Source organism: Rhizobium sp. L9 (assembly GCF_002531885.1).
Lineage (GTDB): Bacteria > Pseudomonadota > Alphaproteobacteria > Rhizobiales > Rhizobiaceae > Rhizobium.
Map to the genome: position 1 here is coordinate 57188 of NZ_NWSZ01000001.1, position 52079 is coordinate 109266.

Consider the following 52079-nt stretch of genomic DNA (forward strand, 5'->3'; position numbering starts at 1 on the left):
GGCAGCACTGGCTGAAAACCCATGCGTGAGGGGCGCCTCGAAAATGGCCGGAACGATCGAGACGGCGAAGCCGATGCCGGTCATCAGCGTCGACTGGGCAAGCGGCGGAATGTCGACGGTGAGCCGCTTGTTCAAGAGAATGAACAAGCCCTCGCAGATAACCGCGAGGAAAATCAATGCATTGCCGGCAAGCGAACCGCCAGTCGCCTCCGGCGTGAAGGCGATCGAAAACACGCCGGCGCTCGCCAGCGCCACGGCCAGAAGCAAGGCGCGCCCCGGCCGTTCGCGCAGCAGCAGGATCGAAACCGCCGCCGAGACCACCGGCAGCGTGCCGACGATGACGCCCGCATCGGCGGCCGAGGTCAGCCTGAGACCTGATATCAGCAGAGTCGTATATCCGACACTGCCGGCGCCGGCCTGAATGACGAGGATGAGACGGTCATGGCTGGAGAGCTTCGGCAACCCCGTTCCGCTTGCCCGCATCAGCAGGAAGAAGACGGGAAGAGCGAGGGCGAAGCGCAAGGCGGTGGCGGTGAAGGGCGGCAGTCCCGAAGCAATGATCTTGCTCGCGATGACAGTGCTGCCGACCGTCAGCATGGCCAGCGCCAGATAGAAATAGCCTTGAACCTGTCTCGACATTCCGCGCCTCCGATTGGATACGCCGAAGAAACAGCAGCGAGCGGTTCGGGTCTTGAACGAAATTGCAGTTGTATGAACCAAAGCAAGGTGGCCAGCCTCGTCCTTCGAGGCCCCCGCGGGGCGCCTCAGGGTGAGGCTGGAGAGAGGTCGCAGGGCGCGGCACTCACGAACAGCCATCGCCCAATGCGGCCCTTGCGAGGCACGGGATGAGGCTGGAGAGAGGTGGCAGCGCGCGGCACCAGGAATCAGCCTTCCATCGCTCAGAGAAAAGCGCCGGCGTAAAGCCGCGGCGACAGGCCGTATTTGCGCACGAAGACGCGCGTCATGTGGCTCTGGTCGGCAAAGCCGCTGGCAAAGGCCGCTTCCGCAAGCGGCGTGCCCTCAGCGATCAGCCGCCGGGCGAGATGGATGCGAGCCTGGACAAGATAGGCATGCGGCGTCAATCCGGTCGCCCTGGCGAAGCCGCGCAGCAGCTGGAAGCGGCTGAGGCCGCTTTCCCTGGAAAGATCGGCAAGCGAGACGGCGGCCAGAGGATCGTCGTCGATCAGATCCCGCGCCGCGCGGATGGATGACGGCACCAGCGGCCTCTCCTCGCTGCCGCCGCCTTCCCGCATGACATCGGCGACGAGTTGCAGAAGCAGTTCCTCGCAGAGCAGCCCGTCGGCAGCACTCGCGGTCACCGCGCAAAACAGCGTTCCGAAGCGGGCGGCGATCGCTGCATCGCGAATGACGGGATGGGGAATTTCCGAACGCCCTGCGCCGATCTCTTGCGAGAGGCCGGTGACGATCTCGGGATCGAAATAGAGGATGCGCCACGACCGGCGCTCGCCGATCGGCGCGCCGTCATGCACTTCGTTCGGATTGACGGTAATGATATCACCTGCCTCCGCCTCCACCATGCCGCGGCCGCTGAGCGATTTCTGCGCCCCCGACGACACGAGGCCGATGCCGAACTGCTCATGCGTGTGCCTGGCGAAACTGTGAGGCGTTTCGGCTTCCACCGCTTCGACGCCTGGAAGCGCCGAGCGCAGCATCCTGAACTGGTTTTTCGGCATTTGACATCCGCAGGTCCGATGCCGGCAACTCTGCCAGCCGCGCCTTGATGACGCAACCGTCTAAAAGAACTCGTCGAGCAGTTGATAGTAACTGAGCCTTGCCGGATCGGGCGCCGGCAGGCCGTAATGATAGAGAAATGGCTGCACCAGCGCCTCGCCGAAATTATCGGCGATGCTGCGGCAGGCGAGCGCAATATCCTGATAGCGGTCGGCGACGCCGAGGCGGCTGCAATCGATATAGCCTGAGAATTGGCCGTGTAGAGCGACGAAGTTCGGCAGGCAGGCATCCCCATGGGTGACGACGAGATCCTCGCTGCCCGGCCTCATGCTCTCGAGCTCAGCAAAAAGCTCGGCGGCGCTCTTTCCCAGCCGGGCCGGATCGAAATTCTCCTCATCGACGATTCCAGTTTCCATACGCGCCCTGGCTACCGGCAGGCGCTTTTCCAGGCGGTGATCGAACGGACAGAAAGTGATCGGCAGACGATGAAGATCGAGCAGTGCCTCCGCCAGCAATTCGATGCGCGCCAGGGGCGCCAGCGCCGAAGCACTGGCGAGATCGGTTCCCGGCAGCGCGCTGAGCAGCAGCCAGTTACGTTCGCCGTCGCTTTCACAGGCGATCACCTCCGGGCAAGGCAGGCCGGAGTCCTTGAGCCAGGCGAGCCGGGCCGCCTCATCGGCAAGCTCGCCGAACGGCCCTACCGCCTCGACCTTCAGATAGAGCGCCGGCAGGCCCTCGCCTTCCAGGCGAAAGACGCTCGCGGCCGAACGGCCGAGCGCATCCCGCTCCATCCGGTAGCCAGACAGACGGGCAGCAGGCGGGCCAGGCAATCTCTCGAAAGATGTCAATGCAGCGTTTCGGCGGGCGCAGCTTCGACCAGGATCTCAAGAGCCTCTTCGAGGGCCGCAACCAGAATATCGGTCAGCTCGTCGCCTTTGTTTTCCAGGAACAGCGCGCTAACGGCTTCATCCTGGCGCTCAAGAAAACGCTCGATCTCGTTCGACATATCATTGTCCCTTCTTCACCGGAAACATCACGGCCAATGAGGAAAGGTTAGGTAGAGTTCCTTGCGCGTGGCTGGCTGCGAGACGACGAAGATCGCGGCGCGCTTTAGTCATCGATATCATATTTCGAATACTCGTTGCGGGGGATTCGTCCGCCGACCTGGTGAGCAAAGGACACCACTTTGGTAGCTCCCTCGTCCACCTCGCAACGGAAACGAACCTGGAACCAGCCCTTGGCTGTGCCAAAGGCTGCATCCTTCACGTCCAGAATCGTACCAGCCCGCAGGCCGAAACTCGGCAATGCGGAAGGGAAATAGGGCGGCGAGCCGTGAACAAGTTGACCCTGCAGCTCCGTGGTGCAAAGCGTCGCCACTCGCTGTTTTCGTGAAAGGCCATCCATCGCCGTTTGCGCAAATAGACTGCCATCGGCCGCCCGAGAAAATAGCGTTTTCGCCTCGGGCAGATCCTTGGTTTCAGAAACGGTTTTCGGCTTATCGGAGATGTTCTGCTCAGGCGGTTTGGCCGGCTCAATCGTCGTATTGGCTTCGCCGGAGGCTTCCGTCGGCGGCCCTTTGCTTTCCGGAGAAACGTCCATCGCAGCCACCTCCGGCAGCTTCACATCATCTGGCACGGGTTTTGATGGAGGCTCCTCAGCTTTGGGTTTTGCGTCAACAGTTCTTGTTGGCTCCTGCGTCGAGGCATCGTCGTGCTGGGGTGGAGTTGTTGCGGCTTTCTTTTCACCTTGAGAAGCATTTCCCGCCAGGGCCTTGTCAGGACCGCTAGTCCTATCTCCAAATTCAGTAACGGGTTTGAGGGTCTGCATGGGCTTCGGCTTGGCTTGCTCGACAGCTTTTCTTGCCGGTGGAGGCGGCGGTGGTGGTGGCGGAGGTTCCTTCTTAGCCTCTTGCGGCGGCTTCGGCTCCGGCGGCTTTTCCTCGGCCTTTTTCTCCTCCGGCTTCTTCTCCTCCGGCAGCGGGACGAGCTCGACCTTCACGCTCTCGTCTTCCGGAGGCTTCAGCTCCATCTTCGGCAAGCCGAAAATCAGAAGCGCAACGATCGGCACATGCAGAAGCACCGACGCGGCAACGCCCCAGCGGATTTCGGGCCGCCGTTTTGCCGTTTCGTGATTCGTCTCCGCCAAGTCCACTTCGTCTGTCACAGCAGCGATGTGGCCTTTAAAGCCGGCAGCATCAAGCCGCAAAAGCAAAAAACCTCGTGATCGCGCCGAAGCCATCCGCTGGCCAGTGCGCCATCCGTTCTCTTCTCGGACTTGGACAATGGGCCACCCACGAGCGGGGCCGAGGCCGCGCCCTTGATGGGGAGAGGCGCTGAAATTCTGCATGCGTTAGCTGAGCGAGCCGATGATCTCTCGATAGGCAGCCTCCGGGAATGCCTTCAGTGTCTGGGTGCGGACATTGCCGGCCATCGCCAGCGAAAGGCCAAATCGCGCCATGACGGCATCGTCAGGCGCTTCGCAGACAGCCACCATGTCGTGGCCGCCCATCGTCAGAAAGAACTGGTTGAAGGAGCCGCCCATGTCGCCAAGCAGTTTCTTCGCCGCATCCAGCCGTTTTGACGAGTCGCGAACAGTGCGCACGCCTTGGTCCGTCCAGTTGATCAACACAATGTAAGTGGTCATCTTGCACCTCCGAACGGAGGATTCGCCCGACACGGGCATGCGTCGGTCCTCGCTCGCGCACCGCGACCGATTTCTTCCCCCGTCGCCGGACTATAATCTTGTCACCACTGAGCGACAAGAAAGCCGCCGGGATCATTGGTATTAATCACAAAAGCAAAAGCCGGGCACGACGCCCGGCTTTCCAATCATCACGGCAATTGTCGAAACCTCAGCTGTCGAGGATCGAGCGCAGCTTGAAGTTTCTTAGCTGTCCAGAAAGCTTCTCAGCTTTCTCGAGCGGCTCGGATGCTTTAGCTTGCGCAACGCCTTCGCTTCGATCTGGCGGATACGTTCGCGGGTGACCGAGAACTGCTGGCCGACTTCTTCGAGCGTGTGGTCGGTGTTCATGCCGATGCCGAAGCGCATGCGCAGGACGCGCTCTTCGCGCGGCGTCAGCGAAGCGAGAACGCGGGTCGTCGTCTCGCGCAGGTTCGCCTGGATGGCGGCATCGATCGGCAGCAGCGCGTTCTTGTCCTCGATGAAGTCGCCGAGATGCGAATCCTCTTCGTCGCCCACCGGGGTTTCAAGCGAGATCGGCTCCTTGGCGATCTTCAGGACCTTGCGGACCTTTTCGAGCGGCATGGCGAGCTTTTCGGCCAGTTCTTCCGGCGTCGGCTCGCGGCCGATCTCGTGGAGCATCTGGCGCGAGGTCCGGACGATCTTGTTGATCGTCTCGATCATATGCACCGGAATGCGGATCGTGCGGGCCTGGTCGGCGATCGAGCGGGTGATCGCTTGACGGATCCACCATGTTGCATAGGTCGAGAACTTGTAACCGCGGCGGTATTCGAACTTGTCGACCGCCTTCATCAGGCCGATATTGCCTTCCTGAATGAGGTCGAGGAACTGCAGGCCGCGGTTCGTGTACTTCTTGGCGATTGAAATGACGAGGCGAAGATTCGCTTCGACCATTTCCTTCTTGGCGATTCGGGCTTCGCGCTCGCCCTTCTGCACCATGTGCACGATGCGGCGGAATTCCGAGATCGAGATGCCGGTTTCCGTCGCGAGATTCTGGATCTCCTGGCGGATGTCGCGGATCGTCGTATTCTCGGCCTTGGCGAATTCCTTCCAGCCGCGAGCGGCCAGATTGCCGATCGACTTCATCCAATTCGGATCGAGCTCGGCGCCCTGATACTGCTCCAGGAAGGAGTCGCGCTTGACGCCGTAGGATTCGGCCAGACGCAGCAGGCGCCCTTCGTTCTGCACGAGGCGCTTGTTGATGTCGTAGAGCTGCTCGACCAGTGCATCGATGCGGTTCTGGTTGAGCGACAGCGACTTGACCGCCTTGATGAGCTCGTCCTTGAGCTCCTTGTAGCGGCGCTCTTGGGCGGAAGACAGCGTGCCGGTAGCGGCCAACCGCTGCTCGACCTGCTGGTCCTGCAGCTTGCGCAGCTTCTTGTAGGTCTCGGCGATGATGTCGAGCGTTTCCATGACCTGCGGGCGCAGCTCGGCTTCCATCGCCGCCAGCGACAGGTTGGATTCGTCCTCGTCCTCTTCCTCCTCTTCGGGAGGCAGGCCTTCGCCGCCGACATCGGTGATATCGTCGTCGCCGGAGCGGGCGCGCCGGGTCTTTTCCTTCTCTTCTGCCGCCTTGCGGTCGGCCTCGATCTTCTCGGGGCTCTGGAACTGCGGCGCGGCCTTGGCTTCCGGACCGGAATATGTCGTCTCGAGATCGATGATCTCGCGCAGCAGCGTCGTGCCTTCGTTGAGTTCGTCGCGCCAGATGATCAGGGCCTGGAAGGTCAGCGGGCTCTCACAGAGGCCCGCGATCATCGTCTCGCGGCCGGCTTCGATCCGCTTGGCGATGGCGATTTCGCCTTCGCGCGACAGAAGCTCCACCGAGCCCATCTCGCGCAGATACATGCGCACCGGATCGTCGGTACGGTCGGTCGGCTCTTTCTTCTTGGCGGTCGCAAGCGCGGTGCCGGCCGAAGGCGCGAGTTCGCCGCCTTCGCTGTCCTCATCGCCGCCGGCGTCGTCGTCATCGCCACCGCCGGAAGCACCGGCCTCTTCGGCTTCCTCGTCCTCGATGACGTTGATGCCCATGTCCGACAGCATCGACATCGTGTCTTCGATCTGCTCGGAGGTCACTTCCTCGGACGGCAGGACGGCGTTCAGCTCGTCCATCGTCACGTAGCCGCGCTTCTTGGCGGCCTTGATCATCTTCTTGACCGCGTCGTCGGAAAGATCGAGAAGAGGGCCGTCGCTTGCGCCGTCGCGTTCGACTTCCGCGTCTTCGTTCTCTTTGACCTTGGTTGCCATTTATATCGTCGCCTTCCTGACGCTATCCAATCTCGCTACGGTGAATGGGCCGTCTCAGGGCCTGACGCGCCGCTCGCGTCGCCCTTGAATCACCTGAGCCCACCTAACGGGATGACATTTAAAGTCTGATTAACCACGATCGCCGGTACCGGACAGCAAAGCTTTCTTGCCTCTGGATTTCCGGCCATGGTTGCGCGATCCGCCTTGACCCTGTTCACCGTTTCAACAAGTCGAACGGTGATTCCCACATTTTTTGTTCTCGTCAAGCTTTTCCAGCAAAAAAGCCCGCGAAAACTCGGAAAAAGCCTTATCCACAGGCTTTGAACCGCGGCTGCGATTGCGAACCTTATTTAAGAAGCAGCAAACAAAAGACAAGGGCGGCCTGAATTTTGCCCGCCGCCCCAGTTGTTCCGGCCATTTCCTGTAATTGTGCCGACGGTATATTCGCCCGATCCGGGCAAATATTGGCTAACGAGCCTGGCCGTCGTAAGGCGTCACCTTCAGCGCGCCGAGATCGATCGCGGGAATGCAGCGCAGATTGATCGAAGCCATCGCGGCACCGTTCGGCGCCACGCCCTCGCCGAAGGGGGCGATGCCGCAATTGGCGCAGAAATGATGCTTGATGACGTGCCGGTTGAAAGTATAGGTCGAAAGATCGTCTTCCGGTGTCCTCAGCACCAGTTTCTCGCGCGGCACGAAAGCGAGAAGTCCTCCCCGCCTGCGACAGAGCGAACAGTTGCAGTCGAGCGCCTCGGTGAATTCGCCTTCGACCTCGAAAGCAACGTTGCCGCAATGGCAGCTTCCCTCGTAGAGCATGTCGTCTTCCCTCACATCCAGTCCATCACGACCTTGCCGGAATTGCCCGACCGCATCGCCTCGAAACCATCGCGGAAATCGTCGATCTTGATGCGATGCGTGATGATGGGCGAAAGATCGAGGCCACCCTGTACGAAGGCGATCATCTTGTACCAGGTCTCGAACATCTCGCGGCCATAGATGCCCTTGAGATTGAGCATCTTGAAGATCACCTTGTTCCAGTCGATCTCGAAACCAGCCGGCGCGATGCCGAGAATGGCGATCTTGCCGCCATTGTTCATCTTGTCGATCATGTCGCGGAAGGCGGGTGCTGCGCCCGACATTTCGAGCCCGACGTCAAACCCTTCCGTCATGCCGATCTCCTTCATGACGTCGGCGAGGTTTTCCGTCGATGCATCGACGACATGGTCGATGCCGAGCTTGCGCGCCAGATCCAGGCGGTGCGGATTGATGTCGGTGATAACAACCTTGCGGGCGCCGGAACGCTTGGCGACCAGTGCTCCCATGATGCCGATCGGCCCGGCGCCGGTGACGAGCACGTCCTCGCCGACAAGATCGAAGGAAAGTGCGGTATGCACGGCATTGCCAAAGGGATCGAAGATCGCGGCGATCTCGTCTGAAATATCGTCCGGGATCGGCACGACATTGCTTTCGGGAATGCAGACGAACTCTCCGAACGAGCCCGGCCGGTTGACGCCGACGCCGAGCGTGTTGCGGCAGAGATGCCCCCTGCCCGCCCGGCAGTTGCGGCACTTGCCGCAGACGATATGCCCCTCGCCGGAAACGCGCTCGCCGACATGATAGCGGGTGACCGCCGAACCGATCTCGGCGATCTCGCCGGAAAATTCATGGCCAACCACCATCGGCACCGGAATGGTCTTCTGCGCCCACTGGTCCCAGTTCCAGATATGCACGTCGGTGCCGCAGATCGCCGATTTCTTCACCCGGATGAGCACATCGTTCGGCCCGACTTCCGGCACCGGCACATTCTCCATCCAGAGCCCGACTTCCGGCTTCGACTTCACCAGCGCCTTCATCATGTTCGACATATCTGTATTCCTTGGCTCCGTATCTGTCGCAGCCCCTCATCCGCCTGCCGGCACCTTCTCCCCACGCGCGTGGCGAAGGAGGTATGCCGCACCGGCTTCCTTACCCTCGACGCTGCGTTAGGCAGGTCCCCTCTCCCCGCCAGCGGGGAGAGGGTTAGGGTGAGGGGCAACAACGATCATTCTCAAATCACACCCAATTCCCGCCCGGCCTCGGCAAAAGCCGCAATCGCCCGCTCCACATCCGCCTTCGAATGCGCCGCCGACATCTGTGTGCGGATGCGGGCCTGGCCCTTCGGTACGACAGGGAAGGAAAAACCGATCACATAGATCCCCTTCTTCAGCATCAGGCTTGCCATGTCCTGCGCGAGCTTGGCATCGCCCAGCATGACGGGAATGATCGGATGGCCTTCGCCGGCGAGCTTGAAGCCGAGCCTAGTCATCTCGCTGCGGAAGAGATCGGCATTGTAGGAAAGGCGCTGGCGCAGGGCATCGCCGTTTTCGATGAGGTCGAACACCTTGAGCGAGGCGGCGGCGATCACCGGCGCCAGCGTATTCGAAAACAGATAGGGCCGCGAGCGCTGCCGCAGCCATTCGACGATCTCGGCCTTTGCCGAGGTATAACCGCCGGAAGCACCACCGAGCGCCTTGCCGAGCGTGCCGGTGATGATGTCGATCCGGCCCTCGACGCCGCAATATTCCGGCGAGCCGCGGCCATTCTTGCCGACGAAGCCGACGGCATGGCTGTCGTCGACCATGACCATCGCGCCATATTTCTCGGCGAGATCGCACACCCCCTGCAGATTGGCGATGATGCCGTCCATGGAGAAGACGCCGTCGGTCGCAATCATCTTGAAGCGGCTGCCTTCGGCTTTTTTCAGCTCTTCTTCCAGCGCTGCCATGTCGTTGTTGGCGTAGCGGAAGCGGCTGGCCTTGGAGAGACGCACGCCATCGATGATCGAGGCATGGTTCAGCGCGTCGGAGATGATCGCATCCTCTTCGCCAAGCAGCGTTTCGAACAGGCCGCCATTGGCGTCGAAGCAGGAGGAATAGAGGATCGTGTCTTCCATGCCGAGGAAGGAGGAAATGCGGGCTTCAAGTTGCTTGTGCTCCTCCTGCGTGCCGCAGATAAAGCGCACCGAGGCCATGCCGTAGCCATAGCGGTCGAGCGCCTTCTTGCCGGCCTCGGCCAGCTCTTCGTTGTCAGCAAGGCCGAGATAGTTGTTGGCGCAGAAATTCAGCACCCGCTCGCCGGTGGAAATCGCAATCTCGCCCGCCTGCTTGGAACGGATGACCCTCTCTGACTTGTAGAGGCCGGCATCTCTGAGCGCCGAAATCTCGGCCCGGAGATGAGAAAGAAATGGCGAGATCATAGGCGGCCCTTCCTGACGTTTTTTATAGCAATCGGGTTAGCATATCGCTGCCTGCTTGTCTTCTCGCTGCGCCAAATCAGCGAGCCCGTTCAATCCTTGTCGTGCGAGAGAATGATCTCCAGGAAAGCGTCGCCATAACGCTCGAGCTTCGATTGCCCGACGCCTGATACGCCGAGCAATTCCTTGCGGCTGCGCGGCCGTTCCGTCGCAAATGCGATCAGCGTCGTATCGGGGAAGACGACGTAAGGCGGCACGCCGAGCGATTTGGCGATCGCCATGCGCTCGGCTCTCAACGCCTCGAAAAGCGTGCCGTCGGCGCCCGACAGGCCCGACTTGCGCTCGCTGCGCTCGGCCTTCTTCGTACGCCGTTCCGATGCCGGCCGGTCCTTGCGGAAGAAGACCTGCCGTTCATGCTTGAAGACGGCGCGCGCCTCCGGCTCCAGCTTCAGCGCCCCATAGGCCTCATGATCGATACGGATCAGCCCCATGGCGAGCAGCTGGCGATAGACGGATTGCCAAGTCCGCGCCGGAATGTCCTTGCCGGCGCCGAAGACCGGCATATCGACATGACCGAAACGCTCGGTCTTTTCGTTGATGTTACCGACCAGCACATCGATGACATGACCGGCGCCGAACCGCTCGTCGGTGCGGTAGACCGCGGCCAGCGCCTTGATCGCCGCTTCCGTACCATCCCAGGTCTCGACCGGCTTCAGGCAGGTGTCGCAATTGCCGCATTGGCCGGCATGCGCCTCGCCGAAATGGGCAAGGATCGCCTGCCGACGGCAGGAGGCGGTTTCGCAGATCGCCAGCAAGGCGTTGAGCTTGGCGCGCTCGACCCGCTTGATTTCGTCTGCGGCGTTGCCCTCGTCGATCATGCGGCGGCGCTGGATAACGTCGGCCATGCCATAGGCCATCCAGACCTCGGACGGCAACCCGTCTCGGCCGGCGCGCCCGGTTTCCTGATAATAGGCCTCCACCGAACCCGGCAGGTCGAGATGGGCGACATAGCGCACATTCGGCTTGTCGATGCCCATGCCGAAGGCGACGGTCGCGACCAGGCAGAGGTTTTCCTCCTTGAGGAAAGCGTCCTGATTGGCGTCGCGAACCGCCCGGTCCATGCCGGCGTGATAGGGCAGCGCGCGGATGCCCTGCCCGTTCAGCCACTCGGCCGTATCCTCGACCTTGGCGCGCGACAGACAATAGACGATGCCGCTGTTGCCCTTATGGCCGGAGAGGAAGCGCAGCAGCTGCTGGCGCGGCTGGTCGCGCTCGACGATTTCATAGGCAATATTCGGCCGGTCGAAGCTGGTGGTGAAGATTTCGGCATTGCCCAGCCCCAGCCGCTCGATGATATCGTCACGCGTGTGCGGGTCGGCCGTTGCCGTCAATGCCACGCGGGGCACGCCGGGATACTGTTCGCCGAGCCGGCCGAGCTCGCGATATTCCGGGCGGAAATCATGGCCCCATTGCGAGACGCAATGGGCCTCGTCGATCGCAAACAGCGCAATCTTCTCACTGGCGATCAGCTCGCGAAAACCGTCCGTCAGGATGCGTTCGGGCGTGACGTAGAGAAGGTCGAGCTTTCCAGCCGAAAGCGCACGGCGAACCTCGACGAACTCCTCGCGCGACAGCGACGAATTGAGTGCCGCAGCCCTGATGCCGAGCTGCTTCATCGCCTCCACCTGATCGCGCATCAGCGCAATCAGCGGCGAAACGACGATGCCGACGCCGTCACGGCAAAGCGCCGGGATCTGGAAGCAGAGCGATTTGCCTGCACCTGTCGGAAAGAGCACCACGGCATCGCCGCCTGAAACCACGTGCTCGACCACCTCCTGCTGCTTGCCGCGGAAGGAAGAATAACCATAGACCTGTTTCAGGACGTCGAGCGGCGAGCGGCCGGCGGAAAACAGCGTATCGGAAGCGGAAAAACCGGGCTCATCGCGTTCGCTGAGCGGCATCAGTGGTTCGCCGCCCCTTTGACACGGCCGGAAAGCACCCCGAAGCCGTCGATAATCGCCTCCTGGTTCTCGAGGCGTACGCCTTCGAGATGCACTTCCTGCTGCGCCCGTAACAGCTGAATGATTGCCTCGCCGTCGCCGGCTTCGGTCGCCAGCGCAATCTCGCGTTCGAGTTCCATCTTCTGCCGGCGCAGCGCCTTCGCCCGTTTGTGGAAGGCGAGCGCCTGACGATAGCCTTCACGAGCATCCTCCATCGCCGCCTCCTCGGTTGCCGTCCAGAGCCTCGCATTGCGCACCTGCTGGTCGAGACTCTTGATGAGCGGACCGAAACCTTCGAATTCCAGCCGCTCAGTCAGATATTCGCGCGTCAGATGCGGACCGGCGACGGCAGCGGCTGCGCCAAGCATCGCGGACCAGAGCCGTTGCAGCTCGCGGCTGTCATATTCAATCGCGGCGATTTCATCATAATCATCGATCATCAGGGCCGGATGATTGACGATGGTGAGCGCAAGCACGCTTTCGCGCAACGCCGTATTGTCCCGGTGTCCGCGCACGGGGCCCGAGCGGGCGAGCCGATCGGAAATCAGGCTGGGGCTTTTCGGTCCTGCCTTGGCCGCATTGTCGCGGGCGTTCCGGGGGCTGCTGCTGAAACCGCGCCGCCCGCCACCGTTGCGGTTCTGGAACTGCGGCTGGAAGAAGGCATTCAGCCGGTCGCGAATATCCTGCTGGTAATGACGGCGCACATTCTCGTCGGCGATGACGGCGACGAGCTGCTTCAGCCGCGCTTCGAGCTCGGCGCGCGCCTCGGGCGTATCGAACTTGCCGGTGTTGATCTCCCGGCTCCACAGCATCTCCGAAAGCGGCTTTGCCTGACTCATCACCTTGTCGAAAGGCGCGCGTCCCTCGTCGCGCACGAGGTCGTCCGGATCCTTGCCGTCAGGCAGAAGCGCGAAGCGGACGGAACGGCCGGGTTTCAGATGCGGCAGCGCCAGCTCGGCGGCGCGATTGGCGGCGCGAATCCCGGCGCCGTCGCCATCGAAGCAGAGCACCGGCTGCGGCACCATCTTCCAGAGCAGCTCGAGCTGGTTTTCGGTGAGCGCAGTGCCGAGCGGCGCAACGGCGTTTTCGATACCGGCCTGATAGAGCGCGATCACGTCCATATAGCCTTCGACGGCGATGATGGTGCCGCTCGCATTGTCATCCTGATCGCCGCGGCCAAGCCCTTGTATGGCGCGGCGCGCTCGGGCGAAATTGTAAAGGACATTGCCCTTGTGGAAGAGCTCAGTCTCGTTGGAGTTCAGATATTTCGCCGGCGCATCTGATGACATAGCGCGGCCGCCGAAGGCGATCACCTTTTCCCGGGACGAAAGAATCGGGAACATGATGCGGTCGCGGAAACGGTCGTAGGAGACCGGCACGTTTTCATGAACAACCAGGCCGCAGGCCTCGATCTGCTCCTTGGAAACGCCTTTGCCCGCGAGGAATTCCTTCAGCGCATTACGGCTGTCAGGCGCATAACCGAGTCGGAAGGTCTCGATGGTACGCCCCGTCAGCCCGCGATCGCGCAAATAGGCGCGCGCCTTTGCGCCATTGGCCGTCTGCAGCTGGTCCTGGAAGAAGCTGGTCGCCATTTCCATGACGTCGATCAGAGAGCCGCGCTCCTTTTCGCGCTTCTCCATCGCGGCATCGGCAAGCGGCATCGGCACGCCGGCCATGTCGGCGATCTGCTGCACCGCCTCGGGAAAACTCAAGCCCTCCAGCTCCGTCAGAAAACGGAAGTGATCGCCGGTGACCCCGCAGCCGAAGCAGTGATACCGACCCTTTCGGTCCTCACAGTGGAAGCTCGGCGATTTCTCGCCATGGAAGGGGCAGCAGGCCCAGTAGTCGCCCCGCGAGACATTGGTCTTGCGCTTGTCCCAGCTGACGCGGCGCGCAATCACGTTCGAAATCGGAACGCGGTCGCGGATCTCATCGAGAAAGGTGTTCGAAAAGCGCATTTATCCCTCTTGGCCAAGCTCCATATAAGCTGCTTTGCCGCGCCATGCCACGAAACTCGTCAGGAAAACCCGCTATTCACAGGCAAGTGCACCCGACGTCGGCGGCGTCAGTTATCCAATCAACAACTCGTGACCGACCCCTGCGACAGGGTGCGACATTATTGTCGCCGAACGTCTATGGAGCCGGGCACTGCAGGTGCTTCGGCATGAGCGAGATCGTTCGGCCGAGTTGAATTAAAGCTTTTCGAAACAGTCACTTATCGGAGCCGCCGCTTGGGCGCCCTCATCCTCGCGGCGCTTGTCGAATCTTCGCTTCGAAGTCCTCTCGAAGCGCCTTTTCCGGCAATCATTATTTTTTTGTAATTTGAACAGACGGCCGCACCGCAATAGGTTTGATCTCAACAAAGCGATCCCCAAGCGAAGCACCATCCCTACCCCCGGCGCCGCTTCGCAAGGGTGCCTTTGCAAATACCCTCCGGCTTGGGCCTCAGCCCTGCGTTGCCGGCGGAAGCAAAGAGCAAGAAGGCAGGAGCGCCCCCAGCTCCTGCCTTCTTAAATTTTAGGCTCTGTTGCCAACTCTCCCTTTGAAATTAACCGCTTATCGACGGAACCGTTGACAGACGGCGCGTGAATGAAAGATGTTGCGCCGAACTCCTGGACCCTTGCCAATGGCTTTCACCGCGGAAAATCTTGCAGCAGACGATCGCTTTCTCGCTGCGATCCTTCACTGCGCCAATCAACTGCTTGCGATCTATCGCGAGAGCCCGCGCATCGCATCGATTTTCGCCGCGCAGCAGCGCTGGTTGATGGCCCATGCCGGCTTCGCACTTCATTACGGTCATCCCGACGACGGCCAGAGCGGTGGCCTCTATTCCGGCCGCTTTGTCGATTTCGCAGTCAAGAATGACATCGCCAGCCGCAACACGGCCGCGGCCTTCATGCAGGAAATGCTGGCCTATCGTTTCCTGCGTGTGGTGCCTGGACCTGACAAGCGCACACGCTATCTGGAACCGACCGAAATCGCCGAACAGCATTTCATCCGATGGCTCGTCACCCATATGATGATCCTCGACAGCCTCGACGGCGGCGAACGCGCCGACCAGATTACCGCCGACCCCTCCGCGACAATGGCTGCGATTCAGCCGCGGATCGCAAGGGCGATCATCGGCAGTGAGTCCGTGCGCAATCCGGGCCCCACCTTCAACCTCTTCAACTGGGCGAATTCCGGCGGACTGGTAATGGATTACCTGATCTCCCGCCTTCCGCAATTTCCTCGGGCGGCCGAGTGCGTCGTTATCGGCCCACTGTCGCTCCGGGAGCTCCGCGAACAATTCATGATTTCCAATACCCACCTGAAGCGGCTTCTGACCCAGGCCACGATCATGGAAAGCGTCGGCTGGACAGAACCTTCGCGCAAGGGCGACTTCTGGCTGTCCCGCCGCTTTATCCTCGAGTATTGGAACTACCAGGCGGCGAAGTTTGCGATCGTCGATGCCGCCGCCGAGGCCGTGCTCGGACCTGCGGTCCGTGAAGAGCCGCAGGCGAGACGGGCCATCTGAGGCTTATCCGTTCAAAAGCTCCTTGACGGTTGCCGATGCCTTGGCGAAATCCATCTGGCCGGCATAACGCTCCTTGAGCGCCGCCATCACCTTGCCCATGTCCTTGACGCCGGCAGCACCCGTCTCGGTGATGATCGCCGAGATATTGGCGCGCACTTCGCCGTCGGAAAGCTGCTTCGGCATGAAGTCCTGAATGACGGCGATTTCCGCACGCTCCTTGGCAGCGAGCTCCGGTCGGGAATTCTCCTCATAGATCTTTGCCGATTCGTCGCGCTGCTTCACCATCTTGGCGAGGATCTGCAGGATCTCGTCGTCGCTCGCCTGCTCCTTGCCGGTACCGCGATTGGCAATGTCGCGGTCCTTGATCGCCGCCTGAATCAGCCGAACGGTCGACAGCCGCTCCGAATCCTTGGCCTTCATCGCCTCTTTCAGCTGGGTGGCGAGTTGATCGCGCAGCATGTCTTCACTCCTTTTTTGATGCCGCTTCATAAACCACGCCGATGCGACGGATCAAATAAATTGCGCGATCGGCGCGATAAAGCGCAAGAAAACGGCCGCAATCCCGGCTACAAAGATTGACGCTCAGCGATTGCGTGGCTATTTACCGCCACCTGCACCAAAATTCGTGATCAGGCCTGAAGCGCGCGGCATTGCCGTGCCCACACGTCTGCGAGATCAAATGGCGACGAGCGCGGCTAAGCGCATCAGCCGCCGGAAACGGGATGAAGATGACCGCAACAGCACCCTGGACAACCGAAAAGCCGACCGCCCTGCTCGTTCTTGCCGACGGCACGGTGATCGAAGGCAAGGGCATCGGCGCCACCGGCAAGGTCCAGGCTGAAGTCGTCTTCAACACGGCGCTGACCGGCTATGAAGAGATCATGACCGACCCCTCCTATCTCGGCCAGATCGTCACCTTCACCTTTCCGCACATCGGCAATATCGGCACCAACGACGAAGATATCGAGGACCTGACCCCTGCCGCCCGCCACGGCGCCGTCGGCGTCATCTTCAAGGCCGACATCACCGACCCCTCGAACTACCGCGCCGCCAAGCATCTCGACCAGTGGCTCAAGGCCCGCGGCATCATCGGCCTTTGCGGCATCGACACGCGTGCGCTCACCGCCTGGATCCGCGAGAACGGCGCCCCGAACGCGGTGATCGCCCACGACGCCAACGGCGTCTTCGACATCGAGGCGCTGAAGGCCGAAGCCAAGGCCTGGAGCGGCCTGGAAGGTCTCGATCTTGCCAAGATCGCCTCGTCCGGCCAGTCCTCACAATGGGCGCAGACGCCGTGGGTCTGGAACGAAGGTTACGGCGAACTCGGCGCGGCGGATGCGAAATATCACGTCGTCTGCCTCGATTACGGCGTCAAGCGCAACATCCTGCGCCTGTTTGCCGGCCTCGACTGCAAGGTGACCGTCGTGCCGGCAACAACGAGCGCCGAAGACGTGCTCGCCTTGCAGCCGGACGGGATCTTTCTGTCGAACGGTCCCGGCGATCCAGCGGCAACCGGCGAATATGCCGTGCCTGTCATCAAGACGCTTGTTAAGACCGATATCCCGGTCTTCGGCATCTGCCTCGGCCATCAGATGCTCGGCCTCGCCTTGGGCGCCAAGACCGAAAAGATGCACCAGGGCCATCACGGCGCCAATCATCCGGTCAAGGATCACACGACGGGCAAGGTCGAGATCGTCTCGATGAACCACGGCTTCGCGGTCGACTCGAAGTCGCTGCCCGACGGCGTTGAAGAGACTCATATTTCGCTTTTCGACGGCACCAATTGCGGCCTGCGCGTGCTCGGCAAGCAGGTCTTCTCCGTCCAGCACCATCCGGAAGCCTCTCCCGGCCCGCAGGACAGCCATTATCTCTTCCGCCGCTTCGTCAACATGGTGCGCGAGAAGAAGGGCGAACCGGCGCTTGCAGAGCGCTAGTTTCAAGAAGTGCCGGTTTCGCAAACTCTGTTAAACCGGCAGCCACCAACGTAATGTGGCATCTCTTGAATCTTGAAAGACAGCTATCAGAGAAAGGACCGCTATCTGCCCATAGCGTCTTTTTTCTTTGTTGAAGGATAGGGCTGCTTTGCGCCGCAAGTAGAGGGCGACTTCGCAGCTTCCTGAAAGCAGACCTTGATGGCAGATTGCGCTGGAGGTGGTGGTTACGCTGGCACCGGCTGTTGTTGATCTTCCGCCGAAATGGCCAACAGGTTCAAGATCGGGCATTGATCACTCATCATTGTACGACACTGGCCTTGCGTAGCCCCTCCATGGCGAGGTCGAAATCGGCGGGGTTCTTGAAGGGCAAGACTTTGCGACGGTATTCCAAGGAGAAGTCGGGATTAACGCGCAGCACCTCTTGCCACGTCGCCCGAGCCTCTTCGAACCGGCCGAGGTGTCCGTAACAGGCGGCCAGAAGCGCGCGCGAGACGTCGGTGACGGGATTGCGGCTCACGCGCTGCACCAACAATTCAACGGCCTCTTCGTACCTTCGCAGTTGAAACCAAGCCCAGGCCTGAAAGTGGAGAACGACATCCGGAAAATACGGGTTCAAGATTCTCGCCCGATCGAAACAGGCGAGTGCCTCGTGAGATCTGCCTGAATAGAGAAGTGCCTCGCCGAGGCTGACCTGCCCTTCGGCGAAGTTCGGGTTGAGGCCTATCGCACGCTCGGCCTCGCCGATGGCTCTATCGTGCTGCCGTGAGTAAAGCCTGACGACACTCAATGCCCAGTGCGCCACGGGGTCGCTCTCATCCCGCGCCACCGCCAGCATCGCAGCCTCTTCGGCCTGCTGGAGCGAGCGTTGCGGCGACGCGCTCCACCGGTTCAGGTAGTCGAGCCCATGGGTAAGGGCGAGAAAGGCATGTGCCGAGGCGAAGTTGGGGTCCAGTTCGACGGCATGTTGCAAAAGATCGCGGGCGTCGCTGTTCGTTTGCTTCGTCAGCCGGTGCCACAGCTCCCGGCCACGCAGGAAGCAGTCATAGGCCTCGGGCTGACCGGTCTGGCCCGGCACCAGCCTTTTCCGATCACCTTCTGTCAGGTTGACCGCCAGTGCGTCGACGATCTGCTGCGTGACATCGTCCTGAACCGCGAAAATGTCGGTCAGGTCTCGATCGAACCGCTCCGCCCATAGATGCCCGCCGGTGGTCGCGTCGATGAGCTGCGCGGTGATGCGTACCCTGTTGCCTGATTTGCGCACACTGCCCTCAAGAACATGCCGCACGCCGAGCTTCGTGCCCACCTCCTGCACGTGGACGTTCCTGCCTTTGAAGGTAAATGACGAATTGCGGGCGATGACGAAGAGCTGCGACAACTTCGATAGCGCCGTGATGATATCTTCCGAGATGCCGTCGGCGAAGTAGTCCTGTTCGGCGTCACCGCTCATGTTGGCGAAGGGCAGGACGGCGATCGACAGCTTCGGCGACGTTGCCCTCGCAGGTGGACTCGTTGCGGTTTCCGAGGTGGCGGCTGCATTGGTCCCGGCGCTGCCGACTTGCAGCGAATAGACGCGGATCGGTTCGGCGATGTTCTTGAGTTGCGTGTTGCCGAGATCGCTGACCGAGAGGTCGAGCCTCGCCTTGACTTGGCGATAGGCATCCTCGGACAGGCAGATCGCGCCTGCCGCGGCGACGCCCTCCAATCGCGAGGCGATGTTGACGCCGTCGCCCATCAGATCGCCATCGCTTTCCTCCACGACGTCGCCCAGATGGATACCGATTCGAAACTCGATGCGACGGTCCTGCGGCACGCCGTCATTGCGCTCCAGCATACCGTTCTGCACCTCAATGGCACAGCGCACGGCGTCCACCACGCTGCGGAACTCGACCAGCGCACCATCGCCGGTGCGCTTCACCACCCGGCCATGGTGCACGGCGATCGTCGGATCGATGAGATCGCTGCGCAGTGCCCGTAACCTCGCCAGGGTGCGGTCCTCGTCGGCGCCGGCAAGCCGGCTGTACCCGACCACGTCTGCGGCCAGGATTGCAGCCAGCTTTCGGTTCTCGCTCATGGCGCGGTCTCCTCACTTCCAGGATAGCAGGGAGACAGAAGGCAAGAAAGAACTTCTAGCCGCGGCTTGGAGCGATCTTGGCTGAGATCGACTTGTCTAATGGCTCATCGACGCACCCAACGTTGAAGCTGCTCGCAATGACTGCTCTGTCGTTCCTTGACGCCGAGCCTGCAACTGCTTCTGGCGCACCGTTGCATCAAGCTTCGACAATGTCCCCGAAACAGGAAAGCAATGGACATTCGCCCGGCCCCTGCCCTTTCACTATCGACCTCAACCATGCTTGAGGAATTACAGAACTACCCGCAGATCCGATGCAGGAGATATAGATGAGCGGAGCTTTCTATCGTGTCGACAAGTTCATCGTGCCGGCGGCGGCGCGTGAGGAATTTCTTGTCAAAGTGATGATGACCCACAAGCTGCTGGAGGCACAGGAGGGCTTCATCGATCACCGGGTGCTGGAGCAGGTCTCAGGTCCCGGCGAATTCAATTTCGTTACCATCGCCGAATGGAAAAATACCGAAGTCGTCGAGCGGGCGCGGGCAGCCGTGACGGCCGCCCACAAGGCCGCAAATTTCGATCCGCAGGAAATGTTCTCGCGTCTCGGCATTCGAGCCGATATCGGCAGTTACAAGCCTGTCGCGGCCTGAGGGCAAGGACGCCGGCTCAGACGCCGGCGATCGCGCCCTCCCGGCGAACGAGAAGATAGAAGCGTCCGCAGAGCATGGCGGCGGCCGCCGCCAGGCCAACGAGGAAGCCGAACCAGATGCCGATGCCGCCCAGACCCAACGGAAAGGCGAAGGCCCAGGCCAGGAAGAAGCCAATCGGCCAGTAAGCTATCAGCGCCATGATCATCGGCACGCGCGCGTCCTTCAGGCCGCGCAGCAGTCCATTAGCGATCACCTGCAGCCCGTCGACCAGTTGGAAAAGCCCGGCAACGACGATCAGCGGCCCGGCATAGGAGAGCACCTCGGGCGCCTCGGGCGAACTGACGTCGAGGAACCAGCTGCCGAGGAATTGGGGCATTGTGGCAAAGAGCACCGAGCCCACCGCCGAAATGGCGCAGCCGAGGATGAACACCATGATCGAAGCCCGCACCAGCCCGTCATAATCGCCCTGCCCGTGGGCGACGCCCACGCGCACCGTCGCCGCCTGGCTGAGGCCTAGCGGGATCATGAAGGCGATCGAAGCCCATTGCAGGGCGATGCCGTGGGCGGCGAGTTCGATCGTGCCGATATAGCCCATCAGCAGCGAGGCCACCGTGAACAGGCTGACCTCGGCAAGGATGGTGACGCTGATCGGGAAGCCGAGCCGGATGACTTCCAGCAGCGCATGCCAGTCGGGCTTCCAGAACCGCACGAAGATCTCGTAGCGGCGCGTCTCATCCCGCCTCTGCACGAAGGCAAGGATGAAGAGGAAACCAGCCGTCTGCACCACGACCGATACGATCGCCGCACCCTCGAGCCCCATCGCCGGAAAGCCGAAATGGCCGAGCACGAGGGCATAGGCGAAGAACGCGTTCATCACCAGCGTCACGATGGTGACGTTGAGGATGATGCCTGCCTTGCCGATGGCGCTGACCAGCGCGCGCATCACGTTGAAGAGCAGTGCCGGCAGCACGCCGAACTGACCGATCATGATATAGCCATGCGCGAGCTTGGCTACCTCCGGCTTCTGCTGCGCGAAGAGCAGGATTTGCTCGGAATAGAAGAAGGCGGGCTGCATGACGGCCCAATATCCAATCACCACCCACAGACCCATGCGCAGCGATCGGCGCACAGAGACGACGTCGCCGCGACCATAGGCCTGCGCCACCATCGGAATGACGGCGATGGCAAAACCCGAACCGAAGATCAGGATGGTGAAGAGGAATTGAGCTGACAGCACCATCGCCGCCAGATGCTCGGCGCCGAGGCGGCCGACGATCATCACGTCGGTGGTATTGATGCCGAGCTGAGCGAGCTGTGCGCCGATCAGCGGAATGCCGAGCGCCAGTGTTGCACGAAAATGCGCACCCCAACGATTATCGTTTGTCGGCGCAAGGCTGCGCGCGTCGATCGGCGTGTCCATGACACCAGTCCTGTGATTGAGATCTGCAACGCCGCGTAGTGGCGCAAAAATATCACTCGGGCTTAAATCAAAGCCCCGCAAAGAACTACCCCAAAACAGGCAGATGATGAAAAATTCATCATACCATCACCATTTCTGATCGGTTCAGCCCACACCTTCCAGCGCCTCGGCCGGCTCCCCGGCTCGAACCCTCGTGAGGAATATCCCGGCGGCCACAACAATGAGCACAGCAGCCGTGAGATACGGCGCACCGGCAAAGGTGACGGGCGCCTCAGGCCGCGTGAAATAGCCGAACATTTGTGTGAAGATCAATGGCCCGACAATGGTGGTGATGCTGCTGAGGCTGGTCAGCGCGCCCTGCAACTCGCCCTGCGCCGAAGGCGGCACCTTCCCGGCGGCAATGCTGCGCAGCGCCGGATCGGCGACGTTTTCGATGACGGTCGCCACGATGACGACATAGACCACCCAGCCCTCCCAGGCGAAGGCATAGCCGGTCAAGCCTGCAGCCGAGAAACAGAGGCCGAGAAGCGCGGTCTTCCACTCGCCAAGCACAGGCACGATCCGCGGCAGGACAAGGCCCATGACGAGCGCAGCACCGATGCCGTAAATGCCGAGCGACAGGCCGATCTGGCCCTCGCTCCAACCGTAGCGGTAGGTGGAGACGAAGGACCAGACCGAGGGATAAACGGCATGCGCCAGGAAAAACAGGAACATGACGAGGCTGACCCCGCCGATGCCAGGGTAATGGCGCATCTGGCGCAGCGCGCCGAGGGGGTTGGCGCGTTTCCACTCGAAGCGGCGGCGGTTCTTCGCCTCCAGCGTTTCCGGCAGCAGAAAGCAGGCGGCGATGAAATTGAGAAGCGACAAAGCGGCAGCGCCGAGGAAGGGTACGCGTGGGCCGAATTCCCCGAGGAATCCGCCAATGACAGGGCCGATGGTAAAGCCGACGCCGAAGGCGATGCCGATCAGTCCGAAGTTCTTCGCGCGGTTCTCCTCCGTGCTGATATCGGCGATATAGGCCGAGCAGGTGGCGAAGCTGCCGCCGCTGATGCCGGCAAGCACGCGGCCGACGAACAGCATCCAGAAGCTGGTGGCGATGCCGCAGATGAAGTTGTCGATGGCGAAGGTCAGCACCGAAAGCAGAAGGATCGGCCGGCGGCCGAAGCGGTCGGACAGGTTTCCGAGCAACGGCGCGAACAGGAACTGCATGCCGGCATAGACGAGCATCAGCCAGCCGCCGTCGATCGCCGCATCGCTGACGCTGCCGCCGGTCAGCTGCTCCAGATAGGCGGGCAGCACCGGCATGATGATGGCGATGCCGATAATGTCGAGGAAGAGGATGACGAAGACCAGGAAAAGGCCGCGGCGAACGAATCTCGGATCAAGCATGAGGCATCTCTACAGCAGCTGTTTCTGAAAAGACGATCTCCGTCGCCGGAAAGTGACATAGCTCAGAAAAGAAACTGAAACAATCGGTGAACATCCGGAAGCATCTCAGGAGTTCTACGGGAAAATCGTCAGGGCCTCAACCGGTAGACGCGCGCCGTCGTTCCGGCGAATCGTAGCTATAAAACTCCCTTGCAATCGCCGCGACGGCATCCAGATCAATCCAAGCAGAACATTGTTCCCCTCATCGGCGCCCGCCGCCGCGACCGGTTGACTGAGGCGCTCGGTTCACTTGCGGTGGATCTGTCGGCAGAAGATTTCGCTGCCATTGAACGCGTCGTGCCGAAGGATGCTGCGGCCGGCGGGCGCTATCCCGAGCATATGCTGCAGCACATGGATAGTGTGAAGTGAGGTTAGGTGTTAGGTCAAAGGGGCTCAAACGTCCGGCCGTGTAGCCCCCTCATCCGACCTACGGGCACCTTCTCCCGAGGGGAGAAGAGGGAATCGAAACGTCGCGGAAAGTCCCCTTCTCCCCTCGGGTAGATGGGACCCCAAGGGTCGGATGAGGGGCCACACGCAGGGACTCTGGAAACCTCAAACTGGCCCCGAAAACGTATCACACGCCGTCAGCTGTCCGCTGTCGAAACCGCGCTTGAACCATCTGACGCGCTGCGCCGAGGTGCCGTGGTTGAAACTCTCGGGCACGACGTAACCTTGCGAGCGCTTCTGCAGCGTATCGTCGCCGATCTGCTGTGCGGCATTCAGCGCCTCCTCGAGATCGCCCGCCTCCAGGATACCCTTCTGCTGGGTATACTTGCCCCAGATGCCGGCGAAGCAATCCGCCTGCAGCTCGACGCGGACCGACATCTTGTTGGCCTCCTCCTCGCTCATGCGCTGGCGGGCCTGGTTGAACTTCGGCAGGATGCCGAGCAGGTTCTGCACGTGATGGCCGACCTCATGCGCAACGACATAGGCTTCGGCAAAATCGCCGGATGCGCCGAAGCGATCGGACAGCTCTTGGAAGAAGGCCGTGTCGAGATAGACCTTATGATCTCCAGGGCAATAGAACGGACCGGTCGCGGCAGAGGCGAAGCCGCAGGCCGACTGCGTCTGGTCGGAGAAGAGTACGAGCCGAGGCTCCTCGTAATCCCGGCCCTGTGCCTGGAAAATGCCGTTCCAGGTATCCTCGGTCTCGGCAAGGACGGTCCGCACGAAAGCGGTCATTTCGTCATTGGCGGGGGTGCGGGCGCCGGATTCGCTCTGCTCGTAGCCGGGGCCGCTGGACATGCCCCCGCTGTCCAGCACCTGCATCAAGTCGATGCCCATCGCCTTGAAGATCAGATAGATGACGACGAGGAAGATGATCGTGCCGATGCTCAAGCCACCGCCGGCGCGGCGAACACCGCCGCCTGAGGGAAAGCTGAAACCACCGCCGCGGCCAAAACCGCCGCCGGTGGGATCGCCGCGACGATCCTCGACATTGTCGGACTGACGCCGGCCTCTCCATTCCATCTTCGTTCTCCCCGCCAATCCCGATGCTTGTCATCAATGAATTTATATAACCGTCAGCAGGAGGAATTCCAGCGGCTTCAACCGCATGCAAAATAGGCGGCTGCACGGCTCCTCGGCTGCAAACTTGACGGACGGTATATTGTTCCCTCAGCCCATCGGCCCCAGCCATGCGTCCCCATCACGTAAAGAAGATGCGTCAACCGCTTGACGCGACTCCTGCTTTCGCCCTTCCTGTTAGAAGGGGAGAATGCGGGAGGAGATGGCGATGAAGGCGGTGCGTCTGCAAGCGACGGGACAGTTGCAGCTTTGCGAAGTCGGAAAGCCGGCACCAGGTCCGGGTGAATTGCTCGTTCGGATCGAGGCCTGCGGCATCTGCGGCACCGACCGCCATATCTTCCACGGCGAATTTCCGTCGAAGCCGCCGGTGACGCTCGGCCATGAATTCGCCGGCATCATCGAGACCGTCGGACCTGATGTGACCGATTTCCGCCCCGGCATGCGCGTGACCGGCGATCCGAACATTTCCTGCGGCGGCTGCGGGGAATGCCGGCGCGGCCGAGTCAATCTCTGCCGGAACCTGCAGGCGATCGGCATTCACCGCGACGGCGGCTTTGCCGATTATGTCTGCATGCCGCAAAGCCAGGCCTTCGCGCTGCCGACCGATCTTGATCCGCTCCACGGCGCCTTCTGCGAACCGCTCGCCTGCTGCATCCACGGCGTCGATCTCGCCGGGCTGCATACCGGCGCTTCAGTCATCGTACTCGGCGGCGGCGTGATCGGCCTGCTCACGGTTCAACTGGCAAGGCTCGCCGGCGCCACCCGCGTCATTCTGGTGACGCGCAGCGCCGAAAAACGACGCTTGGCCGAAATCCTCGGCGCCACGGCAACGGCCGATCCAGGCGACGGCGATATCGTTGCCCGCATCACCGCCGCAGACGGATTGCTGCCCGGCGGCGCCGATGTCGTCTTCGAATGCGCCGGCGTCGCTGAAACCATGCAACAGGCGCCGCGGCTTGCCCGCCGTGGCGGCACTGCCGTCATTCTCGGCGTGATGCCGCAGGGGGCAAAAATCGAGATCCAGCCCTTTGACCTGCTGTTTCGCGAAGTCAGGCTGATAAGCTCCTTCGTCAACCCCTTCACTCATGGCCGCGCCGCCGATCTGATCGCCTCCGGCAGGATCGAGGTCGAGCCGTTGATCTCCCGCAGGATTGGGCTTGCAGAAGCCCCAGACGCGATCGTCAATCCGGCGCGCAGCGGCGAAATCCGGGCGCTCGTCATCCCCGGCCGGGAATAGGCGTCCGCGCCGGTTCGAATTCCTGTCGATTCCGCGATTTATGGGGTTCCGTTTGCAAATACATTTGCCTATAAGCCGCTTCTAGCCTGAAAAGACCCAGCATGCGCAACCGACCCGGTGATCTCCCACCCTGGCCGGTTTTCTGCGCAGCCAGAAAATGGATATCGCCATGCCGAAGCGCCAAGACATCAAATCGATCCTCATCATCGGCGCGGGACCGATCGTCATTGGCCAGGCTTGCGAATTCGACTATTCCGGTACCCAGGCCTGCAAGGCTTTGAGAGAGGAAGGCTACCGCGTCATCCTCGTCAACTCCAACCCGGCGACGATCATGACCGACCCCGGGCTGGCAGACGCAACTTATGTCGAGCCGATCACCCCGGAAGTCGTCGCGAAGATCATCGCCAAGGAGCGCCCGGACGCGCTGCTGCCGACCATGGGCGGCCAGACGGCATTGAATACCGCCCTATCCCTAAAGCGCATGGGCGTGCTCGACCGCTACAATGTCGAGATGATCGGCGCCAAGCCGGCGGCCATCGACATGGCCGAAGACCGCGCTCTGTTCCGCGAGGCTATGGCACGCATCGGCCTTGAAACGCCGCGCTCGATGCTGGCGAACGCCACCGACATCAAGGATCTCGACCGCAAGACGCACGAAGCCGAGCGCACCAAACTGCGCGAAAGCCTCTCCGGTCCCGACCTCGACAAGGCGCTGGACGAGCTGGAAAACCAGTGGAATCTTGGCGAGAGCGACCGCAAGCAGCGCTACCTGAACCATGCCATGGCGATCGCCGCCCAGGCACTCGACCATGTCGGCCTGCCCGCCATCATCCGCCCCTCCTTCACCCTCGGCGGCACCGGCGGCGGCATTGCCTACAACCGCTCGGAATTCTTCGAGATCGTCGGCGGCGGTCTCGACGCTTCGCCGACCACCGAAGTGCTGATCGAAGAATCGGTGCTCGGCTGGAAGGAGTATGAAATGGAAGTGGTCCGCGACAAGGCGGACAACTGCATCATCATCTGCTCGATCGAGAACATCGATCCGATGGGCGTTCATACCGGCGACTCCATCACTGTCGCTCCGGCGCTGACGCTGACCGACAAGGAATACCAGATTATGCGCAACGCCTCGATCGCGGTGCTGCGCGAGATCGGCGTCGAGACCGGCGGCTCGAACGTCCAGTTCGCCGTCAATCCGAAGGACGGCCGCCTCGTCGTCATCGAAATGAACCCGCGCGTCTCGCGCTCCTCGGCACTCGCTTCCAAGGCCACCGGCTTCCCGATCGCCAAGGTCGCCGCGAAGCTCGCCATCGGCTACACGCTCGACGAGTTGGAAAACGATATCACCGGCGGCGCAACGCCGGCTTCCTTCGAGCCGTCCATCGACTATGTCGTCACCAAGATCCCGCGTTTCGCCTTCGAGAAATTCCCCGGCGCCTCCCCGGTCCTGACGACGGCGATGAAATCGGTCGGCGAAGTCATGGCGATCGGCCGCACCTTCGCCGAATCGCTGCAGAAGGCGCTGCGCGGCCTCGAAACCGGCCTGACCGGCCTCGACGAAATCGAGATCCCCGATTTCGAAGAAGGCGAATCCAGCCAGAACGCCATCCGCGCAGCCATCGGCACGCCGACGCCGGACCGCCTGCGCATGGTCGCCCAGGCGCTGCGCCAGGGCCTCAGCATCGAAGAGGTGCATGAAGGCTGCAAGATCGATCCCTGGTTCATTGCCGAACTCAAGAATATCGTCGACATGGAAGCCCGCATCCGCGAGCATGGCCTGCCCGGCGATGCCGCGAACCTGCGCATGTTGAAGGCCATGGGTTTCTCCGACGCGAGGCTGGCGACCCTGACCGGCAAGCGCCCGAAGGAAGTCGCGGAACTCCGCAACAGCCTGAACGTGCGTCCGGTTTTCAAGCGTATCGACACCTGTGCGGCCGAATTCGCTTCGCCTACGGCCTATATGTATTCGACCTACGAGACGCCCTTCGTCGGCGCCGCCCGCTCGGAAGCGCAAGTCTCCGACCGCAAGAAGGTCGTCATCCTCGGCGGCGGCCCGAACCGCATCGGCCAGGGCATCGAGTTCGACTATTGCTGCTGCCATGCCGCCTTCGCGCTGAAGGATGCCGGCTATGAAGCGATCATGATCAACTGCAACCCCGAAACCGTCTCGACCGACTATGACACGTCGGATCGCCTCTACTTCGAGCCGCTGACGGCCGAAGACGTGATCGAGATTCTGCGTGCCGAACAGGAAAAGGGCGAAGTCGTCGGCGTCATCGTCCAGTTCGGCGGCCAGACGCCGCTGAAGCTTGCCGAGGCGCTTGAGAAGAACGGCATTCCGATTCTCGGCACCGCGCCTGACGCGATCGACCTCGCCGAAGACCGCGACCGCTTCCAGAAGCTTCTGATGAAACTCGATCTCAACCAGCCGAACAACGGCATCGCCTATTCGGTCGAGCAGGCCCGCCTCGTCGCCGCCGAGATCGGCTTCCCGCTGGTCGTTCGCCCGTCTTACGTGCTCGGCGGCCGCGCCATGCAGATCCTGCATTCGGAAGGCCAGTTGCAGACCTACCTTCTCGATACGGTTCCGGAACTGGTGCCTGAGGATATCAAGCAGCGTTATCCCAACGACAAGACCGGCCAGATCAACACGCTGCTCGGCAAGAATCCGCTGCTCTTCGACAGCTACCTCACCCACGCGATCGAAGTCGACGTCGACTGCCTCTCCGATGGCACCGACGTCTATGTCGCGGGCATCATGGAGCATATCGAGGAAGCCGGCATCCATTCCGGTGACTCGGCCTGCTCGCTGCCGCCGCGTTCGCTGCCGGTCGAACTGCTCGACGAGTTGGAGCGCCAGGCCAAGGCCATGGCCAAGGCGCTCAATGTCGGCGGCCTGATGAACGTCCAGTTCGCCATCAAGGACGGCACTGTCTACGTGCTCGAAGTCAATCCGCGCGCCTCGCGCACCGTGCCCTTTGTCGCCAAGACCATCGGTGCGCCAATCGCCAAGATCGCCGCCCGCGTCATGGCCGGCGAGACGCTCGACGCGACCTTCGCCGCCTATGGGCAGAAGCCCGATCCGCGTAAGCTCACCCACATCGCTGTCAAGGAAGCCGTCTTCCCCTTCGCCCGCTTCCCCGGCGTCGACACGCTGCTCGGCCCGGAAATGCGCTCGACCGGCGAAGTGATCGGCCTCGACAGCGATTTTGCCCTGGCCTTCGCCAAGTCGCAGCTCGGCGCCGGCGTCGAGTTGCCGCGTGATGGAACAGTCTTCGTCTCCGTGCGTGATGAGGACAAGGCGCGCGTGCTGCCGGCGATCCGCATCCTCGTCGAAGAAGGCTTCAAGGTGCTGGCAACCGGCGGCACCGCCCGCTTCCTTGGCGAAAACGGCATCACCGCCACCAAGATCAACAAGGTCCTGGAAGGCCGTCCGCACATCGAGGACGCGATCCGCAACCGCCAGGTCCAGCTCGTCATCAACACCACGGACGGCAACAAGGCGATCTCGGATTCCAAGTCACTGCGCCGCGCAACGTTGATGCAGAAGGTGCCCTATTACACGACGATGGCCGGCGCCGAAGCCGCCGCTCAGGCGATCAAGGCGCTGAGGGCAGGCAATCTCGAAGTCCGGCCGCTGCAGAGCTATTTCGCCTGACATGAGAGCAATTCCAGCAGAACTGTGCCGCAGTCTTGCTGGATTGCGTAAAAACAACGAGATAGCGCCATCGCTTAATGGGCGCTGGCGCTATCTCGCCGGAATCAATTTATCCGGCTAAGACCATAAGCCGCTGAATTTCCGTCATATCCTCGCGAAACCGCGCCAGTTCCTCTGCCTTCAGCCGCTCGTCAGGAATGCGCAGCAGATAGGATGGATGCACGGTGACGAAGAGCGTACGCCCTCCTTCGATCGCCATCGCCCTTCCCCTGACATCCTGCAGCTGTTCTTTCACGTCGGTCAGCGCCGCAAGCGCCGTCGCCCCCATTGCGACGATCAGTTTCGGCTTAATCAGCGCCAACTCCCGATCGAGCCACGAGCGGCAATGCTTCACCTCGCTCATATTGGGCTTCTGGTGGATGCGCCGCTTGCCACGCGGCTCATACTTGAAATGTTTGACCGCATTGGTGACGTAGAGCCTCGATCGGTCGATGCCGGCCTCTGCTATCACCTGATCGAGAAGCCTGCCGGCAGGTCCGACGAAGGGGCGGCCGGCAATATCCTCCTGGTCGCCCGGCTGCTCGCCGACAAACATCACCTGCGCATCGCGCGGCCCCTCCCCGAACACGGTCTGGGTGGCATTGGCATGCAGCGGACAGCGCGTGCAGACGGCGGCTTCCGCGCGCAGTGCTTCCAGCGTGCCCGCTGGAGCCTCAGGTTCTGCGGGGAGATTGCGTGCCGCCTGCTGCAAGCGGTCGTGGAACGGCAGCGATAGCGTCGCCTCCCGCGCCGCCATCTCCCGCACCTTGCTTTCGGCCGATGCAATCAAGCCAGGAATGAGATCCGCCTCCGGCAGGTTCTTCCAGTACTTCTTCGGCATCTCCGCCTGCATCGCCTTCACCTTCAATCGCGCCGGGTTGAAGATATTGGCGTAGTAGGTACGCCAGAGCTCGTCGGTGGCATCGCTGAGATTGGGCTTTTCACACGGCTCGTCGGCAATCGTCAACCGCTCTCCGTCCCAGGCCGCCGATCCCTTCGGCGTTGCAATCAGCCAGTCCATGTCGTTGAAGCGCCGCTGGAAGAAGGGAGCCGTGCGTCTGACGATATGATGGTCGGGCTCGAACCAGGCGAGGAATTTCCGACGCGCTGCCGATACCGCACCAACTTCCTTGAAACGGACGAAGGCCGTCATCTTGTGAGCGTCGCGCCGAACGCTCTTCGCCATCAGCTTGGCCCGCACGACATCCTCATCGGACGTCACCTCCAACAGCTGCCGGTCCATCTGCAGCCGCCAGAGCAGACGGTACAGCAGAGAAAATCGCGCCGGATCGGAATGGCAAAGAACCATCTCAGCAAGCCCTATGAAGGCGGGCGGCACCGTCATCGGCTTGCGGGTCGTCGCGGGCGCCGGCGGCATGGCGTCCCGCTGAAAGGACAGATCGGCCTCGGCGCTCCTTTCGCGCCAATCGATCTCCTCCGGCAATATGCCGGCCGCCGCCAGGGCGCGTGCCGCGTCACGCCATTCGGCAAGATCTCCGCGTCCTGCGAGAACCACCCGGCGCATCATAGCAACGACAATTGTTCGGGCTGCGGCTCGAACATGGCCCGCAGGTCCGGGCGGTCGATCAGCCGCCTTGGCGACCAGCCTTCCGCGGCGATGAAGGGCTGGACCTTCTTGATCGAAACGCCGAGCCGGGAGAGATCATCGAGCCCCAGGCGACGAAAACGGCGCGCCGAAACGATCGCCTTCACAGTTTTTAAGCCGAGGCCCGGCACACGCAGCAGTCGCTCACGCTCAGACTTGTTGATGTCGACCGGAAACTCGCCCCGGTTGGCAAGGGCCCAGGCAAGCTTTGGATCGAGATTGAGATCAAGCATGCCGTCCGCCTGGCTTGCGGTGATTTCCTCGATGCCGAAACCGTAGAACCGATACAGCCAGTCTGCTTGGTAGAGCCGGTGTTCTCGCATCAGCGGCGGTTTGATCAGCGGCAGGTTTTTCGACGCGTCGGGGATGGGGCTGAAGGCGGAGTAATAGACGCGCTTCAGGCCATAGCTGCTGTAAAGCCGGCCGCTGCTCGCAAGGATCGTCGCATCATTGGCCCCATCTGCGCCGACGATCATCTGCGTGCTCTGGCCGGCCGGGACGAAACGCTGTCGTTTCCTCGTCTTTAATGTCGGCTCACTGGCCGCCTCGATCTTGAGCCGGAGGTCCCCCATCGATCGCCTAATACTGGCAGGCTTCTTCTCCGGTGCGAAACGGGAAATCCCGCTATCGGTCGGCAGTTCGATATTGAGCGACAGCCTGTCGGCATGAAGCCCCGCCTCCTCGATCAGATGCGGCGACGCCTCAGGGATCGCTTTGAGATGGATATAGCCGCGGAAATTGTGGGTTACCCGCAGCTCACGCACGATGCGGACCAGCTCCTCCATCGTGTAATCGGAAGAGCGAATGATACCGGAGGACAGGAAGAGGCCTTCGATATAGTTGCGGCGGTAGAATTCGAGCGTCAGCCAGACGACCTCCTCCGCGGTGAAGCGTGCCCGCTCGACATTGCTAGAGGAGCGATTGACGCAATAGGCGCAGTCATAGATGCAGAAATTGGTGAGCAGGATCTTCAGAAGCGAAATGCACCGCCCATCCGGAGCATAGGCATGGCAGATGCCGGACCCCTCGGTCGAACCCAGTCCGCCGCTTCTGCTCGAATCGCGTTTCACCGTGCCGCTGGAAGCACAGGAAGCATCGTATTTCGCGGCGTCTGAAAGGATGGCCAAACGTTCGGTTAGCGACTTCTTCATTAGAATGTTCACTATATGTTCTTGGCTGCAAAGTCAATCCCGACGTCCCCGCTTATGCCCCGTTTTGGCGCACATCACCTGACGTACCAGCGGGTTGGGTTTCATTTATGCGAATTTTCTGGAAATCAGCCGTGGCGATCTGCTATAAGCATGCAACTATGATTGTGGCACGGTTCCGAAGCTCCCCTTCGGGACCTGTTTTCTTTTGTGTGTGCCTGACTGTGCTGACGCAAGACGGGCGGCCGCAAGGAGTGAAGGACAGAAAAATGGTTGATAAGGTACCGATGACACAGGGTGGTTTCGTCAAGCTGCAGGAAGAACTGCGCTGGCGTCAGCAGGAAGAGCGTCCCCGAATCATCGAGGCGATCGCCGAAGCCCGTGCTCATGGCGACCTTTCCGAAAATGCCGAATACCACGCCGCGAAGGAAGCCCAGAGCCACAACGAGGGCCGCATCACCGAGCTGGAAGACCTGACGGCGCGCGCCGAGGTTATCGATCTCACCAAGATGTCGGGCGACAAGATCAAGTTCGGCGCCAAGGTGAAGCTCGTCGACGAGGACACCGAGGAAGAAAAGACCTACCAGATCGTCGGCGACCAGGAAGCCGACGTCAAGGCCGGCCGCATCTCCATCTCCTCCCCGATCGCGCGTGCGCTGATCGGCAAGGAAGTCGGCGATTCCATCGAGGTCAACGCACCGGGTGGCTCCAAGGCCTACGAAATCCTCCAGGTTTCCTGGGGCTGATCGCCCGCCAGACATGAGATTCATCCTTGCCGGACATTCGTGACGTCGAGATCATCGCGCCCAATTTCAAGCGCCGGCTCTCCGGCGTCACCTCGACCATCGTCCAGCTCATCCCGTGCCAGATCCGGCTTGGCATGCGCATAGCAACGCTGGGGCCGGGCCTGCCGGAGGGCCTGCCAAAACTGAGTTGGGCGCAGCTTTTTGGGCTGTGGCGCCCGCCGGCCCGGCGCCGTCACCGCGTCTGGCACGCCCGCCGCAACAATGAGATGGCCGTCGGCATCCTGCTTTGCCATGTCCTGCGCATGCCGCTGAAGCTGCTCTTCACCTCGGCCGCGCAACGCCGTCACACCGCCTATACGAAATGGCTGATCCGCCGCATGGATGCGGTAATCGCGACCAGCGACCGTTCCGGCTCCTTTCTCGAGGTGCCTCACACGGTCATCCAGCACGGCGTCGACCTTTCCTTGTTCCACCCGCCGGAAACGGCCGACGATGGCATTGGCGCCACCGGGCTGCGCGGACGCTATCTCGTCGGCTGCTTCGGCCGCGTGCGCCATCAGAAAGGCACCGATCTCTTCGTCCAAGCGATGATCGAACTCTTGCCGCAGCACCCCGAATGGACGGCCGTCGTCTCCGGCCGCGTGACGGCGGAGCACACCGCCTTCGGCGAAAAGCTCAAGGCCGATGTCGCCGCCGCGGGCCTCGCCGACCGTATCCTTTTCCTCGGTGAAGTGCCCGATATCAAAATCTGGTATCGCCGTTTGACGCTTTACGTAGCCCCTTCCCGCAATGAGGGCTTCGGTCTGACGCCGCTCGAAGCCATGGCCTCGCGGACCGCGGTGGTGGCATCGGATGCGGGCGCCTATGCCGAACTCATCGCCGAAGGCGAGACCGGCTCGGTGGTGGCGGCTGGCGACGGCGAAGCGCTGACGCGGGCAATCGCCCCCTATATCGCAGATCCGTCGCTGGCGATCGCGCATGGCGAGAATGCATTGCGTCATGTCCGGGCGAATTTCGCGTTGGAAAAAGAAGCAAACGCGATCGGCGCCGTCTATGAGCGCCTTCTCGGCGACAATCGTGGCTGAGCAGAACGAGATTCAGCAAAAAGCGACGGCCCATCACATGACGGGCCGCTGCAAATATCCAAGAGGGGCGAACAAAGCCGCCTTTTATTCCGCCGGCTGAAGCGTCACAGCCGGGACGCCCTCTTCCGTCTGGCCGCCGAGAGCTGCGGCGAGCTGCGCGGTATCCAGTTCCTTTTCCCAGCGTGCCACGACGATCGTCGCGACCGCATTGCCGACGAGGTTGGTCAGCGCCCGGCATTCCGACATGAAGCGGTCGATGCCGAGGATAAGCGCCATGCCGGCGACCGGCACGGAGGGCACGACGGAGAGCGTCGCGGCAAGCGTGATGAAGCCGGCGCCGGTGATTCCAGCGGCCCCCTTCGAGCTCAGCATCGCCACGAGCAGCAGCAGGATCTGATCACCCCAGGAGAGCTGGATGCCGGTTGCCTGGGCAATGAAGAGGGCGGCCAGCGTCATGTAGATATTGGTGCCGTCGAGATTGAAGGAATAGCCTGTCGGGATGACGAGGCCGACGACCGAGCGCTTGCAGCCGGCCTTTTCCATCTTGTTCATCAGCCCTGGCAGTGCGGCCTCGGACGACGAGGTGCCGAGAACCAGCAGCAGCTCTTCCTTGATGTAGCGCAGCAGCGTCAGGATCGAGAAGCCGTTATAGCGGGCGACGGCGCCGAGCACGACCAGAACGAAGAGCAGCGAGGTGATGTAGAAGGTGCCGATCAGCATGGCGAGGTTGGCGATCGAACCGATGCCGTACTTGCCGATGGTGAAGGCCATGGCGCCGAAGGCACCGATCGGGGCGGCCTTCATCAGGATGGCGACAAGTTTGAAGACAGGAGCCGTCAGCGCATTGAGGAAGGTCACGACCTGCTCACCCTTTTCGCCGACCATGGCGAGCGCAATGCCGAACAGCACCGAGAAGAACAATACCTGCAGAATATCGCCATCGGCAAAGGCGCCGACAATCGTCGTGGGGATGATATTCGTGAGGAAGCCGACGATGCTCTGCTCATGCGCCTTCTCGGCAAAGGTGGCGACGGCCTTCGGGTCGAGCGAAGCCGGATCGATATTCATGCCGGCGCCGGGCTGAATGACATTGGCGACGACCATGCCGATGACGAGCGCCAAGGTCGAGAAGGTCAGGAAGTAGAGCATTGCCTTGCCGGCGACGCGGCCGACCTTCTTCAAGTCGCTCATGCCGGCAATACCGGTCGCAACCGTCAGGAAGATGACCGGCGCGATGATCATCTTGACGAGCTTGATGAAGGCATCGCCGAGCGGCTTCAGCTGCGTGCCGAGTTCGGGGTAGAAATGGCCGAGCAGGATACCCGCGGCGATGGCGGCGAGAACCTGAACGTAAAGATGGGCATAAAAGGGTTTTCTTCGCTTGCTGTCCGCGACTGCATCGAATGGTGCTGCGATCATGATGTCCTCCTAAAGGCTCGTCCGGAACGAACTCCGGCCTCCCGAGCCGTTCGCTTCACTCCAACAGCTCAGCCGTTGTTGCCATCTCTTTCGCAAGCGCCGTGCCAGTTTCGCGTAGCCTTTTTAGAGTGTTGTATTTCCTGCATAAAAACTTTCCATGGGCCCTTGGGTCTTTCAGGAGATGCGAAAAACCACACAAATCTATTTGCGTCTCGTGCGGAAAGATGCACAAATCCCCCATGTCCTTGTCAGTCTCGCAAAGGCCTTGGCCCTCCTTGCCCTTGCAGCACCGCATCCGCCGGATGTGGTGGGCCTATGCAGTGCTCGCCCTCTCGGCCGTCCTCGCAAGCCTCTGGGTCAGCGGCGAGATCGGCCGGCGCCGGGCAGAGGCGGCCCTGGAGGAACAAGCACGCACCGATGCGAGGATGAATGTAGCGCTGCTGCGCACGGTCCTCGAAAAATACCGGGCGCTGCCCTTCGTGCTGTCGCAGGATACCGCGCTCGGCGCCGCCTTGGCGGGGCGCGACGCCGCCACATTCGATGAGCTCAGCCGGAAGCTGGAGACGCTGGCTGCCGGCACGAAGGCTGCCGTCATCTATGTCATAGACAAGAACGGCATCGCGGTTTCGGCCAGCAATTGGCGCGAACCGACGAGCTTCGTCGGCAATGACTATCGTTTTCGCGAATACTTCCAGGGCGCGGTCACCGAAGGACAGGCCGAACATTTCGCGCTCGGGACGGTCAGCAAGAAGCCGGGCCTTTATATTTCCCAGCGGATATCAGGCAGCAGCGGTCTTCTGGGCGTCGTCGTCGTCAAGGTGGAATTCGACGATGTCGAGGCGGATTGGAATGCCTCGGGCGCACCGTCCTACGTCATCGACGATCGCGGCATCGTCCTCATAACAAGCGTTCCCTCATGGCGGTTCATGACGATCGGCCGGATCGCCGAGGATCGGCTGACGGCGATCCGCGAGAGCCTGCAATTTGGTGATGCGCCGCTTCAGCCATTGCCGCTCGATATCGTCCGACACCTGGGTGACCGGCTTGACGTCGTCGAGATCGTCATGCCCGGCGGCGCCGGAAAAACCAGCTTCCTTGGGGTCGCGATGCCAGTCCCCGCAACCAGGTGGCATCTGCAGCATCTTGTAGCGCTGGGGCCGTCCGTCGATGCGGCGGTCCGCGAAACGCGCATGCTGGCGCTGCTCTTGCTTTTGCCGCTTCTGGCAGGCGCCGCCTTCCTCGTGCGCCGCCGCCAGACGATCACGCTCAGGATCTTCAGCGAACAGCAGGCGCGCGAAGAACTGGAACAGCGCGTAGCCGAGCGGACGCTCGATCTCAGCCAGGCCCGGGATCGCCTACAGGCCGAGATCACCGGTCACCGCAGCACGGAGCAGAAGCTCCAGGCGGTACAGCAGGATCTGGTGCAGGCCAACCGGCTGGCAATCCTGGGCCAGGTGGCCGCCGGCGTCGCCCACGAGATCAACCAGCCGGTGGCGACCATCCGCGCCTATGCCGACAATGCCCGCACCTTCCTCGAGCGCGGCCAAACCGCGCCTGCCGGCGATAATCTTCAGAACATCGCGGCGCTGACGGAGCGCATCGGCACGATCACCGAGGAGTTGAAGACCTTCGCCCGCAAGGGCCGCAGCAGTGCCGAGCCGACTGGCCTGAGGGAAGTCATCGAGGGTGCGGTGATGCTGTTGCGCAGCCGCTTTGCCGGCCGCATGGATACGCTTGACATCGAGCTGCCGCCGGCCGCGCTGCAGGTCATGGGAAACCGGATCCGCCTCGAGCAGGTGCTCATCAATTTGCTTCAGAACGCCCTGGAGGCAGTGGCGCCGAAGGCTGAGGCGGGGCGCGTCGAGGTCAGAACATCAACCGATGCGGACATGGTGACCCTGACGGTCGTCGACAACGGCCCCGGCATTTCGCCTGAAATCCGCAAGGGCCTGTTCACGCCGTTCAACACATCGAAGGAGAGTGGTCTCGGCCTCGGGCTCGTCATCTCCAAGGATATTGTCGGCGATTACGGCGGCCGGATGGAGGTTGAGAGCAATGGCGAAGGAAGCCGGTTCATCGTTCATCTGAGGAAGGCTTAGGTCATGGACACACGGAGCCCGGTTGCGCTGATCGACGACGACAGGGACCTGCGCCGCGCCACAGCCCAGACGCTGGAGCTCGCCGGCTTCTCCGTTTTCGCCTATGATGGCGCCAAGGCGGCGCTGGCGGACCTGCCGGCGGACTTCGCCGGCCCCGTCGTCAGCGATATTCGCATGCCCGAGATCGACGGGCTGCAACTCTTCGCCATGCTGCAAGGCATGGATGCCGACCTGCCGGTGATATTGATGACCGGCCACGGCGATATTCCGATGGCCGTACAGGCCATTCAGGATGGCGCCTATGATTTCATCGCCAAGCCCTTCCCTGCCGACAGGCTCGTCCAGAGCGTGCGCCGCGCCAGCGAAAAACGTCGGCTCGTTCTGGAAAACCGCATGCTGCGCAAAGGAGCCGAAGATGCGCAAGAGACTTTGCCGCTGATCGGCCAGACGCCCGTCATGGAGAATCTCAGAAAAATTCTTCGCCACATCGCCGATACCGACGTCGACGTGCTCGTTGCCGGCGAGACCGGCAGCGGCAAGGAAGTGGTCGCGCAGATCCTGCATCAGTGGAGCCACCGCCGGAAAGGCAATTTCGTGGCGCTGAACTGTGGGGCGCTACCCGAAACGGTCATCGAAAGCGAGCTGTTCGGCCACGAGGCCGGCGCCTTTACCGGCGCGCAGAAGCGCCGCACCGGCCGAATCGAACATGCAGGCGGCGGCACGCTTTTCCTCGACGAGATCGAGAGCATGCCTCTGGCCACGCAGGTCAAGATGCTGAGAGTGCTGGAGATGCGCGAAATCACCCCGCTCGGCACCAACGAGGTGCGCCCGGTGGATCTGCGCGTCGTCGCAGCCGCCAAGATCGACCTCGGCGATCCCGAGGTGCGCGGCGATTTTCGCGAGGATCTCTATTACCGGCTGAATGTCGTGACGATTTCCATTCCGCCGCTGAGGGAGCGCCGCGACGATATTCCGCTGCTGTTTTCCCATTTCGCCGCCCGCGCGGCCGAGCGCTTCCGCCGCGATGTCCCGCAGCTTTCAGAGAATGTTCGGCGGCATCTTGTCACCCACGCATGGCCGGGCAACGTCCGCGAACTCTCCCACTATGCCGAACGGGTGGTGCTGGGCGTTGAGGGCGGCGGAGCGACGCTCGTTCCCCCGCAGCCGACCGGCGGCACGTTGCCCGAACGGCTGGAACGCTACGAGGCGGAGATCATCCGCGACGCGCTTTCGGCGAATGACGGCGACGTGCGCCGCACCATCGAAGCGCTCGGCATCCCCAGAAAGACGTTTTACGACAAGCTCCAGCGCCACGGCATCAGCCGCGGCGGCTACATCAAGGGCAAGTGAGCCGAACCGGCGTTGAACCGCGCTGTCAGAACGGCAGACGCGCATCCTCCTTGACTTCCTTCATGACGAAAAATGTGCGGGTCTGCCTGACGCCGGGCAGCGCGATCAGTTTTTGCCCGTGCAGCTTGTTGAAATCAGCCATGTCGCGAACCCTGATCTTGAGCAGATAATCGAAGTCACCGGCGACGAGGTTACAGTCGAGGACTTCCTTCAATTCGAGCACCGCACTTTCAAAGGCTGCAAAGCTCTCCGGCGTGGAGCGGTCGAGCACGACACCGACCATGACGAGTGCCCCGAGACCGACCGAGGCGGGTGCCACCTCCGCTCTCACGCCCGTGATGTAGCCATCGTCGAACAGACGCTGCGTGCGCCTGTGACAGGTGGCGGGACTGACGTTGACGCGTTCGGCAAGTTCGGCATTCGTCAGCCGACCTTCCGCCTGCAAAGCCCTCAGAATCTTGACGTCGATCCGGTCCAGCGGCTCCATGAAAGAAACTTTCACATTTTGAGTATGCAATCACTGAAAGTTTCATTCATGTACAAGAAATCTGCACGTTACAAAAGCTTTACTCGCAAAATAGAGAGCACCTCTCACAGCGTTTGCCTTAAAATCGGAGCCGATGCCACACGACGGAGCCGCCTGATGTCCCTTCTCGAAAAATTCGAACGCTATCCCCTCACTTTCGGCCCGACACCGATCGAGCATCTCCCGCGGTTGACGGCAGCGCTCGGCGGAAAGGTGCAGATCTACGCCAAACGCGACGACTGCAATTCGGGCCTCGCCATGGGCGGCAACAAGCTCAGAAAGCTCGAATATATCGTGCCGGACGCAATCGCCTCGGGTGCCGATACACTGGTTTCCATCGGCGGCGTGCAGTCCAACCATACCCGCATGGTCGCCGCCACCGCCGCCAAGATCGGCATGAAATGCGTGGTGATCCAGGAGAAATGGGTGCCGCACTATGACGCCGTCTATGATCGCGTCGGCAACATCCTGATGACGCGGCTGATGGGCGCCGACAGCCGCCTTGTTGATGACGGTTTCGACATCGGCATCCGAAAGAGCTGGGAAGATGCCATCCAGTCCGTGAAGGACGCGGGTGGCAAGCCCTATCCCATCCCCGCGGGCGCCTCGGTGCATAAATACGGCGCCCTCGGCTATATCGGCTTTGCCGAAGAAGTGGCCAAGCAGGAAGTAGAACTCGGCTTCAGATTCGACTACGTCGTCGTGTGCGTCGTCACCGGATCGACTCAAGGCGGCATGATTGTCGGCTTCGCCGCGCAGGACCGCGCCGACCGCGTGATCGGCATCGATGCGTCGGGCACGCTCGATCAGACGCGAGCCCAGGTCCGCCATATCGTCGACAATACTGCTGAGCTGGTCGGGCTGGGCCGAGCCATTCGAGACGACGAAATTGTCATCAATCCCGACTATGCCTATCCGGCCTACGGAGTACCGTCAGAGGAAACCAACGAGGCCATACGCCTTGCCGCCCGCACCGAGGCGATGATCACCGATCCGGTCTATGAAGGAAAATCCATGCAGGGCCTCATAGACCTGACGCGCAAAGGCTTCTTCCCCGAGGGTTCGAAGGTTCTCTACGCCCATCTTGGGGGCGCCCCGGCGCTCAATGGCTACAGCTACTATTATCGAGAGGGATAGGTCCCCAGGGGTCGGAAGGAGAGTGTCGCCGTCGGATGCGATGCTCTCTCGATCAGACAGACGGCGTCGTTTCCGGCCCAGGGCCGATCGACAGTCCGTTCAGGTGGCGCCGGAAAGTGGGATTTTCGAGCACTGGAGCGCAGCGTAATTCAGCTACGTGAGCACAGGAAATCGCGCTTTGCAGATCCGTTGGGGCTGAGTGTGGCCTGGCCCTAGACCTCTACCAGTCCGAGCTTCTTCACTTGCCGGATCGTCAGCATGGTGCGGACGGTGTCGACATGCTCGTTCGCCGTCAGAATCTCGATGACGAAATCCTGGAAATGGGTGAGATTTTCAGCGACGCAATGCAGCAGGAAATCGCTGTCGCCCGAGACCATCCAGGCCTGGCGCACCAGCGGCCATTCGGTGGTGGCGGCGGCAAACGCCTTGAGGTTGCCTTCCGACTGATGTTTGAGGCCGACCATGCAGAAAGCCACCAAGTCGAAGCCGAGCTTCGGGCTGTTCAGCATGGCGTGATAGCCCTCGATGATGCCGGCTTCTTCGAGCTTGCGCACCCGGCGCAGGCAGGGCGGCGCCGATATGCCGACACGGTCGGCGAGTTCGACATTGGTCATGCGGCCGTCGGCCTGCAGCTCCCGGAGGATCTTTATGTCGATGACGTCGAGTTCCGTGCGACCCACATCATGGCCTTTCTTTAATTCTTCGCGGCGAGCTTCTATATAAAGCGGCGGAATACGCAAGAAAGTTTCAAGCCGATGACGGATTCTTGCACAGCAAGGCGATTTGCCTTGTTGGTAATGCAAGGCTGCCCTTGAATAAAAGCATTGGACGTTCATAAATGGCGCATGGACCGCGAAACGGCCGTAATCGCACTTTAGCCGCCGCCCTCCTGCCAGTCGAAAGGAAATGACATGCCCGCCCGCCACACAAAGGTGCTCATCATCGGTTCCGGACCTGCGGGCTATACTGCCGCGGTCTATGCCGCGCGCGCCATGCTGAAGCCGGTTCTGATCGCCGGCCTCGAACAGGGCGGCCAGTTGATGATCACCACCGATGTCGAGAACTATCCCGGCTTTGCCGATCCGATCCAGGGTCCGTGGCTGATGGACCAGATGCTGCAGCAGGCAAAACATGTCGGCGCCGAGATCGTCAACGATCTAGTGACCGAAGTCGACACCAACCAGCGCCCCTTCGTCGCCCGCACCGACAGCGGCCAGGTCTGGACCGCCGATACGCTGATCATCGCCACCGGCGCCAAGGCCAAGTGGCTCGGCATCGAGAGCGAACAGCATTTCCAGGGCTTCGGCGTTTCGGCCTGCGCCACCTGCGACGGCTTCTTCTATCGCAACAAGGATGTCATCGTGGTCGGCGGCGGCAACAGCGCCGTCGAAGAGGCGCTCTACCTCTCCAACATCGCCAAGTCGGTAACCGTCGCTCACCGCCGCGATTCTTTCCGCGCCGAAAAGATCCTGCAGGAGCGCCTGTTCGCGAAGGAAAACGTCAAGGTGTTGTGGAATACCGAAGTGGCCGAGATCACCGGCACGCCGCCCAAGCCACCGATGCCGCAATCCGTATCCGGCGCGCGCCTGCGCGACGTCAGGACCGGCGCGATCACCGAAATGCCGGTCGACGGCGTCTTCGTCGCCATAGGTCATGCCCCGGCAACCGAGCTGTTCAAGGGCAAGCTGAAGCTCAAGGAGAATGGCTATCTCTGGACGGCGCCTGATTCGACCGCGACCAGCCTGGAAGGGGTCTATGCCGCCGGCGACGTGACCGACGATACGTTCCGCCAGGCGATTACCGCCGCCGGCATGGGATGCATGGCAGCACTCGAAGCCGAGCGCTACCTGACGGGCCACATGCCCGTCGCCGTGGCCGCGGAGTAAAACCGGCATGAGGGGTGGGGGAATGCCATTGGATTGGGACAAGCTGCGTATCTTCCACGCAGCTGCCGAGGCGGGTTCGTTCACGCATGCGGCTGATAAACTGCATCTGTCCCAATCCGCCATCAGCCGCCAGGTGAGCGCGCTGGAGCAGGATGTCGGCACCAAGCTGTTTCACCGCCATGCGCGCGGCCTAATCCTGACGGAACAGGGCGAACTGCTCTACCGCACCGCTCATGACGTGCTGCTGAAGCTCGAAACCGTCAAGATGCAGTTGACCGAGACGACCGAGACGCCGTCCGGCAAGCTGCGCGTCACCACGACTGTCGGCCTCGGCCAGGGCTGGCTGACCGACAAGATTCAGGAGTTCCTGCAGCTTTATCCCGATGTGCAGATCCAGCTCATCCTCGACAATGAGGAAGTGGATGTGAACATGCGCCACGCCGACTGCGCAATCCGCCTTCGTCAGCCGCAGCAGTCCGACCTCATCCAGCGCAAGCTCTTCACCGTGCACATGCACGTCTATGCGGCACCTTCCTACATCAACCGCCATGGCGAACCTCAGAAGATCGAGGACCTCGACAATCACCGCATTATCACCTTCGGCGAACCGGCGCCGAGTTACCTGCTCGATGTCAACTGGCTCGAAGTGGCTGGCCGTTCGTCCGACAACAAGCGGATCCCGCATCTACAAATCAACAGCCAGACTTCGATCAAGCGCGCCTGCCTGCTCGGAATCGGCGTTGCCTGCCTGCCGGACTATATCGTTGGCCGCGATCCTGGCCTTATTCAGCTGCCGATCAATGCTGACGTACCGTCGTTCGACACGTATTTTTGCTATCCTGACGAAATCAAGAATGCCGCCAAGCTGAAAGCTTTCCGCGATTTCATTGTCAGCAAAGCCAGAAACTGGAATTTTTAAGCCAGATTTATGGAATGTTTCCCTACTATGCGGTGAGCGCATGACTGGCATGCACAAATGAGGGTTGCCGTTTGCCCATTAAACCACCATATCGCACATAGCTGATGCACATGGTGGCTTTTCCTCCCAGTTCCACCGCATTAGCTGTTCCCCTCTGGAGGTTTTTGAACCTTCACACTTATAAGGGCCCTGGTTTTCCAGCGGCCCTCTTTTTTTGCCTTGCCGCCTCGACAAATGCCGCGCCGCAAAAAATTTGTGCGGCGCATAGCAGGCATGCACAAAAAAGCATTGAAACCTGCCTAAGGAAGCACCATATCCAACTCAGCTGATGCATTTCGTGGTTTCTCTCCCAGTTCCACCGCATTAGCTGTTCCCCTCTGGAGGTTATTGACCTTCACAATTCAAAGGGCCCTGGTTTTTCCGGTGGCCCTCTTTTTTTGCCCAAAATTTGCTCAATCGACAAAAGCCGCCGCCTCACGTGTCCGTGATTTGCATATCGGCATTCAACGATCAATATATCGTTCAAACACGATTTATAGTTCGGCAAACAACGATGGACAAAGACGAGATTATCAAGGCCCTCGCCCACCCCACCCGGATGGACATTCTGAGCTGGCTGAAGAATCCCGAGGAACATTTCCCCACGCAGGAGCATCCCTTTGAAATGGGCGTCTGCGCCAGCCAGTTCGAGCGCTGCGGCCTATCTCAATCCACCGTCTCGGCTCATCTCGGAACCCTGCAGCGCGCCGGCCTCGTCACCACCAGACGCGTCGGCCAGTGGATCTTCTACAAGCGCAACGAAGAAGCGATCGCTGCTTTCCTCAAGCAGCTGACACAGGATCTCTAGAATGCCCTTCTCGTCACCCGCGTTCCACTCGCCGCAGCCCTGATGGCCCTCATCAGCCCGGGTGCGATGGCGTTCACCTATCTCTCCGCTAAGGGCCGGGCCGCCCTCGCCCCGCAGAGTGATCCTCCCGCAAAAGAAAGGACCATCATGGCCAAGCTTTTTGAACCCACCAAGGTTGGCAACATCTCAGTCAAGAACCGCATCGTCATGGCGCCGCTCACCCGCAACCGCTCGCCGGGTGCTATCCCCAATGACCTCAATGTCGAATATTACCGCCAGCGCGCCACCGCGGGTCTGATCATCACCGAAGCGACCGCGATCACCCATCAGGGCCAGGGTTACGCCGACGTGCCTGGCCTTTACAGCAAGGAAGCGCTCGACGGCTGGAAGCGGGTGACCGACGCCGTCCACGCAGCCGGCGGCAGGATCGTCGTCCAGATGTGGCATGTCGGCCGCATCTCGCACACGACGCTGCAGCCGGACGGCGGCAAGCCGGTCTCCTCGACCAATCGTATCGCCAAGGCCAAGACCTATCTGGTCAATGCCGACGGCAGCGGCAGCTTTGCCGATACCTCTGAGCCGCGCGCGCTCGAAACGTCCGAAATTCCCGGCATCATCGAGGATTACCGAAGGGCGGCCCGCGCCGCCGTCGACGCCGGCTTCGACGGTGTCGAGATCCATGGCGCCAATGGTTATCTGCTCGATCAGTTCATCCGCGATGGCGTCAACGACCGCACCGACCAATATGGCGGCTCGATCGAAAACCGCACCCGCCTCACCTTCGAGGTCGTCGATGCGATCGTGAAGGAAATCGGCGCAGGCCGCACCGCAATCCGCATTTCGCCGGTAACGCCCTCTGGCGAAAGCTACGATTCCAATCCGCAGGCGACCTTCACCCATGTCGTCGAGGGGCTGGCCAGATACGGCCTCGCCTATATCCACGTCATCGAAGGCCAGACCGGCGGCGACCGTGATTACCGGCAGGGCGACAACCCCTCCTTCGATTACAAGGCGCTGCGCCAAGCTTATGAGAAGGCCGGCGGCAAGGCCAGCTGGATGGTCAATAACGGCTATGACCGCGATCTCGCAATCGACGCCGCCGAAAGCGGCCGCGCCGATCTGATCGCCTTCGGCAAACCCTTCATCGCCAATCCCGATCTCGTCGAAAGGGTGGCAAAGAACCTGCCGCTCAACACGCCCGACCAATCGACCTTCTACGGCGGCACCGCCAAGGGCTACCTCGACTATCCCGCCCTCGAAAGGGTCGCCTGAGGCTGCCTGAGTACGAATCGAGAAATTCCGCCGAGAGGCGGGATTTCTCAGGATGGTGAAACAAACTGCTCCAACCCCGGCACGTCACCTCGGCCTTGTGCCGAGGATCTCAGCCGATCCAATTAAGCGACTGAAAATAAATGTTTTCCTCCCAGGCAATTGCCGTGGTCAGATGCTCGGCACAAGGCCTGGCATGGCGGAGGAGACTTTGTCGAAAAACGCAGAAATCTTGCCGAGAGATGGAATTTCTGCGTTCAATATCCCTATATAGGATGCATGTTTGCTCCCTATCTCGATCGCTGGTCGCTCATATCGGACGGCGAGCCCATCATCACCCATTCGAGCCGTCTGCTGCCGGTCCTCTGGCAGGACAGACCCGCCATGCTGAAAGTGGCGACGGATATCGACGAACGATACGGCGCACTGTTGATGCAGTGGTGGGAGGGCGACGGTGCGGCTCATGTCTACGCACACGAAGGCGACGCTGTGTTGCTGGAAAGGGCAACCGGGAAACGCTCCCTGCTTGTCATGGCGATGGACGGAGAAGACGACGAAGCGAGCCGCATTCTCTGCCGCACCGCCGCGCGGCTGCATGCGCCGCGCGAAAGACCGCTCCCCGATCCCATTCCCCTCACCCGCTGGTTCCGTGATCTCGAGCCGGCCGCCGGCAAACATGGCGGCACGCTTGCCGATTGCTCTGCGATCGCCAACGCCCTCCTTGCCGATCCGCGCGATCTCGCCGTCCTCCACGGCGATATCCACCACGGCAACATTCTCGATTTCGAGGAGCGCGGTTGGCTGGCGATCGATCCGAAACGGCTCCACGGCGAGCGCGGTTTCGATTTCGCCAATATCTTCGCCAACGAGGAATTGCCGTCGATCACCGACCCCGCCCGCTTTCGCCGCCAGCTCGCCATCGTCTCTGCGGAGGCGGGGCTGGAGCCGAAGCGGCTGCTGCAATGGATCGCCGCCTATTCCGGCCTTTCCGCCGCCTGGTTTCTTGGCGACCCCAATATCGAACAGGCGGAGACTGCCTTGAAGGTCGCGCGCATCGCGCTGGCGAGCTGGCGGCCTAAGGCGCCTTCTGCAGCGTATGCCCGATAAAGGCGGCCGCGGTGTCACGATGCGCTTCGGGCAGGCAGCCGAGCGCCACGAGTGAGGCTCTTACCGCCTCATCGATCGGTGTGCGCGGCTCCTCGCCAAGTTCGGCCACAAGCTTCGCGTTGTTCATCCTGAGCGGCACTTTCCAGAGATAGCGCATCTCGTTGATCTCCCGCATCAACGGAATGAAGGGCGCGGCGAGCGGCACGATCCACCAGGGAAAGCGCCTGATCTTCGCCTTGCCGCCGGCGACACGCTTGATCGCTTCTGCCATCTGCATGCCATCCGCATCCCAGAAGCCATCCATGTGATAGATGGCGAAGGACGGCAGCCGATCGGCCCGCTCGATGAGTTGGGCGATGGTTTCCGCCATATCCGGCAGATAGGTCCACTGATGGCCGATGCCGCGTCGCCCCGGATTCTTGATGGTGCCGACCGGCTTGCCCGGCGTCACCAGCCCCGATGAGAACCAGCTATTGGCCGTTGCGCCCGGACCGAAGAAATCGCCGGCACGGACGATGATGGCACCGGTGCCCGATTGCGCGGCCGCCTTCAGTCTCTTTTCCATCTCGACCCGGATCGCTCCCTTCTTTGTAAGGGGACACTGTGGGCTTTCCTCCGTCGGCGACTGCAGGGCATCGGGACCGAAATTATAGACGTTGCCCGGCAGCACGATGCGGGCACCGGCGATGCGAGCGGCAGCGATCGTATTGTCGAGCATCGGCAGCACCAGCCTTTCCCAATCGCGATAGCCGGGCGGATTGACCGCGTGGACAATCAGGCCAACACCTTCAGCCGCCTCCAGCACGTCGCCGGCATTCATCGCGTCGCCCTGCACCCATTCGAATGCCGGCCCGTTCTTCGACGCCTTGGCGGCGTCACGGTTGAGCGCCCTGATGCGCCAGCCACGGGCCAGAAGCTTGCGCGCGATCGCGCCGCCGATGCCGCCGGTCGCGCCGAGAACCAGTGCCGTGATCTTCATCTCTCCATTCATCGCAATCATCTCCTTCAATTGCAACGAGATGACTATGCTCCTGCTTCCGGATAAACAAAATTGACGAAATGAGTGGCTCAGCTATACAAAAACATATGACGCTCGAACCAAGCTGGGATTTCTACCGCAGTTTCCTGACCGTGCTCCAGCAGGGGTCGCTTTCGGCGGCTGCGCGCGAACTGGGGCTGACCCAGCCGACCATAGGCCGTCATGTCGCTGCTCTGGAACAGGCGATCGGCGCCGAGCTCTTCATCCGGTCGCCGAACGGCCTCCTGCCGACCGACGCCGCACAGGCGCTGAAACCCTATGCCGAAACGCTGTCGGCAACCGTCGCTGCCCTTTTGCGCACGGCATCCGGTGAGCGAGAGAAGGTAGCCGGAACGGTCAGAGTCAGCGCCAGCGAGGTCGTCGCCGTCGAAGTCTTGCCTCGGATTCTCGGGCCGCTGCAGGAAGCCTATCCCGAACTCCACATCGAGCTCTCGGCATCCGATGCGATTGAAGATCTGGTAAATCGCGAGGCCGATATCGCCGTGCGCATGGCCGAGCCACAGCAGCGTACTCTCATCGTGCGCCGCATCGGCGACATCCCGATCGGCTTCCACGCCCACCGACGGTATCTCGAACGGCATGGCATTCCGCAAACCATGGCGGACCTCGCCACCCACCGGCTCATCGGCTTCGACCGGCAGACGGCCTACGTCCGCATGGTGATGAAACGCTATCCGGCGCCCGAAGGCATCAAATTCGCCTACAGGACCGACAGCAATCTTGCCCAGCTCTCTGCAATCCGCGCTGGCGTCGGCATCGGTCTCTGCCAGATCGGACTGGCACGGGAAAACCCCGACCTCGTGCATGTCCTTCCCGACGCGTTCGAAATTCCGCTCGGCACATGGGTGGTCATGCACGAAAGCTTGAAGACCTCACCGCGCTGCCGCGCCACGTTCGACGCGCTGGTCAAGGGCCTCCGGGCCTACCATCATCACTCGACCGGCGCGTAAGTAGAAAAACGAGATCGATTTTTGGTGAGAATCATGGGCAATCTCGCAGCTCCTATGGAGATGACGATGCACAAGCCGGTTGAACTCGTGAGTTATGACAGGGAATGGCCGGAAGCTTTCCAGCGCATCCGAGCCAGGCTGCTGGCCTTGCTGCCGCAGGCGCTCGCTATCGATCACGTGGGCAGCACCGCCATACCTGATATGACCGCCAAGCCGCTCATCGATATCGACATCGTTCTTCCCGGTCTGAAGCATATCGAACCTGCGACGCAGGTGCTTCTCTCGGAAAACTACGAGCCCCGCGGCAATCGCTACGACGACGAGGTTTGGGCATTTTTGTCGAGAGATTCGGCGCCGGCGGAGCGGGTCTACCTTTGCCCGGCCGGCAACGGCACGCATCGAAACAGGCTGGCTTTCCGGGATTATCTCATCGCACATCCGGAGGCGGCGGCCGATTATGCCGCGCTCAAACGCAGGCTGGCAGCCGAATTCAGAATGGACGGCGATCGCTATACCGCTGAGAAGCGCGAATTTGTCGACACGATCGTCACGCGGGCATTGAAGGGATAGATCATGTCGCGCAAAAGTGTGCGCGATTTTGCGATAACGGCATGCGCGAAACAAAAGGCCCAAAGCGCAGCAAGCGAATTTGAAAGATCGCGACGCGCTTTAGGGTTGACGTCCCGCGCTCTGCGAGGCTCCGGCCATACGCTCCTGCCATAAGCCGTCGACCACCTCGGTTTCCGGTCGGTCGCCGCCCTCGGCATATTCCTCATGCCATTTGCCGTTTTCGTCCTGCCAGCTGATCTCGGCGGAATCGCCCCCGACCTGCTGTTCGGCCGCGACGATGCGCGCAGCTTCGAGCGCCTCGGCATGGGTCGGGAATGCCTCGGAATAGACGCCTCCCAGCCTGTAGGCCCAACCGCCGTCATGTGGCACGACTTCATAGACCACCTTGATCATGCATCCGTCTCCTCATCATCTTGTTGCGCATTCGCATGCTTCCGGACAGGGTCCGGATCATCGCGGCCGCGTGACGAGAATTCGAGGACGCCGCGATCTGCTTTCCGGCCCCGAGGGCGTCAGTATTCCATTAAACGCCCAAGACTGCAAATAGCAGAGTGCCGCCGCTTGCTTCCCATCCGAAATCAGTGACTTACTTAAAAGCGTGAATCGCAACGGGAGCTGAGATTTGGGCATCGCGTCACGCCTTAAAGAGGAGAAGTTCCTGGTCACCGCACTCGTCGTCGCGCTGACCGCCCACGTTCTGGAGCATGCGATTATGGAGATGGGGCGCGGCTTGGCGCTCGTCGCCGCCGCAGCACTCGTCGCCACCATTGTACTCGCCTCGATCCGCGTCGCCCATCATGCCGAACTGCTCGCCGTCAAGGTCGGTGATCCCTACGGCACAATGATCCTGACACTTTCGGCCCTCGCCGTCGAAGTCATCATTCTCGCTATCATGATGAGGGGCGAGAGCTCGCCAACCCTCGTGCGCGACACGATCTACTCGGCCCTGATGTTGGATATCAACGGCATCCTCGGTCTCGCAGCTCTCCTCGGCGGCCTCAAGCATGGGGAGCAGCCCTACAACGACAATTCGGGCAAGACCTACGGCGTGATGATCCTCACCGCCATGGGCATTTCGATGATCGTGCCGGAATTCGTGCCGAGCGACAAATGGCACTTTTATTCCGCCTTCACCATCATCGCGATGATCGCTCTCTACGGCCTCTTCCTGCGCATGCAGGTCGGCCAGCACAGCTATTTCTTCAGCTACAGCTACCCGCGCTCCGAGCGGAAGAAGGAAAGTCACCACGGACACGGCGCCGACGGACCGGCGGCCGCCTCGATCGCCACCATTCTCGTCGGCGTCGTCATTATCGGCCTGCTGGCGGAATTCATGTCGGCCTTCATGACCGAAGGCCTGCGCGACAGCGGCACGCCGATCGCTGTGACGGCCGTCGTCGTCGCGGCGATTTCGGCCGCCCCCGAAATCCTGACCGCCTTGCGGGCGGCGCTCAAGAATCGAATGCAGGCGACCGTCAACATCGCCATGGGCGCCTCGCTATCGACGGTGATCCTGACGGTGCCCGTGATGGAGGCGATCGCACTCTATACCGGCCAGCCCTTCATCATGGCAATGACCCCGGTGCAGACGGTGATGGTGACGATCACCTTGATTGCCGCCGCGATCAACCTCAACGACGGCGAGACAAACGCCATCGAGGGCATGACACATTTCATCCTCTTCGCCACCTTCGTCATGCTGACGGCGCTGGGGCTCTGAGGCCTCCCTCCCCGCGGAGGAAGGGACGGAACAGGCTGTTTAGGCGGGCTGTTGGGCGAAGAGCAGGCGTTCACGGGCTGCGAACCATTCCTCGGCGTAATCGTCGTTCTTGTATTCCTCGAAATATGGCCCGCCATCGGTAAAATGGACGTTCTTGGCATCTTCGCGGTAGTCGTATTCATTGACGAGGTAATTCCACGTCACCGGTAATTCGCCGATGAGGTCTTCATTCTCCAGCCATTTGAACTGATGCAGTTGCAGCCCGGTCGCGGTATTGACGTATTCCGGCGTCAGCGTGCGGCATTCGTGATTGTTGAAGAGGATGAGGCTCGACCAGTTCTTCTTTTCGTACTTGGTCTGCGTCTGACCGAGGAACTTGGTGTCGATCTTCGGCCGGTAATCGTGTTTGACGCACATGACGGCGTAACGCTCGTCGCGCAATGCCCAAAGCTCGGCGATATCGGCACGCATCAGCATGTCGCAATCCATGAAGATGCTCCAGCCCTCGTAACCACTGAGATAGGGCGTCAGGAAACGCGAGAAGGAGAACTCCGTGGATTGCAGCGCGTTGCGCTGGCGAGTGAAAATCCCGCCAAGATTGGAGAGCGCAATGGGCGAGAACTCGACCGGGATCGACGACTTCTCGATGATGCTCTGCACGAGAACGTGGTAGGCGACCACTTCCTTGGGATCGAATCCCACAAATATTCGGACGTTCTGTTGTTCCATTGTCCACCTTGATCGCCAGCATCGGCAACAGCTTTCTTCGCCACCACGCCTGTTAGCTAAGGCCTGCGATAGTCATCCCTTCGACTTTTCGAGAAAACGCTGCTTGCGGGTTTTCGGTTTGAACCGCCGAAAGAAATTGTCGACGGCGCGGATGAATTTAGTGACGGACATCAGCCTGTCGATCTGGCTGTTCGTATTGTCGAGCCGCTCCGACAAGACTTCAAGCGCGGTCATCGCGATCTCGATCGGCGGCACCTCGGGAAACCGTTTGGCAAGCGCCGAATAGGGGCTGGCATCGACGCCGCCCATCATCGAGATCGAACCCATGCGCGCAAAGAGACGCAGGAAGATCTGCTCGAACGTCCAATCGTGAACGTCGAACACCTTCCACTTCTCGCTCCGCTTCGCCGAAAAGCCGGCAAGCAGGATCTTGCCCGGCAACTGCAGATCGGCGAGCCACAACGCGACCGCAAAGCCGCTCGTCGCGATCTTGCCGATCGGATAGAGATCGGCGAGCATTTGCGTCAGATCGAGGTGACGGGCTTTAGCGCCTTCGAAGCGGCTCTCCTCGCTCTCCTCGC

44 protein-coding genes and 2 pseudogenes (1 of these 46 cut by a window edge) are annotated in these 52079 nt (G+C 61.3%); 19 read left to right on the plus strand and 27 right to left on the minus strand.

From position 1 onward, the window contains the following. The 12 genes from CO660_RS00300 to dnaG form a co-directional block, all read right to left on the minus strand. On the minus strand, positions 1-639 hold the 5' portion of the coding sequence (locus CO660_RS00300; RefSeq protein ID WP_097596890.1) for a DMT family transporter. Its footprint begins 255 nt before the window's first position; the window shows 639 of its 894 coding nt (coding positions 1-639); the start codon lies at positions 637-639; its stop codon lies beyond the left edge, outside the window. Positions 640-899: 260 nt separating this feature from the next. After that, positions 900-1694: an AraC family transcriptional regulator gene (locus CO660_RS00305; protein ID WP_097596891.1), complete on the minus strand. Its 795-nt coding sequence runs from the start codon at positions 1692-1694 to the stop codon at positions 900-902. Positions 1695-1754: 60 nt separating this feature from the next. Next, positions 1755-2540 carry an APH(3')-II family aminoglycoside O-phosphotransferase gene (locus CO660_RS00310; protein WP_259668139.1) on the minus strand — a complete coding sequence of 262 codons (786 nt, stop codon included), beginning with the start codon at positions 2538-2540 and terminating at the stop codon, positions 1755-1757. Beyond that, positions 2537-2698: a hypothetical protein gene (locus tag CO660_RS33130; protein WP_176536208.1), complete on the minus strand. Its 162-nt coding sequence runs from the start codon at positions 2696-2698 to the stop codon at positions 2537-2539. The genes CO660_RS00310 and CO660_RS33130 overlap by 4 nt, the downstream gene beginning before the upstream one ends. Positions 2699-2802: 104 nt before the next feature. Then, on the minus strand, positions 2803-3897 hold the full coding sequence (locus CO660_RS00315) for a DUF930 domain-containing protein (protein WP_097596920.1): 1095 nt from the start codon (positions 3895-3897) through the stop codon (positions 2803-2805). A 144-nt stretch (positions 3898-4041) separates the two neighbouring features. Further along, positions 4042-4335 carry a GYD domain-containing protein gene (locus CO660_RS00320; protein WP_011426192.1) on the minus strand — a complete coding sequence of 98 codons (294 nt, stop codon included), beginning with the start codon at positions 4333-4335 and terminating at the stop codon, positions 4042-4044. 243 nt (positions 4336-4578) lie between these two features. Next, entirely contained in the window at positions 4579-6636 is a 2058-nt protein-coding gene (gene rpoD / locus CO660_RS00325) for an RNA polymerase sigma factor RpoD (protein WP_011426193.1), read from the minus strand. A gap of 468 nt (positions 6637-7104) precedes the next feature. Beyond that, complete coding sequence (locus CO660_RS00330; protein ID WP_097596893.1) at positions 7105-7452, minus strand: GFA family protein; 348 nt, start codon at positions 7450-7452, stop codon at positions 7105-7107. A gap of 11 nt (positions 7453-7463) precedes the next feature. Further along, entirely contained in the window at positions 7464-8501 is a 1038-nt protein-coding gene (gene tdh, locus CO660_RS00335) for an L-threonine 3-dehydrogenase (protein ID WP_097596894.1), read from the minus strand. A gap of 182 nt (positions 8502-8683) precedes the next feature. Next, positions 8684-9871: a glycine C-acetyltransferase gene (locus CO660_RS00345; RefSeq protein ID WP_097596896.1), complete on the minus strand. Its 1188-nt coding sequence runs from the start codon at positions 9869-9871 to the stop codon at positions 8684-8686. 89 nt (positions 9872-9960) lie between these two features. Next, positions 9961-11829 carry a DNA helicase RecQ gene (recQ, locus tag CO660_RS00350; protein ID WP_097596897.1) on the minus strand — a complete coding sequence of 623 codons (1869 nt, stop codon included), beginning with the start codon at positions 11827-11829 and terminating at the stop codon, positions 9961-9963. Further along, on the minus strand, positions 11829-13826 hold the full coding sequence (gene dnaG / locus CO660_RS00355; protein WP_097596898.1) for a DNA primase: 1998 nt from the start codon (positions 13824-13826) through the stop codon (positions 11829-11831). Before dnaG ends, recQ begins: the two co-directional genes overlap by 1 nt. A gap of 668 nt (positions 13827-14494) precedes the next feature. Here dnaG and CO660_RS00365 point away from each other — a divergent pair. Further along, a complete protein-coding gene (locus CO660_RS00365; RefSeq protein WP_097596899.1) occupies positions 14495-15385 on the plus strand; it encodes a hypothetical protein in 891 nt (296 codons plus the stop codon). Between the two features lie 3 nt (positions 15386-15388). On the opposite strand, the gene CO660_RS00370 is transcribed toward CO660_RS00365, so the two are convergent. Then, positions 15389-15844, minus strand: a complete 456-nt coding sequence (locus CO660_RS00370; RefSeq protein ID WP_085778864.1) for a GatB/YqeY domain-containing protein — start codon at positions 15842-15844, stop codon at positions 15389-15391. A gap of 269 nt (positions 15845-16113) precedes the next feature. Here CO660_RS00370 and carA point away from each other — a divergent pair, with 269 nt between their 5' ends. Then, positions 16114-17319 (plus strand): glutamine-hydrolyzing carbamoyl-phosphate synthase small subunit, encoded by a 1206-nt coding sequence (gene carA / locus CO660_RS00375; RefSeq protein WP_085780136.1) that lies wholly within the window; start codon positions 16114-16116, stop codon positions 17317-17319. A 30-nt stretch (positions 17320-17349) separates the two neighbouring features. Here the strand turns inward: carA and CO660_RS32615 are convergent, their stop codons facing one another. Beyond that, positions 17350-17607, minus strand: a complete 258-nt coding sequence (locus CO660_RS32615) for a hypothetical protein (protein ID WP_141504762.1) — start codon at positions 17605-17607, stop codon at positions 17350-17352. A gap of 10 nt (positions 17608-17617) precedes the next feature. After that, on the minus strand, positions 17618-19390 hold the full coding sequence (locus CO660_RS00380; RefSeq protein WP_097596900.1) for an adenylate/guanylate cyclase domain-containing protein: 1773 nt from the start codon (positions 19388-19390) through the stop codon (positions 17618-17620). A 326-nt stretch (positions 19391-19716) separates the two neighbouring features. On the opposite strand from CO660_RS00380, the gene CO660_RS00385 reads away from it, so the two are divergent. Continuing rightward, entirely contained in the window at positions 19717-20037 is a 321-nt protein-coding gene (locus CO660_RS00385) for an antibiotic biosynthesis monooxygenase (protein ID WP_085778866.1), read from the plus strand. Positions 20038-20053: 16 nt separating this feature from the next. On the opposite strand, the gene CO660_RS00390 is transcribed toward CO660_RS00385, so the two are convergent. Both CO660_RS00390 and CO660_RS00395 read right to left on the minus strand, forming a co-directional pair. Then, the gene (locus tag CO660_RS00390; RefSeq protein ID WP_097596901.1) at positions 20054-21457 is read right to left on the minus strand and encodes an MATE family efflux transporter; all 1404 of its coding nucleotides are present in this window, start codon (positions 21455-21457) and stop codon (positions 20054-20056) included. A gap of 144 nt (positions 21458-21601) precedes the next feature. Continuing rightward, the gene (locus CO660_RS00395) at positions 21602-22846 is read right to left on the minus strand and encodes a TCR/Tet family MFS transporter (protein ID WP_097596902.1); all 1245 of its coding nucleotides are present in this window, start codon (positions 22844-22846) and stop codon (positions 21602-21604) included. 225 nt (positions 22847-23071) lie between these two features. Between CO660_RS00395 and CO660_RS00400 the strand changes: the two are divergent. Beyond that, positions 23072-23254: pseudogene (locus tag CO660_RS00400) on the plus strand (aldo/keto reductase); the annotation flags it as partial. 183 nt (positions 23255-23437) lie between these two features. On the opposite strand, the gene CO660_RS00405 reads toward CO660_RS00400, so the two are convergent. Continuing rightward, positions 23438-24355: a neutral zinc metallopeptidase gene (locus CO660_RS00405; protein WP_097596903.1), complete on the minus strand. Its 918-nt coding sequence runs from the start codon at positions 24353-24355 to the stop codon at positions 23438-23440. A gap of 265 nt (positions 24356-24620) precedes the next feature. Here CO660_RS00405 and CO660_RS00410 point away from each other — a divergent pair, with 265 nt between their 5' ends. Both CO660_RS00410 and carB read left to right on the plus strand, forming a co-directional pair. Then, positions 24621-25649 carry a zinc-dependent alcohol dehydrogenase family protein gene (locus CO660_RS00410; RefSeq protein WP_097596921.1) on the plus strand — a complete coding sequence of 343 codons (1029 nt, stop codon included), beginning with the start codon at positions 24621-24623 and terminating at the stop codon, positions 25647-25649. Positions 25650-25818: 169 nt separating this feature from the next. Beyond that, a complete protein-coding gene (gene carB / locus CO660_RS00415; RefSeq protein WP_097596922.1) occupies positions 25819-29307 on the plus strand; it encodes a carbamoyl-phosphate synthase large subunit in 3489 nt (1162 codons plus the stop codon). A 109-nt stretch (positions 29308-29416) separates the two neighbouring features. Here carB and CO660_RS00420 read toward each other — a convergent pair whose 3' ends face one another. Together CO660_RS00420 and CO660_RS00425 are read right to left on the minus strand one after the other, a co-directional pair. Further along, on the minus strand, positions 29417-30871 hold the full coding sequence (locus CO660_RS00420; protein ID WP_097596923.1) for a UdgX family uracil-DNA binding protein: 1455 nt from the start codon (positions 30869-30871) through the stop codon (positions 29417-29419). Beyond that, on the minus strand, positions 30871-32103 hold the full coding sequence (locus CO660_RS00425; protein ID WP_097596904.1) for a putative DNA modification/repair radical SAM protein: 1233 nt from the start codon (positions 32101-32103) through the stop codon (positions 30871-30873). The genes CO660_RS00420 and CO660_RS00425 overlap by 1 nt, the downstream gene beginning before the upstream one ends. Positions 32104-32369: 266 nt before the next feature. On the opposite strand from CO660_RS00425, the gene greA reads away from it, so the two are divergent. Together greA and CO660_RS00435 are read left to right on the plus strand one after the other, a co-directional pair. Next, positions 32370-32846, plus strand: coding sequence for a transcription elongation factor GreA (greA, locus tag CO660_RS00430; protein ID WP_004672775.1), 477 nt, complete (start codon positions 32370-32372; stop codon positions 32844-32846). A gap of 26 nt (positions 32847-32872) precedes the next feature. Next, positions 32873-33931 carry a glycosyltransferase family 4 protein gene (locus CO660_RS00435; protein WP_097596905.1) on the plus strand — a complete coding sequence of 353 codons (1059 nt, stop codon included), beginning with the start codon at positions 32873-32875 and terminating at the stop codon, positions 33929-33931. Positions 33932-34015: 84 nt separating this feature from the next. On the opposite strand, the gene CO660_RS00440 is transcribed toward CO660_RS00435, so the two are convergent. Next, positions 34016-35350 carry a dicarboxylate/amino acid:cation symporter gene (locus CO660_RS00440; RefSeq protein WP_097596906.1) on the minus strand — a complete coding sequence of 445 codons (1335 nt, stop codon included), beginning with the start codon at positions 35348-35350 and terminating at the stop codon, positions 34016-34018. A 224-nt stretch (positions 35351-35574) separates the two neighbouring features. On the opposite strand from CO660_RS00440, the gene CO660_RS00445 reads away from it, so the two are divergent. After that, positions 35575-37449, plus strand: a complete 1875-nt coding sequence (locus tag CO660_RS00445) for an ATP-binding protein (protein ID WP_097596907.1) — start codon at positions 35575-35577, stop codon at positions 37447-37449. Between the two features lie 3 nt (positions 37450-37452). Then, a complete protein-coding gene (locus tag CO660_RS00450) occupies positions 37453-38799 on the plus strand; it encodes a sigma-54 dependent transcriptional regulator (protein ID WP_097596908.1) in 1347 nt (448 codons plus the stop codon). A gap of 25 nt (positions 38800-38824) precedes the next feature. Here CO660_RS00450 and CO660_RS00455 read toward each other — a convergent pair whose 3' ends face one another. Continuing rightward, a complete protein-coding gene (locus CO660_RS00455) occupies positions 38825-39301 on the minus strand; it encodes an Lrp/AsnC ligand binding domain-containing protein (RefSeq protein WP_097596909.1) in 477 nt (158 codons plus the stop codon). 141 nt (positions 39302-39442) lie between these two features. Between CO660_RS00455 and CO660_RS00460 the strand changes: the two genes are divergently transcribed. Then, a complete protein-coding gene (locus CO660_RS00460; RefSeq protein ID WP_097596910.1) occupies positions 39443-40462 on the plus strand; it encodes a 1-aminocyclopropane-1-carboxylate deaminase in 1020 nt (339 codons plus the stop codon). 212 nt (positions 40463-40674) lie between these two features. Here CO660_RS00460 and CO660_RS00465 read toward each other — a convergent pair whose 3' ends face one another. Beyond that, positions 40675-41142, minus strand: coding sequence for an Lrp/AsnC family transcriptional regulator (locus CO660_RS00465; protein ID WP_064695956.1), 468 nt, complete (start codon positions 41140-41142; stop codon positions 40675-40677). Between the two features lie 231 nt (positions 41143-41373). On the opposite strand from CO660_RS00465, the gene trxB reads away from it, so the two are divergent. The 5 genes from trxB (at position 41374) to CO660_RS00490 (ending at position 46490) form a co-directional block, all read left to right on the plus strand. Further along, complete coding sequence (gene trxB, locus CO660_RS00470) at positions 41374-42348, plus strand: thioredoxin-disulfide reductase (protein ID WP_097596911.1); 975 nt, start codon at positions 41374-41376, stop codon at positions 42346-42348. 22 nt (positions 42349-42370) lie between these two features. Continuing rightward, positions 42371-43267 (plus strand): LysR family transcriptional regulator VtlR, encoded by an 897-nt coding sequence (locus tag CO660_RS00475; protein WP_085778879.1) that lies wholly within the window; start codon positions 42371-42373, stop codon positions 43265-43267. A gap of 553 nt (positions 43268-43820) precedes the next feature. Further along, positions 43821-44114, plus strand: a complete 294-nt coding sequence (locus CO660_RS00480; RefSeq protein ID WP_097596912.1) for a metalloregulator ArsR/SmtB family transcription factor — start codon at positions 43821-43823, stop codon at positions 44112-44114. Positions 44115-44261: 147 nt separating this feature from the next. Next, on the plus strand, positions 44262-45386 hold the full coding sequence (locus CO660_RS00485) for an alkene reductase (protein ID WP_097596924.1): 1125 nt from the start codon (positions 44262-44264) through the stop codon (positions 45384-45386). A 276-nt stretch (positions 45387-45662) separates the two neighbouring features. Then, positions 45663-46490: an aminoglycoside phosphotransferase family protein gene (locus CO660_RS00490; RefSeq protein WP_097596913.1), complete on the plus strand. Its 828-nt coding sequence runs from the start codon at positions 45663-45665 to the stop codon at positions 46488-46490. Here the strand turns inward: CO660_RS00490 and CO660_RS00495 are convergent. Then, positions 46459-47481 (minus strand): NAD(P)H-binding protein, encoded by a 1023-nt coding sequence (locus tag CO660_RS00495; protein WP_097596925.1) that lies wholly within the window; start codon positions 47479-47481, stop codon positions 46459-46461. The genes CO660_RS00490 and CO660_RS00495 overlap by 32 nt on opposite strands. Before the next feature lie 95 nt (positions 47482-47576). Here CO660_RS00495 and CO660_RS00500 point away from each other — a divergent pair, with 95 nt between their 5' ends. Beyond that, a complete protein-coding gene (locus CO660_RS00500; RefSeq protein ID WP_097596914.1) occupies positions 47577-48479 on the plus strand; it encodes a LysR family transcriptional regulator in 903 nt (300 codons plus the stop codon). A gap of 60 nt (positions 48480-48539) precedes the next feature. Next, the gene (locus CO660_RS00505) at positions 48540-49049 is read left to right on the plus strand and encodes a GrpB family protein (RefSeq protein WP_097596926.1); all 510 of its coding nucleotides are present in this window, start codon (positions 48540-48542) and stop codon (positions 49047-49049) included. 99 nt (positions 49050-49148) lie between these two features. Here the strand turns inward: CO660_RS00505 and CO660_RS00510 are convergent, their stop codons facing one another. Then, entirely contained in the window at positions 49149-49442 is a 294-nt protein-coding gene (locus CO660_RS00510; RefSeq protein ID WP_085778883.1) for a DUF2188 domain-containing protein, read from the minus strand. 229 nt (positions 49443-49671) lie between these two features. On the opposite strand from CO660_RS00510, the gene CO660_RS00515 reads away from it, so the two are divergent. Then, on the plus strand, positions 49672-50769 hold the full coding sequence (locus CO660_RS00515) for a calcium:proton antiporter (RefSeq protein ID WP_097596915.1): 1098 nt from the start codon (positions 49672-49674) through the stop codon (positions 50767-50769). A gap of 39 nt (positions 50770-50808) precedes the next feature. Here the strand turns inward: CO660_RS00515 and CO660_RS00520 are convergent, their stop codons facing one another. Continuing rightward, entirely contained in the window at positions 50809-51498 is a 690-nt protein-coding gene (locus CO660_RS00520) for a glycosyltransferase (protein ID WP_097596916.1), read from the minus strand. 72 nt (positions 51499-51570) lie between these two features. Further along, a pseudogene (locus CO660_RS00525) lies at positions 51571-52079 on the minus strand (3-deoxy-manno-octulosonate cytidylyltransferase); the annotation flags it as partial.

Excerpts from the sequence above, each read along its gene's own strand:
- CO660_RS00305 (WP_097596891.1), bottom strand. The coding sequence starts at position 1,694 with ATGCCGAAAAACCAGTTCAGGATGCTGCGCTCGGCGCTTCCAGGCGTC.
- CO660_RS33130 (WP_176536208.1), bottom strand. The coding sequence starts at position 2,698 with ATGTCGAACGAGATCGAGCGTTTTCTTGAGCGCCAGGATGAAGCCGTT.
- CO660_RS00320 (WP_011426192.1), bottom strand. The coding sequence starts at position 4,335 with ATGACCACTTACATTGTGTTGATCAACTGGACGGACCAAGGCGTGCGC.
- rpoD (WP_011426193.1), bottom strand. The coding sequence starts at position 6,636 with ATGGCAACCAAGGTCAAAGAGAACGAAGACGCGGAAGTCGAACGCGAC.
- CO660_RS00330 (WP_097596893.1), bottom strand. The coding sequence starts at position 7,452 with ATGCTCTACGAGGGAAGCTGCCATTGCGGCAACGTTGCTTTCGAGGTC.
- tdh (WP_097596894.1), bottom strand. The coding sequence starts at position 8,501 with ATGTCGAACATGATGAAGGCGCTGGTGAAGTCGAAGCCGGAAGTCGGG.
- CO660_RS00345 (WP_097596896.1), bottom strand. The coding sequence starts at position 9,871 with ATGATCTCGCCATTTCTTTCTCATCTCCGGGCCGAGATTTCGGCGCTC.
- recQ (WP_097596897.1), bottom strand. The coding sequence starts at position 11,829 with ATGCCGCTCAGCGAACGCGATGAGCCCGGTTTTTCCGCTTCCGATACG.
- dnaG (WP_097596898.1), bottom strand. The coding sequence starts at position 13,826 with ATGCGCTTTTCGAACACCTTTCTCGATGAGATCCGCGACCGCGTTCCG.
- CO660_RS00365 (WP_097596899.1), top strand. The coding sequence starts at position 14,495 with ATGGCTTTCACCGCGGAAAATCTTGCAGCAGACGATCGCTTTCTCGCT.
- CO660_RS00370 (WP_085778864.1), bottom strand. The coding sequence starts at position 15,844 with ATGCTGCGCGATCAACTCGCCACCCAGCTGAAAGAGGCGATGAAGGCC.
- carA (WP_085780136.1), top strand. The coding sequence starts at position 16,114 with ATGACCGCAACAGCACCCTGGACAACCGAAAAGCCGACCGCCCTGCTC.
- CO660_RS32615 (WP_141504762.1), bottom strand. The coding sequence starts at position 17,607 with ATGCCCGATCTTGAACCTGTTGGCCATTTCGGCGGAAGATCAACAACA.
- CO660_RS00380 (WP_097596900.1), bottom strand. The coding sequence starts at position 19,390 with ATGAGCGAGAACCGAAAGCTGGCTGCAATCCTGGCCGCAGACGTGGTC.
- CO660_RS00385 (WP_085778866.1), top strand. The coding sequence starts at position 19,717 with ATGAGCGGAGCTTTCTATCGTGTCGACAAGTTCATCGTGCCGGCGGCG.
- CO660_RS00390 (WP_097596901.1), bottom strand. The coding sequence starts at position 21,457 with ATGGACACGCCGATCGACGCGCGCAGCCTTGCGCCGACAAACGATAAT.
- CO660_RS00395 (WP_097596902.1), bottom strand. The coding sequence starts at position 22,846 with ATGCTTGATCCGAGATTCGTTCGCCGCGGCCTTTTCCTGGTCTTCGTC.
- CO660_RS00405 (WP_097596903.1), bottom strand. The coding sequence starts at position 24,355 with ATGGAATGGAGAGGCCGGCGTCAGTCCGACAATGTCGAGGATCGTCGC.
- CO660_RS00410 (WP_097596921.1), top strand. The coding sequence starts at position 24,621 with ATGAAGGCGGTGCGTCTGCAAGCGACGGGACAGTTGCAGCTTTGCGAA.
- carB (WP_097596922.1), top strand. The coding sequence starts at position 25,819 with ATGCCGAAGCGCCAAGACATCAAATCGATCCTCATCATCGGCGCGGGA.
- CO660_RS00420 (WP_097596923.1), bottom strand. The coding sequence starts at position 30,871 with ATGCGCCGGGTGGTTCTCGCAGGACGCGGAGATCTTGCCGAATGGCGT.
- CO660_RS00425 (WP_097596904.1), bottom strand. The coding sequence starts at position 32,103 with ATGAAGAAGTCGCTAACCGAACGTTTGGCCATCCTTTCAGACGCCGCG.
- greA (WP_004672775.1), top strand. The coding sequence starts at position 32,370 with ATGGTTGATAAGGTACCGATGACACAGGGTGGTTTCGTCAAGCTGCAG.
- CO660_RS00440 (WP_097596906.1), bottom strand. The coding sequence starts at position 35,350 with ATGATCGCAGCACCATTCGATGCAGTCGCGGACAGCAAGCGAAGAAAA.
- CO660_RS00445 (WP_097596907.1), top strand. The coding sequence starts at position 35,575 with ATGCACAAATCCCCCATGTCCTTGTCAGTCTCGCAAAGGCCTTGGCCC.
- CO660_RS00450 (WP_097596908.1), top strand. The coding sequence starts at position 37,453 with ATGGACACACGGAGCCCGGTTGCGCTGATCGACGACGACAGGGACCTG.
- CO660_RS00460 (WP_097596910.1), top strand. The coding sequence starts at position 39,443 with ATGTCCCTTCTCGAAAAATTCGAACGCTATCCCCTCACTTTCGGCCCG.
- trxB (WP_097596911.1), top strand. The coding sequence starts at position 41,374 with ATGCCCGCCCGCCACACAAAGGTGCTCATCATCGGTTCCGGACCTGCG.
- CO660_RS00475 (WP_085778879.1), top strand. The coding sequence starts at position 42,371 with ATGCCATTGGATTGGGACAAGCTGCGTATCTTCCACGCAGCTGCCGAG.
- CO660_RS00480 (WP_097596912.1), top strand. The coding sequence starts at position 43,821 with ATGGACAAAGACGAGATTATCAAGGCCCTCGCCCACCCCACCCGGATG.
- CO660_RS00485 (WP_097596924.1), top strand. The coding sequence starts at position 44,262 with ATGGCCAAGCTTTTTGAACCCACCAAGGTTGGCAACATCTCAGTCAAG.
- CO660_RS00490 (WP_097596913.1), top strand. The coding sequence starts at position 45,663 with ATGTTTGCTCCCTATCTCGATCGCTGGTCGCTCATATCGGACGGCGAG.
- CO660_RS00495 (WP_097596925.1), bottom strand. The coding sequence starts at position 47,481 with ATGAATGGAGAGATGAAGATCACGGCACTGGTTCTCGGCGCGACCGGC.
- CO660_RS00500 (WP_097596914.1), top strand. The coding sequence starts at position 47,577 with ATGACGCTCGAACCAAGCTGGGATTTCTACCGCAGTTTCCTGACCGTG.
- CO660_RS00505 (WP_097596926.1), top strand. The coding sequence starts at position 48,540 with ATGACGATGCACAAGCCGGTTGAACTCGTGAGTTATGACAGGGAATGG.
- CO660_RS00510 (WP_085778883.1), bottom strand. The coding sequence starts at position 49,442 with ATGATCAAGGTGGTCTATGAAGTCGTGCCACATGACGGCGGTTGGGCC.
- CO660_RS00520 (WP_097596916.1), bottom strand. The coding sequence starts at position 51,498 with ATGGAACAACAGAACGTCCGAATATTTGTGGGATTCGATCCCAAGGAA.